A 57671-nucleotide genomic window follows, 5' to 3' on the forward strand; every position below is an offset into this window, starting at 1 on the left:
GCAGCCGCGCCTCGATGTTCGGAATCCGACGTCCCCCAGCGATATCGCAGCGCCGCACCGACGGTGACATTCTTGTGCGCGGCAGCCAATCCCGCTGATAACAGCGTGGTGCCGTACGGAATCTCGCCACCGATGGACTGCGGATCAGTCTCGGTTCGGAGGATGTCGGCAACAGACGCGTCGACGACGGACAGCGACGCCGTGAGCGCCGGGCGGATGTTGAATGCGCCGCCAACCATGTCCAGGCGCACACCCTGCTCTTGAGGCGAAGTGAGCGCGGCAAAGCCGAACGCGGCACGACGCGATGCAGGTAACGATGCGGTCGCAGGATTCCAGAGCCCGCCTGTCATTTGCATACTCAGGGCAGGGGCTTCGGCCAGCAAACCGAGCGGAAACTCGAACAGGTCCCGCCCCGGTACCTGTTGCGCCGCGGCGGTCGCGGTGAGAATGAGCGAACCGAGCGTGGCGAAGATGAAGCGGGACATATACTTGAGGTTACCCACGTGCAGCGTGCTGGTCAAGCGAATCACTACCACCAGTCACCCTGAAGGGCTAGATTCCGCCTCTGGAAAATGGACCATCCGACGAAGCAGAAACTGCTTCCATCCCCGCTCGATTCCTACGCCGTCCGTCGAACCGACGCGACGCGCTGATGGTCCATTGACTCGGCCCCGGCGCAACTCGGCCCGCATCGCGCCGCGCGCGACGCCGAGCCCTCACACTCTCGATCTTCGATGACGACCGATCCGTTCGCGACAACCCACCGTACACACCTTTGTGGCTCCCTGCGACTCAGCGATGTCGGACAGCGCGTCCGGCTTGGAGGCTGGGTGCACAAGAGCCGTGACCTTGGCGGACTCGCGTTCATCGATCTGCGCGATCGCGCAGGGATCGTCCAAGCGTCGTTCAATCCGGAGAGCTGTTCGGCCGAGGTGTGCGCAGCGGCCGCAGCGGCAGGACTCGAGTCGGTCGTTCTGCTCGAGGGTGAGGTCGTCGCTCGCCCCGAGGCAGTACGCAATCCTGAGTTGGCTACAGGCGACATCGAAATTCGCGCAACCGGATTCAAGGTCGTAGGCCCGGCAACTCCGCCAGCAATTCCGGTCGCGCGCGCGCGCAACGAGAATCTCGCTGCTGAGGAGCTCCGGCTTCGCCATCGCTTTCTCGACCTTCGCAGACCGGAGTTGCAGGAGAACATCATCCTGCGCCACCGACTGATGCAGGCCACGCGTCGGTATCTGAGCGACCACGGCTACTTCGAAATCGAAACGCCGATTCTGACCAAGCCAACGCCCGAAGGCGCGCGCGACTACCTCGTGCCGAGCCGCGTGCATCCGGGCGAGTTCTATGCGCTGCCGCAGTCGCCGCAGCTCTATAAGCAATTGCTCATGATCTCGGGCTTCGACCGGTATTTCCAGATCGCGCGCTGTTTCCGCGACGAGGATCTCCGCCAGGATCGTCAGCCCGAGTTCACGCAGATCGACATCGAGGCGTCGTTCGTCGCGCAGGACGACATCATTCGCCTCACGGAAGGCCTGATCGGCGTGATGTGGCGCGAATCGGAGTCGGCGGTGCCGGACCGTTTCGAGCGGATGACGTATGCCGATGCCATGGAGCGGTATGGCTGCGACCGACCGGACACGCGGTACGACCTGCAGATCATCGACGCGAGCGACGTGTTCCGCAACGCCGATTTCGCCATCACCAAGGCGGCGCTTGAGAAGGGCGGACGTGTGCGCGGCATTCGCATTCCTGGCGGTGCGGCGGCGTTGTCGCGCAAGCACCAGGACGAAATCGAAGCCGACGCCAAGAAGGCCGGCGCGCTTGGTCTGCTTCGCCTCAAGTACGCCAACGGCGCGCTCGAAGGCCCGATCGCGAAATTCCTCTCCGAGGATTCGGCGGCCAAGCTCGGATTGCAGGACGGGGATCTAGCACTCTTCGTCGCAGGCCCCGACCGCGTGTCGAGCCCCGCGCTGGACCGGGTTCGTCAGGACGTGGCCCGCCGTATGAACATGATTCCTGCGGGCGTGAACCACTTCTTGTGGGTCACGGACTTTCCGATGTTCGAAAAGGACCCGGTCACGGGTGCGCTTGGTGCGGTGCACCATCCGTTCACGTCGCCGCTTCCCGAGGACGTGCCGTTGCTCGACACAGCGCCCGAAAAGGCGCGCGCGCAGGCCTATGACGTCGTTCTGAATGGCACGGAGCTCGGTGGCGGCAGCATTCGTATCAGCGATCCGCGCCTCCAGCAGCGGGTGTTTGGTTTGCTCGGGATCGACGATGCCACGGCGCAGGCTCGCTTTGGCTTCTTGCTCGAAGGCCTTCGTGCCGGCGCGCCGCCGCACGGTGGCATTGCACTCGGTTTCGACCGCGTGGCCATGCAGCTCGCAGGAGCCGGTTCACTGCGCGACGTCATTGCGTTTCCCAAGACCACGGCGGCTCGAGCGCTCTTCGAGGGCGCGCCGGCCGCGGTTCCAACACAGGACCTGACTGATTTGCACATTCGCATCGAGGGCGCACCAGCGTGAGTGACGATCTCGTCACCCAAAAACTGTCGACCGAAGGCGCCGACCCACTCACGCTGGCCGGCGTGAACGACGGGAATCTCATCGAGCTGTCACGGCTCGGCGGAGTGAAGGTGGCGCTGCGCGGCGACACAATGACGATCTCCGGACCGTCGGCGTTCGTGCAGCGGGCTGTCGGCATCGCGAACCGAATGATCGAAGCCGCGCGCCAACGCCGCGATCTCACACCCGACGACGTCCTCCGTTTGGGCGATGCCGTCGACCGCGGTGAGCCCGAGGAGGGCTATGACGATCATGCCGGCAACGGCACCGGCAGCTTGCAGCGCATCGCACTTCCGGGGATGCGGAAAGTCATTCAGCCCAAGACGCCAGGGCAGGGTGAGTATCTGCAAAAGATCCAGGACAACGACATCGTCGTTGGCATTGGACCGGCCGGAACCGGCAAGACCTATCTTGCCGTCGCGGCAGCAGTCGACGCGCTGACACGAAAACGAGTGCGTCGGATCATCCTGGCGCGTCCCGCTGTCGAAGCTGGCGAAAGTCTTGGCTTTCTGCCGGGCGACATGCAGGCGAAGGTCGATCCGTACCTTCGCCCATTGTACGACGCGCTCGATGAGATGATGCCGCTCGAACGGGTGCAGCGCGCCCTCGAACAGCGCGTAATCGAAGTGGCGCCGCTCGCATTCATGCGCGGCCGAACGCTCGGTGACGCCTTCGTGATCGTGGATGAAGCGCAGAACGCGACGACGATGCAGATGAAGATGCTGCTCACGCGCCTCGGCGTGAATTCCAAGATGGTGATCACAGCGGACAAGACGCAGGTTGATTTGCCGAAGCGTGAGGATTCTGGAATCCTCCAAGTCGAGCGCATCCTTCCAGGGATCGACGGCATCGCGTTCCACTACTTCGACGAGACCGACGTCGTGCGTCACCGTTTGGTGCGCGACATCGTACGTGCCTACGCCGCCGACGGCGGCGAGTAGCCTGTGGTGAGCGTGGACCGGGAGCTTGCGCGTGCGCCGGAGGCCATTGGCCTCGGGCAACGCCCGCTCGCGTTCCACGCCACACGCATCGCACTCGGCGTGTCGCTCGCGATTCTTACCTACTTGCTCTTTCCCGCATCGCCGGCCGTCGACTTTCCCGTCTACGAAGTCGGATCCGTGGCGAGCGACAACGTGATCGCGCCGTTTGCGTTTCGCGTTCTGAAAACGGACGGAGAATTGCGAAGCGAGCGCGACGCCATTCTCCGCGGCGTCGAGCCGGTGTACGACTTCGTTCCGGCCGCATCAGACAGCGCACGCCAGTCGCTCAGCGCATTCAGCGCGGCGATCACACAGGCTGCCAATTCGTCGCCGCAGCCGGCGGCGGCAATTCAGCGCGCCGCGGCGAGTTGGGGATTCAAACTCAGCAGCGCCGAGGCGAGCTATCTCGCGTCGGACCGACATCGCGTCGCGCTGTTCGGCGCGATCGCTCGTGTCTTCGATCGATGGCTGACCGCCGGCGTTGCCAGCGCCGGTGCGTTCGATTCAGTGCGCGGCGAGATCGTCGTCCGCTCGAAAGGCGAGGATCGCCGGCTCCCGGCCGACAGCGTCGCCACGTTCAACGTCCTCGTGTCGCGTGCGCGGTTGATCCATCCGGATCCGCGCTCATCGACGGGCGACTCGCTGTACATGCGGCTCATCGCAACGTTCTTCCATCCGACGATCGTGCCGGATCATGCGGCGACGCAGCTACGTCGCGAAGAGGTGCGCCGGTCAGTCTCCGAGGCGAAGTACGACGTTCTCGCCGGACAGAAAATCATTGGCGCGAACGAAGTCGTCGGACGCGAGCAGAACGAACAGCTCCGCGCGTTGCACGACGCCGTCGACCGGCATCGCGATGGTCAACGCGGAGCGCGCCGCACACTCGGCTCGATCATTTTCGACTTCCTGCTCATCGCACTGCTCGGCTTGGCACTCGTGAAGTTTCGCCCGGCCGTGTACATCAACATTCGATGGCTGGCGGCCGTGACAGCGATTGCGGCGCTCGTTGTCATCGGTGGTGCGCTGGTCGCGCAGTTGCGACCGGTGCACCCGGAACTGGTGCCGGTCGCCCTGGCCGCCGTGATTCTGAGCGCCCTGTTCGATCGGCGCATCAGCGTGATCGCCGCAATGGTATTGGCAACGCTCGTCGCCGGACAGAGCGTGTACCGCGGCACCAACGCGCTGTTCATCAACCTCGTTGGCGGCGCTGTCGCGGCACTGACAGTCGGCGAGATTCGACGACGCAATCAGTCGTATCAGTGGATTCTCACGATCGGCAGCGCCTATCTGGCCACTGCCGCTGCGATTGGGTTGACACTCGACCTCTCGGCAAGGGAAATCGGAATCTCGGCCGGCTTCGGGGTTCTGAATGCGCTCGCATGCGTGCTGCTTGCAGTGCTGCTGCTCCCGATGATCGAGGCGTTCACCGGAATTGAAACCGATCTCACCCTGCTCGAATGGTCCGATCTCAATCGCCCGTTGCTGCAGCGACTCAGCCTGGAAGCTCCGGGCACCTATGCGCACACGATCGCCGTGGCCAACCTCGCCGAGGCTGCGTGCCGCGCGATCGGTGCGAACGCGTTACTCGCCAGGGTTGGCGCGTACTATCACGACATTGGTAAGATTGCGCGTCCGCAGTATTTCGTCGAAAACCAGGCCAAGGGACGCAACCCGCACGACGTGCTCGGACCACAGACGAGCGCACAGATCATTCGCGATCACGTTCAGGAAGGACTCCAGCTTGCGGCCGCCAACAAACTTCCGCGCGCGTTGCAGGCCTTCATCACCGAGCATCACGGCACGGGCACTATCTCGTACTTTCTCGACAAAGCCAGGCAGCGTGACGACGCGCCTCTCGACGCAGCTGAATACGTATATCCCGGTCCACTCCCACAGAGCGCGGAAACGGCCGTCGTGATGCTCGCCGACGGCATCGAAGCGTCCACGCGAGTGCTCCACGAACCCACGGCGCAACGTATTCGCGACGTCGTCGAACACATCGTCCGTCAGCGCATGGAACAGGGACAACTCGCCGAAGCTCCGTTGACACTGCGGCAGATCGAACGGATCAAGGACGAGTTCACGCGCGTGCTCGTCGGCATGTTCCACAACCGCATCGACTATCCGGCGGCGAGCGGTGGCGTCACATCCGAATTCGCGTCCGCATGAGCCTCGACATCGACGTCACGTCGGACAATGTCCGTGCACCGCTGAGCCGAGATGCGGTCGTGTCCATCGCTCGCGCAGCGCTACGCTACGAACGCGTTCGCAGCGCACTCGTGTCGATCACGTTCGTGGATCGCGCGACGATCGCGAAACTGAATCGGACGCACCTCGGACACACCGGACCGACCGACGTCATCTCGTTCGTGTTCACGCGAGCGACGCCGTCCGATCCAGTCATCGGCGACATCTACATCTGCATCGATGTGGCACGTGAGAACGCTCATGCGCACCGCGGCAGCGTTCGAGAGGAAGTCGCCCGACTCGTCGTGCACGGAATCCTGCACATTCTTGGCTACGATCATCCCGAGGACGAAACGCGCGAAGCATCGGACATGTGGCGGCGACAGGAGCGACTCCTCCGCCGCATCGTGACGACGTCAGGATCGCGTCGATGACGACATTCGAAGCCTGGCTGATCGGCATCGGCTCGGCAGTGATCGCCACGCTGTTCGCCACCGCGGACAGTGCGTTGCTCGCATTTCACGCGTCGGAAGGCTCGTCAATCTCGACCGCGGCATTCGCTGAACGCGAGCGCTTTCATCGCGCGCTCTCGATGGGGCGCGTTGTGGCATACATCGCCGCCGGCGCCGCACTATCGCAGGCGCTGTTGCTGTCATCATTCGACCTTGTACCGCGTATCGCGCTGACCGCACTGGTGGCGTGTGTCGTGACGACGCTCGCCGAGGGTGTCGGCCGCGCCGTGGGCTACTCCGTGCCACAGGCGATGTTCACTCGCCTCGCGCCCATGGCAAAGGGCGTTGCGGTATTACTGAGCCCGGCGGTCGCTCTCGGCACCGTCATCGACCGCGCACTGCATTCGATCATTCCTCCGTCGGCGGCGAATGCGGAGGACCGCGAGACGTCGGCCGAGCAGTTCCGCGAGGTCGTGGCGGCCGAGGCGGACGTGTCGTCCGCCGAAGAAGCGCTGATCCACGGCGTGTTCTCCTTTGGCGAAACAGAGGTGCAGGAAGTGATGGTGCCGCGCGTCGACATTGTCGGTATCGATGCGGCGACGCCGTGGTCGGAAGTGCTCGACCGCATTCGCAGTTCAGAGCACGCGCGCTTTCCGGTGTTTCGCGATACGCTCGACGAAGTGACGGGCATTCTCTACGCCAAGGACGTTCTGCCGGCAATCGTCGCCGACGACGAACCCGCGGCGGGCTGGCTGTCGCTGGTGCGTCCGTCGGCGTTCATTCCTGTGTCCAAGCGCATCGATGCCCAACTGCGCGAATTCCAGGCAAGTCGCACACACATCGCCATCGTGAGCGATGAGTATGGCGGCACCGCTGGACTCGTGACCATCGAGGATATTCTCGAAGTAATCGTCGGCGAAATTCGCGACGAGTACGACGTCGAAGAGCCGCAGATTCAGCAAGAAGGGAACTCGCGCTATTGGGTGTCCGGTGGACTGCCCGTGGACGAATTGAGTGAGCGACTGAACGTCGACTTTGGCGTTGACGATGTGACGACGGTAGGTGGCCTCGTGTACGCGTTATTCGGCCGAGTACCGCGCTCCGGCGAGGCGACGTCGCACTCTGGATTCCGGATCGTCGTCGAGCACGTGCGCCGGCGACGCATCGAGCGCGTCTACTTCGAGCGGTCGGAAGTCGCAGCTGCCTCGGAGCGCGACTAGCTATGCTGAGCCTTCCACTCGTCATTTCGTTGATCGTCGTTGCGTGGCTCACCGCCGGAGGGATGGCGGTGCGGTCAGTCAGCCGCATCTGGCTGCGTCACTGGGCGGAGCGACAGTTGCGCGGTGCCGAAGCGGCGGTGACGTACCTCGAGCGCCCGCACCGGCTGCTCACGGCGGTGAATGCCGGCGTCGCGGTGACGCTGCTCATCGGCGGAATGGTCGTTGGCACAGGGCAGGGGATGAGGATTGTTTGGGATTCTCTCATTCTCGCCGGCGCAGTCGTGCTATTCGGGCAACTGATTCCGCGGGCCATTGCGCGACGTTGGCCGGCAATGGTCGCGCCTTTCGTCCTGCCAGTGCTTCGACTGACGGATCTGGTCACGCGCCCAATCATCAGCCTCGGGCGTTCGCTCGCGCGGCCATTCGTGCGAGAACGTCCAGAGGGCGTTCCGGACGCCGATCGCGACACCATTCAGGACTTGCTCCGCGAGGGAGAACTCGAGGGCGTTGGTGAGCGCGAAGAGATTGCGATCATCAGCGGTGTGGTGGAGTTCAGCGAGAAGGTCGTTCGCGAAGTCATGACGGCGCGCTCGGAGATCTTCGCCCTTCCAGACGGTCTCGATGCACACTCCATGGCTACCCAGATTGCGCAGTCGGGCTATAGCCGCATTCCGATCTACCGCGAGAGTCTCGACGACGTTGCCGGAATGGTGCACGCGTTCGACGTCATCAAAGCGCACGACGAAACCAAGGCGCCCTTGCGCCCGGTCGCGTTCTCCGCTCCCGAGGCTCCCTGCAACGAGCTACTGTTCCGCATGCTTCGCGAACGCGTCCATCTCGCGATCGTGCGCGATGAGTCGGCGCACACGATTGGCCTCGTGAGCCTCGAGGATCTGCTCGAGGAGCTCGTGGGCGATATTCGCGACGAGCACGACGAACCTGAACCGCCACGTCCTACAAAATGACCGCGACACCCGCGGTGGATCGCGAAACAAAGCTTCTCGCCGATTTCGATTCCGGCCACAAAGCCTCGTTGGCTCGTGTGGTCAGCATTGTCGAAAATCATCGAGCCGGGTTCGATCGGCTTCTTGCGCGGCTCCAGACGCGCATCGGTCGCGCGCGGCGGATCGGCATTACCGGGCCGCCAGGTGCGGGAAAGAGCACACTCACCACCCAGCTGACGCGCGCCTACCGCGAAGCCGGGCTGACCGTTGGCATCGTGGCCGTGGATCCGACGTCGCCGTTCACGGGCGGCGCTCTGTTGGGCGACCGTATTCGAATGGAAGCCGTGGCGCTCGACCCAGGCGTGTTCATTCGCTCCATGGCAACGCGCGGTTCACTTGGTGGACTCGCCACCTCCACGCGTGAGGTTGCCGACGTACTCGATGCGTTCGGAGTTGATCGAATCCTCATCGAGACGGTCGGCGTCGGGCAGAGTGAGCTGGATATCGCGCGGACGGCCGACACGAGTCTCGTCGTGCTCGTTCCCGAATCCGGCGACTCGATCCAGACTCTCAAAGCCGGGCTCATGGAGATCGCCGACCTGTTCGCCGTCAACAAGGCGGACCGTCCTGGCGCTGATCGCCTGCGGAACGACCTCGAGCTCATGCTCGGCCTCCGCCACGGAGCCACGCTCAAGAACGTTCCGGCGCACCATGGCGTAGATCTCGGGCGGGCCATGACCAAGGCTGAGCAGCTAGCAATGAACCCTGGTCGGGCGGCCCGCGAGGCGGCCAAAGCGGAGCACCCCGAGGAGTGGACACCGCCGGTGCTTCGGACCGTCGCGTCCAAGTCCGAGGGGGTCGCTGAGGTTGTGACCGCTCTCGACCGGCACTTCAACTATCTTGAACAGAGTGGAACACTCGGCGACCGCAGACGGGCTCGGCTACGGGAGCGCGTGGTGGACGTCGTTCAAGAGCGGGTGCGTAGCAGGCTCTGGCACGATGCAGGGACGGAGCAATGGCTCGACGAACAGCTTCCAGCGCTCGAAGTGGGCGCCACGAATCCGTTCGCTGTCGCCGACGCGCTGCTCGCTCGCAGTGGAAACCTCCTGACTCGGATGGACCGATGACCTCAACGCGGGATTTTACCGACACTCACGGCGCCAGCGATTCGGACGGCGACGAGCTCGAGCGGCTGCGCGCCGAAGTCGCGGAGTGGCGTACCCGCTACGCCAAGGGTGAACTGCGAGACATCGCCTTCACGAACTCGGCGAATGAGGTCGATCCGCTGTACACCGCGCTCGATGTCGACCCAGAGTCGTCTGACACGCTCGGCGTTCCAGGCACGTATCCGTTCACGCGCGGAATTCATCCGACCGGCTATCGCGGCAAGCTGTGGACGATGCGCCAGTTCGCCGGCTTCGGCAGCGCGGCGGACACGAATGCGCGCTTCAAGTTTCTCCTCGAGCACGGCCAGACGGGCTTGTCCACGGCGTTCGATTTCCCAACGCTCATGGGCTACGACTCCGACCATCCGCGCTCGCTCGGCGAAGTCGGAAAGACCGGCGTCGCGATTTCGAGCCTGGCCGACATGGAGGTGCTATTCGACGGCATCCCGCTCGACCAGGTGTCCACGTCGATGACGATCAACGGCCCGGCGATCATTCTCTGGGCCTTTTACGTTGCCGCGGCCGAGAAGCAGGGCGTGTCGTCGGAAAAGCTGCGCGGAACGATTCAGAACGACATTCTGAAAGAGTACATGGCGCAGCACGCGTGGTGCTTCCCGATCGAGCCCGCGCTGCGACTGATCGTCGATTGCTTCGAGTGGGGCGCCAAGAACGCGCCGCTCTGGAATACGATCTCGATTTCCGGCTATCACATCCGCGAAGCCGGTTCGACCGCGGCGCAGGAACTCGCCTTCACGCTCGCCGACGGCTTCACGTACATCGAGCGCGGCAAGGCGCGCGGTCTCGACGTCGACGAATTTGCGCCGCGCCTCTCGTTCTTCTGGGATATTCATAACGACTTCTTCGAGGAAATCGCCAAGCTGCGCGCTGCGCGCCGCATCTGGGCGCGTCACCTCAAGGAACGTTATGGTGCGAAGAGTCCGCGGTCGTGGATCATGCGCTTCCACTCGCAGACCGCTGGCGTCACGCTCACCGCACCGCAGCCGATGAACAACGTCGTGCGCGTCGCGTATCAAGCGCTCGCCGCGGTGCTGGGCGGAACGCAGTCGCTGCACACCAACTCGATGGACGAGACACTCGCGCTGCCGACGGAAGAAGCGGTGCAGGTCGCGCTGCGCACACAGCAGGTGCTCGCCTATGAAACCGGCGTTCCGAACGTCATGGATCCGCTCGGCGGTTCCTACTACGTCGAAGCACTCACGGACAAACTCGAGGCGGAAGCCGAAGCGTTGTTCGAGGAGATCGACGAAATTGGCGGAGTCGTGCGCGGACTAGAAACCGGTTGGCTACAACGCAAGATCGCCGAGTCGGCGGCGCGACAGCAATGGGAGATCGAACAGCATCGGCGCGTGATCGTCGGCGTCAATGAGTTCGTGACCGACGAGCCGGAGTTGAGCATTCCGATTCTCAAGGTCGGCGAAAGTGCGGAACGTTCGCAGCGCGAGCGCATGGCGAAGATGCGTGCCGAGCGCGATCAACCGGCGTGCGATGAAGCGCTGGCGAAGTTGCGCGATGCAGCGGCCGGAACGCAGAACGTGTTTCCGTTCATTCTCGAATGCGCTCGACGGTATTGCACGTTGTATGAAATTCGAGCGGCGCTCGAATCGGTGTTCGGCGCGTATCGCGAGCCTGTGTTCTTTTAAGTACGATCAACCACACAACGAGATGGGCGCGAATCTCTCCTCTGAGATTCGCGCCCATCGTCGTTATAGCGCGTCGACGTATGCCGCCATCGTTTTGCGCAGTGCGGCGTCGGGAAGACGTCCGTGCGCGGCACCCATGTTGTCCGTGATGAACTGCACGGTGCCCGTGCCGGGAATCGCGCACGTCACACCGGGATTCGACACGATGTACTTGAGCGCGATCTGCGCCCAGCTCGTAGCATCGATGTCCTTGGCCCAATCGGGAAGTGGCTTGCCGCTGGTCTTTTGGAAGACGCGATTGCGACCGAACGGACCGTTGATCAGCACGGCCATCCCGAGGTCCGCGGCGAGCGGAATGATCCGCTCTTCTGCGCTGCGGTTATCGATGGCCAGATCGATCTGCACAAAATCGTATTTGTACGCTTTCATTGCCGCTTCGAGCTGCGGATACTGATCCTTGAAGCTGCTCGTGATTCCCGTATACCGAATTCGCTTGGCCTTCTTCCATTCGTCGAGCAGCGGCGCGAGTAGTTCTGGCTGAGAGACGTTCCAGATCTGCATCAGGTCGATGCGATCCGTCTTGAGCCGTTGCAGCGATGCTTCCATCTGCGCGGTTGCCGCAGCGCGATCTCCGCCGCCGCGCACCGAGACTTTCGTCGCGAGAAACAGCTTGTCGCGATTCTTGAGCTCGGACACCAGCGTTCCCACAACCTCTTCGGCGCGGCCATACGAGGGCGCCGTGTCGATCAGTCGACCGCCGAGCTCGGGAAAAACGCGAAGCGTGTCGCGGAGCGGTGGCAACTGCTCAGGCGTTGGATTCTGATAGATGACCGCCGTTCCGATGCCGACGACGGGAAGCTTCTCGCCACTCGATGGAATCGCGCGTTGAATGAGGGAACCCGCTTGCGTCACCGCCCCTCGGAGCGCGAACGCCGGGATGCGATTGAGCGTGAGGAGCGCTCCGGCGCCGACGCCGAGCTTGAGTGCGTCGCGGCGCGAAAGACTACGGGAATCGTCGGTCATCTAGGGTGCCTCTGGCGAACGAAAAGAACGCGGGTGGGTGGTACCGATGAGGACAGCTCCGACTCGGCTACGATAACATTTCCGACCGCATCCCGGCCACCGGTTTTACAACAGGTAGACGCGGCGAGGTTAATCGTCGATCTTCCGCGCATGACGCGCCGAAAGAAGTCCGCCGAATGGTGGCAAAACTACTTCGATAGCCAATACCTGCTCGAGTACGAGCCACTCTTCTCGCTCGAGCGCGATCGCCACGAGGCGGCGCGCGTCATCGAAGTGTTGGGCCTCCCGTCCGGGGCGCGCGTACTCGATGTGCCGTGCGGTCAGGGCCGACACGCCCATCTTCTCGCCGAAGCCGGCTTTGACATCGATGGACTGGACTATTCGCCCGACTTGCTGCGCCTCGCGAAGAAGCGCGGAACGGGGAAGACCCTTCGTTACACTCGCGGTGACATGCGTGCGCTCCCCGCTCGTTGGACCGCGCGTTTCGACGCCGTCATCAACCTGTTCACCTCGTTCGGATTTTTCGTCGATCCGGCCGACGATCGACGTGTCATCGCCGAATTCGCCCGCGTGCTGAAGCCTGGCGGCGTTTTGCTCTGGCATGGTGGAAGCCGCGACGGCGTGATGGCGCGCTTTCTCCATCGCGACTGGTGGCAAACCGACGATGGGACTCTGGTCGCTCATGAGCGAACGTTCGACGCACTATCGGGACTTCTGACCGTGCACTCGGTGTGGTCGGGACCTTCGGGTCAGGGCGACCGTGAGCACAAGATTCGACTGTACACGCCGACGCGTCTCGCCGAGCTGTGCGCCGAGGCGGGACTGATCGTCGAAGAGGCGTACGAGGGCTTCACGCCGCGCACGCTCACGCGTCGTTCGAGCGAAATGATGCTCGTCGCACGTAAAATGTGAGCAGGGCAGGCGTTGCCGCGCCCTCGCGGCCACGGCTAGCTTAACAGCGGCGCGGCGCCTCGTTCGGGCTCAGGCCGCATCCAATATCCAGCATCCAGTACCAGCACCCAGTCTTCATGCGTCCCATACGCGTTCTCGTTGCCAAGCCTGGACTCGACGGACACGACCGCGGCGCGAAAGTCGTCGCCGCGGCGCTTCGAGATGCCGGGATGGAAGTGATTTATACCGGGCTGCATCAAACGCCCGAGATGATCGCCACTGCCGCCGTCCAGGAAGACGTGGACGTCGTCGGACTGTCGATCCTCAGCGGCGCTCACATGACGCTGTTTCCGCGAGTCCATCAACTGCTGCACGAGCAAGGACGCGACGACATCCTCATCACCGGCGGCGGCATCATTCCCAAAGAGGACATGGAGTCGCTGCAGGACCAGGGAATCGGCAAACTGTTCGGCCCGGGAACGCGGACCTCTGATCTCATCGACTACATCAGAGAGTGGTTCACCGAACGGGAACGGCAGGAAGCGTGACGACACGACTTCGAGAGCTCAGCAACGAGGTACGCGAGCTCGAAGCCAAGCTGAGAGAAGGCGGCGGACCGGACAAGATCGCGCGACAGCATTCACAGGGAAAGCTGACGGCGCGCGAACGGATTTCCCGTCTCTGTGACGAAGGCACTCGATTCCTCGAGATCGGTCTGCTCGTTGCGTACGACGAGTACGACGGTCAGGCGCCTGGCGCTGGTGTCGTCACCGGGATCGGCACGGTGCACGGGCGCGAAGTCGTCATCATCTCGAATGACGCGACGGTCAAGGCCGGCTCCTGGTGGCCCGAGACGATCAAGAAAATGCTGCGCGCGCAAGAGATCGCGATGCGCTGTCGCATTCCGATCATCTACCTCGTCGATTCGTCCGGCGTGAATCTGCCCTACCAGGGCGGTGTGTTTCCGGGACAGTACGGCGCGAGCCGATTGTTTTATTACAATTCCATCATGCGCCGGTACCTGCGGATTCCGCAGCTCGCCGCCGTGATGGGACCGTGCATTGCCGGCGGTGCGTATCTGCCGGCGCTCTCGGACCTCATCGTCATGGTGAAGGGCTCGTCGTTCATGGGACTCGGCGGACCGAATCTCGTAAAGGGCGCCACGGGGCAGACGATCGATGGCGAAACGCTTGGCGGCGCGGTGACCCATACCGAGATCAGTGGCGTCGCCCACTACGCGGCTGACGACGACGACGCCTGTCTCGCCAAGCTGCGCGATCTCGTCGCCATGCTGCCTGCGCCAAGAGGAGCGGCCGGCGGACACATCGCCGCCAACGACAATCGCTCCGACGCGTTATACAATCTGCTTCCCGCCGATCATCGCATGTCGTACGACATGCATCAGCTGATCGCCGCGATCGTCGACGATGGAAAGATCGACGAGTTCCAGGGGCATCTCGCACGCGAGATGATCTGCGGCGACGCTCGCATTGCTGGAATGCCGATTGGCATCATTGCCAACCAGCGAGGTCTGATCAAGGGACGCGCCGGCGAAAAGCCGCGCTTCGGCGGCATTTTGTACGCCGAAAGTGCGGAGAAGGTCGCGTACTTCATCGATCGCTGTGATCGCGAGCGGATCCCGCTGCTGTTCATCCAGGATGTCTCAGGGTTCATGGTTGGACCGGAGGCCGAGCACGAAGGCATCATTCGCGCGGGAGCGCGCTTCGTCGAGGCAATGGCCACCGCGCGCGTGCCCAAGATCGTGCTCACCGTGAATCACGCGTCCGGCGCGGGCTACTACGCCATGGCGGGACAGGGTTTCGATCCCGACTTCATCTTCAGTTGGCCGACTGGGCGTATGGCGGTCATGGAAGGCGAGGCGGCCGTACAAGCCGTGCACGGTCCGGCCATCGAGGCGGCAAAGCAGAAAAAGCAACCGGTGCCCGAAGCAGTAACGGCGTCGATGACTGAAATGCGCGCCGACTATGAGCATCAACTTGATGCACGCTTTGCTGGCGCCCGCGGGTTCATCGACGCGATCGTATATCCCGAGGAAACGCGCGACGTGCTCGCTCTGGCGCTACGCGCGTCTTTGCAGAATCCGGGTCCGCACCTCGGACCCTTCTCGCTTCCCGCACACTTTGACGACGTATGAGCAATACTTCCGCTAGCGATCGCGTCGTTCGCGTCGCGTCGGGGCAGGGCTTCTGGGGCGACTGGCTCGAGGCGCCTCGGCGCCAGGTCGAAGGCGGCGATGTCGACTATTTGATGCTCGACTATCTCGCCGAAGTCACGATGAGCATTCTGCAAAAGCAGAAAGAGCGCGATCCCAAGATGGGGTACGCGCGTGACTTCATCGGTGCGATCGAGAGCGTGCTGCCGGCCGTTGCCAATCGCGGCGTGCGTGTCATCGCCAATGCGGGCGGTGTGAACCCACCAGCGTGCGCCGACGCAGTACGCGACGTCGCGCGGAAGCACGGCGTGGCAGACAAGGTTCGCATTGGCGTCGTCACGGGCGATGATCTCCTGCCGCGGATCGACGAGCTCATCGCCGGCGGTCACGCGCTGGCGAACATGGAAACCGGCGAGCCGCTGTCGATCGTTCGCGATCGCGTGCTATCGGCCAACGCGTACATCGGATCGGTACCGATCGTCGAAGCGCTGGAGCGCGGCGCAAATGTCGTTGTCACCGGGCGGTCCACGGACACGGCGCTGACCATGGCGCCGCTGCGTCACGAGTTCAAATGGGCCGGCGACGACTGGGATCGCCTCGCGGCGGGCATCATCGCCGGTCACATCATCGAGTGCGGCGCGCAGTGCTCGGGCGGCAACTGTCTCTACGACTGGAAGAACATTCCAGATCTCGCAAACGTCGGTTACCCGATCGTCGAAGGCCACGCCGACGGATCGTTTGTCGTGTACAAACATCCCAACACGGGCGGGCGCATTTCGGTCCCGTCGGTTACGGAACAGTTGGTCTATGAGATGGGCGATCCGAACTCGTACATCACCCCCGACGTCGTCGCCGATTTCACGAGCATTCGCGTCGAGCCAGCTGGCGAGAATCGCGTGCGAGTCTTCGGGATCGTCGGGCGTCCCGCGACGGACAAGCTCAAGGTGTCGGTGGCATATCGTGCCGGCTACAAGGCTGTTGGAACGCTTGCGTACTCGTGGCCAGACGCGCTGCCCAAGGCGGAGCTTGCCGACCGCGTCCTTCGCGAGCGTCTCAAGAATCTCGGACTCAAGCTCGATCACGTGCTCACCGAGTTCGTCGGCGTCTCGGCCACGCATGGCCGGCTTGCTGGAGATCCGGGTGATCCACCGGAAGTACAGCTTCGCGTCGGCGTGCGCGGAACGGACAAGGCGTCCGTCGAGAGGTTTACTCGCGAGCTCGCGCCTCTGGTGCTCAACGGACCGCCGAGCGTGACGGGATTTGCCGGCGGCCGGCCCAAGGTCGAAGAGATCGTGGCCTACTGGCCTGCGCTCATCGACAAGACTGTCGTCAAGACCTCGGTCGAGGTGCTCGCATGAAAGTCCGTTTACTCGACATCGCGCACGCGCGCTCCGGCGATAAAGGCGATACTGCCAACGTGGGTATCATCGCGCTGGAGCCACGTTGGTACGCCGTGCTCGATCGGTATGTCACGGTCGATCGGGTGCGCGACCACTTCCGCGGCATCATCACGGGTGACGTTCAGCGCTATGAGCTGCCGAACCTTGGGGCGCTGAACTTCTTGCTGCATGGCGCGCTCGACGGCGGCGGCACGCTGTCGCTCAAGACGGACGCGCAAGGGAAGGTGTTTTCCACCGCGTTGCTACGCCTCGTCATCGACGTTCCGGACGATGAGGCGAAATCGCTGGGTCTACCCGGCCACGCCGCCGGACCAGCCTTTACCAGATCGGCACGAGAGTAGGGCAGTGGAGCGTCGGACGGAGATTCAGATCGCCCTCCTGATCGCCGGCGTGCTCGTCTGGGGCTACGGCCAGCGGATCGAGACACGCTGGCTGCAGTTCACGGGAATCGGCTTCTTCGCCGTCGCCACCGCGCTTCGCTTCGTCAAGCGGCGTCCGCCAGAGTAGCTCTCCGCGGCCAGGCGGCGCGGCCTCTCCCTGCGCCCTGCACATCGTCCGCCCTACAATCGCCGCACGCCGCACGCCGCACGCATTTCTTGGTATACCAGATCGGCGGACACGTTCGGTACTTTTGTGGTCTACCGTTGCGGTATGGTGGGCCCCGGCCTATGTTAGCCGCGCGTTTTCCTGTTCTCTCGCCGCGAGTGTAATGCTGCCTACCCTTCGCGATCCTTCGTTGTCACACGACGCCCACGCCGCGCCGCCCGACGGGCGCACGACCGGCGGCGTCACGCTCCGCCCCCTCGTCGCTCTCGACGAGTTTCAGGCCTGTTTCGCCCTCCAGGCGGACGTCTGGGGCACCTCGTTTGCCGACATCGTTCCCGCCTCGCTGCTGCAGGTGTCCACCCACGTCGGTGGCCTCGTCCTCGGCGCCTTTGCCGACGACCGTCTCGTCGGATTCGTCTTCGGACTCACCGGCGTCAAAGACGATGAGATCGTCCACTGGTCCCACATGCTCGCCGTCCGAGCCGACGCGCGCGAACACGGCATTGGACGTCAGCTCAAGGAATACCAACGCGCCATGCTCGCCCAGCGCGGCGTCGCTCGCGAGTTCTGGACCTTCGATCCGCTCCAGGCCCGCAACGCGCACCTCAACGTCAATCGACTCGGCGTGCGTGTGCTCGACTACGTCGTCAACATGTACGGGTCCACGGGCAGCCCGCTCCATTTCGGCACTGCCACGGATCGCTTGATCGTCGCCTGCTCGACCACCCCCGAGCCGGCAGCAACGCCGACGTCGACGCCAGTGTACACCGGTCAGGACGCGCCACCCATCCTGACGCCCGCCCCTCGCGCATCCGATCGCGTGCATGCCGGCGAGCGCGCACGCTCGATCATGATCGAGATCCCGTGGGACATCCAGGCAGTCGTCGCGCAATCGGTCGCCATCGCCGACGAATGGCGTTTCGCCACTCGCCGGAGTTTTCAGTGGGCGCTGCTGCACGGGTATCGCGTCACCAGCTTTCATCGCGATCACGCGGCGTCGCGCTCGTTCTATGTGCTCACGCGCAACCAACACGAGGCCGCGACGTGACATCATCGCTCGCATCCATGCTTCGCATCGAGCGCCTCACATGGCGCGAGATTCGGCTGGCACTCAAGGAACCGTTTCGCATTTCGTCCGGCATCGTACACGAGCGCCGTATCGGTCTGCTCGAGCTCACGACGCGCGACGGCGTGACGGCGTGGTCCGAATGCGTGGCGTTCGACCGCCCCAATTACAGTCCTGAAACGATCGACACGGCGTGGATGGCAATCCGCGATTGGCTCGCGCCACGTTTGCTCGATCGTCCGCTCGACGGCCCCGAGCAGGTCGCGGGAATCCTCGCCGAGAATATTCGCGGCCACAACATGGCCAAGGCCGTGTTGGAGATGGGGTGCTGGGGTCTCGCCGCTGAAATTCGCGGCGAATCGCTGTCGGCGGTTCTCGGTGGAACGCGTAGCCGCGTGCCGACCGGAATCTCGCTCGGCATTCAGTCCGCGCCCGACGCCCTCGTTGCTCGCGCGCTGGAGGCCGTTGCCGCCGGCTATCGCAAGATCAAAGTGAAGATCCAGCCCGGTCGCGATGTGGAGTTTGTGCGCGCCGTGCGGCAGGCGATCGGCCCAGACATCGGGCTCATGGCCGATGCGAATTCTGCGTACACGCTCGCCGACGCCGACCACCTCGCGCAGCTCGATGCGTTCGATCTCATCATGCTCGAGCAGCCGTTGGGCGACGACGATCTCGTTCGGCATGCGGAGCTGCAGCGACGCATGTCCACGCCGATCTGCCTCGATGAATCCATCACCGGTGTGGATCGCGTCGAAGACATGATCACGCTGCGCAGCGGTCGCATCGTCAACATCAAACCAGGACGCGTCGGCGGATTGCAGACGTCGCGCGCGATTCACGATACGTGTCGCAACGCCGGTATTCCGGTGTGGTGCGGCGGCATGCTTGAGAGCGGCATCGGCCGAGCGTACAATGTGGCGCTCGCGTCACTGCCGAATTTCTCGCTGCCGGGAGATCTCAGCCCGAGCAGCCGGTACTGGGCGCGCGACATCGTGACGCCTGCATGGACGATGGATGACGAAGGCATGGTGCACGTTCCGACCGCGCCCGGCCTTGGTGTCGTCGTGGACACGGATCTGATCGAATCTCTGGCCGTGCAAACGCACGTGCTGAACGCGGCCTCACCCATGGTGGTCGTCGCATGACACAGCCTGCAGCGCTCCGGCGCACTCTTGGATTTACCGATCTTGTGCTGATTGCGATCGGCACCGTCATCGGATCGGGCATCTACCTCGTACCAAGCGTCGTGCTGCACGAGACGGGTGGACGCGCCAGTGTTGCCATGCTCATTTGGGCAGCGGGCGGCGTTCTGTCGCTGCTGGGCGCCCTGACGTATGCCGAGTTGGGTGCTGCGAATCCCGATGCTGGTGGCTTATACGTGTACCTGCGCGACGCGTTCGGTCCGCTGCCGGCGTTCTTGTATGGTTGGACGAGCTTCTTCGTCATCTCCTCCGGTTCGATCGCGACGCTCGCCGTCGCGTTCTCGAACTATCTCAGTCAGCTCGTTCCGATCAGTCCGCTCGTCGCGCGCGTAACGTCCGTTGCGCTCATCGTGCTACTCGCGGTGATCAACGTTCGCGGCACACGTAAGAGTGCGACAGTTCAGAATTGGACGACCGGCGCCAAAGTCGGCGTGCTATCGCTACTGAGTCTCGCGCTCATCATTCTCGGACGAACCCACTCGGCCGCAACGACCGCAACGGCTCCGATCGCTCCCAGCGTGATTTCGCTCGCTGGCATTGGCGCCGCGATGATCGGCGTGCTCTGGGCATATGAAGGATGGCAGTACGTCACCTTCTCGGCCGGTGAAGCTCGCGATCCGCAGCGCACGTTTCCGCGCGCAATCACCGTGGCGACCGCAGGCCTGGTGGCGATCTATCTGCTGGCCAACTGGGGCTATCTCGCCGCACTTGGCGCTGATGGCGCGGGAGCGAGTACGCACGTCGCAGCAGATGCAGTTGGCACGATCCTCGGCAGCGCAGCCGGGAAAGTCGTCGGTGCGTTGATTCTTGTATCGATCTTTAGCGCAACGAACGGACTGTTTCTCACCACGCCGCGCATGTACTTCGCGATGGCGCGCGACGGGGTGTTTTTCGAGAAGCTCGCATCGGTGCATCCGCGTTTCGAGACGCCGGCGTTCGCGGTCATCGCCATCGCCGTCTGGTCGACGATCCTCGCGGCCACCGGAACGTTCGAGCAGCTCCTGACCTACGTCGTGTTCACCGGCTGGGTGTTCTACGCGCTCGGCGCGTTGAGCATTTTCGTATACCGCCGTCGTTCACCGAATGCGGTGCGCCCCTTCCGCGTTCCGGGCTATCCCTTGACGCCGTTGTTGTTCGTGCTCTCGGCCGGCCTCCTCGTGCTGAACACCATCGTGACGCAGCCGGGTCGCGCCGGAGTTGGCATTGGTGTGGTGTTGATCGGAGCTCCTGCCTTTTTCCTCTGGCGCGCCCGCGCCCGGCGACGCGAGAACGACGCCGCGCTGTCTGATGCTCCTGTAGTATCCTGACCCTGTACCACCCCTCTCCCCAACGGAGTTCCCGCATGACAACAAGGACCGGCCGGCGCGCCCTACGATGGGCGCCGGGAACGGGATGCCTCATCGCACTCCTGTTGTGTCTCGTCGCGCCCTCTGCGCGCGCACAAACGGGCACCATTGCTGGGCTAGTGACCGACGCGCGTTCAGCGACACCGATCGCAGGCGCAACCATTGAAGTGGGGCAAGCAGCGTTTCGCGGGACCACTGGACCAGACGGGCGCTTCCGCATCTCGAACGTTCCGGCAGGATCGTATGCGGTCAACGCCCGTCGTATTGGATTTGGCGTAACGCGACAGACCGTGAACGTCACGAGCGGTGGTACTGCGACGGCGGATTTCGCACTTCAGGTTGCGGCAGCCCTGCTCGACGAAGTTGTCGTCACCGGGACCGCGGGCGGTGAGCAACGCCGCTCCGTCGGCAACGCCGTGTCGACCATCGACGTAACGGCGGAGCTCGACAAGGCGGCGGCGCCAAATCTTACGAGTTTGCTCAACGCTCGCTCGCCGGGTGTCGTTGTGACGGCGACGAGTGGACGCTTGGGCGCGACGCCAGCGATCCAGATCCGCGGCAAGAGCAGCCTTTCGCTCGGCAACTCGCCGTTGGTCTACATCGACGGCATCCGCGTCAGCAATTCGCAGGGCGTCGGTCCGACGGGCAGCGGCGGCTTGTCCACGCAGAACTCTCAGATCGGTGGCCGCATGAACGACATCAACCCCGATGACATCGAGAGCATCGAAGTCATTAGTGGTCCCGCGGCCGCTACGATTTACGGCACCGAGGCTGCGGCGGGTGTCATTCAGATCATTACGCGGAAGGGCGCCTTCGGCGGCAACCTTCAGACGGCGCTTCAGACCTCCATCGGCTCGGTCTACCTCCGTGACGCCGCTGGTCGGATCCCGACGAACTACGCCAAGGACAAGGCCACCGGGAACATCGTCACCTGGAACGGCATCCAGGCAGAAGCTGACAGCGGTCATCCGCTGTTTAAGACAGGCCTGTCGCGCCAGTACAACGGATCGTTCTCGGGTGGAAGCCAGGTTCGCTATTACGTGAGCTCGGCCTTCGAGAACGACTACGGCATCGAACCGAACAACACGATTCGTCAGTTCAACACGCACGCAAATATCAGTGCGCCAATCGGAAACAAATCCGACTTCGCGACGAGTCTCAACTACGTCAACCAGTCGAACCGCTACGGCGTGGACAATGGCGCCTCGGTGCTGCTCGGTGCCGAAGTGGGACACCCGTTGGCGTACCCGAAGTCGCGCGGCTTCTATCCGGGATATCCGCCCGAAGTCTTCCAGTCGCTCTACGACAATGCAGACGCCGTGAATCGTTTCACGGCAAGCGGCACCCTGAACAATCGGCCGACGAGTTGGTTTACGCAGCGCGCCGTGCTAGGCATCGATTATTCTGACGAGGATGCCCGTAACATCGAGCGCTTCGCACCGCCAAACCTTGCACCTTTCCTCGGTGCCTCGGCCACCGGACGCATTGGACAGTCACTGCGCCGCAACACGCTGATCAGCGCCGACTACAGCGGCACCGCCAAAGTCGCCCTGACCTCTGCGCTTGGCTCGAGCCTGTCGGTCGGCGGCCAATACTACAACAGCGAGTCCAATTCGAGTTTCCTGGGAGGCATTGGCTTTCCGGCACCCGACATCGAAACGGTATCTGCCACGGCTCAGGCGCTCCCGGCTTCGCAGAATTCGACCATCAACACCACGATCGGGGCATACGCGCAGGAGCAGCTCAGTTGGCGGGAGCGCATCTTCGTCTCTGGCGCAGTTCGCGTCGACAACAACAGCGCGTTCGGCGACCAGTTCAAGTGGGTCACCTATCCGAAGGTCAGTGCGTCGTGGGTGGTGAATGAAGAGCCCTTCTGGCACTGGACCGCGATCAATTCTCTCCGACTCCGCACGGCGTATGGAGAGTCAGGCCGTCAGCCGTCAGCATTCTCGGCCCTTCGCGTGTTCACTCCTGTTCCGGGCCCCGGCGGCACCAATGCCGTGACGCCTGGCTCCATCGGCAACGCGGATCTGCGCCCGGAGCGCGGCAAGGAGCTCGAGGTCGGCCTCGAGAGCGAGCTTTTCAATCGCCTCTCGATCAACCTCACGTACTACACGCGCAAGACGACCGATGACATCATCAACCAGGCCATCGCGCCGTCGAGCGGATTCCCTGGCTCGCGTGTGATGAACCTTGGGCGCGTCGACAACCACGGCTTCGAGATTCAGTCGACGTTGCAGGCGCTGACTCGGCGCAATCTTTCGTGGGAAATCACCGGTAACATCGGCACGAACAAGGACGTCGTCAAAGATCTCGGAAACGTGCCGTCGCTCATTACGGCGGCTGGCCCGGCGAACGTCGTTGGTTATCCAATCGGTGGCATTTGGTCACGACGCGTCGTGTCTGCCGACCGCGATCCAGCGACCGGACTGGCGATCAACATCCTGTGCGACGGTGGGGCAGGCAAACCCGCGGTTGGGTGCGCCGCCGGTGCCTTCAGCTACCTCGGCACTGCGACGCCCGGCTTCACGGGCTCGGTGGGCAATACGTTCACCATCGGGAAAAACCTGCGTCTCTACGCACTGGTCGATTTCAAGCGCAACTACATCGAGCAGTCGACGACGGAACTGCTGCGTTGCACCGGCGCCACCGGAACTGCGCTGTGCCGTCAGAGCTACTACCCGCAGGAGTACACGCCGCTCCAGCTTGCGTACGCGACAGTCGGACCGGCCACGCAGTTCTATCAGGATTACTACTACCAGAGCGGCAACTTCGTGAAACTCCGCGAGGTCTCCGCGACGTACACGATCCCGTCGAAGTGGGCCCGCGGCTTCTCACGCGCGTCGTTCACGCTCGCCGCTCGAGAACTCCACACCTGGACGAATTTCCACGGACTCGATCCCGAGGCCTACTTGTCGACAAGCCCAACGAATGGAAGCGACCAGGCGATCATGCCGCCGCTGTCGCGTATCCTCGGCACCTTCAACCTCGCGTGGTGAGCACAATGCGATCCTCGACACACAGAATCCTTGTGGCTCTTCCACTCCTGGCGGCCGTCGCGTGCCGGGACCTGACGAGCCTCCAACAATCGAATCCGGGGTCTCTTTCGGCCGCGAGTACGTACACGCCGGCGAACGCCACGCTTCTGGTCAACGGAGCGATCAGCGATTTCGAATGCGCGTTTACTCGATACGTGGCCGGTAGCGGCCTCTTCACCGATGAGCTGTCAGCCGCGATTTCGTCTACGGCGAACCTCGACTACGACCGACGGACGTTCGCGTCCAATGCCGTGTATGGGACTGGGGCGTGCGGTGCGAATCAGCAGCCACCGATCTATACGACGCTCTCCACGGCTCGCGGATCGGCGGATACCGCGCTCGCCAAGCTGCAGGGCTGGACGGATGCGCAGATGCCCACGGGCGCGAATCGCACCAAGTTGATCGGCCAAGCGGCGGCGTACGCCGGCTATAGCCTCGTCCTGCTCGGCGAAGGAATGTGTTCTGCGGCGATCAATGTCGGGCCCGAGCTTACGCCCGCCCAGATCTTCGCGGAAGCCAAGTCGCGTTTCGATCTGGCGATCACCTCTGCGACGAGTGCCGCCGATCAGACAACTCTCAACCTTGCGACCCTGGGGAGAGCGCGCACACTGCTCGATCTCGGCCAGCCAGCCGCCGCCGTCGTCGACGCCGCGAAGATTCCTTCCGGATTCGTCGTCAGCACCTCCGGCGACATCGGCAATGCACGCCGTTACAATTTCATCTTCTACTCGGTGAATCAGAGTTCGTTCTCGACGGTCGATGCCAGCTTCCGCGGCCTGACGATCAATGGCGCCCCGGACCCGCGCGTTGCGGTCACGAACACTGGCGTCACCGGCACAGCGTCGCAGCCGATTTGGACCGTCGACAAGTACTCGACGCTCTCGACCGCAATGCCGATCGCTCGGTGGGCGGAGGCGCAGCTCATCATCGCCGACGCGAAACTCGCAGCGAATGACATTCCAGGCGCCGTTGCGGCAATCAATGCCGCGCGTGCCGCCCGTACCGGCGTGCCAGCCTACGACGCGACCGGTCAGACCGCGACACAGGTGCAAGCGCAGATCGTCGAGGATCGCCGTCGCGAGCTGTTCCTCGAGGGCCATCGCCTCGGAGATCTGCGTCGCTACAACTTGCCGATCTTGCCAGCGGCAGGCACCGCGTACGGTATCAGTTCCGGGACCTTCGGTACGCAATCGTGTTTCCCGCTGCCTGACGTCGAACGGATTAACAATCCGAACATTCCGAAAAGCTGATCATGCGAACTCCGACGCGTACCTCACTCGCGGCTGCGCTGGTGGCGGCCGTTGCACTCCCCGTCACGTCGATCGTCGCCCAGACCACCGGTCCAACGATCGATCAGTTTCTCAGCCCGGGGTATCCGTCGGAACTCGTATCGGCGACTAGGGCCGATCGCATCGCCTGGCTCGGCTGGGAGCGCGGCAAGCGGAATGTGTTTTCCGCTGCCGCGCCATCCTTCGCCCCAACGAGGCTTACCAAATTTCTCAACGACGACGGCATCGAGCTGTCGGAGCTTCAACTGTCGGACGACGGCACGATCGCGCTGTTTGTTCGTGGCAGTGAACCCAACAAGGTCGGCTGGATTGCCAACCCAACCGGCAGCGGTGACGGAGCCGAGCGCGCCATCTGGGCGGCGCGCACCGACGGGAGTGGGGCGTGGCGCGTTGCAGTAGGAACGGCCCCCGTACTCTCGCCCGATGGCAAATGGGCGGTGTTCGCGAAAGACAGTCAGATCTATCGCGCCAAAGTTACCCCGGGCGCAGCGTCCGCTGCGGAACGGAGCGAACAACCGTACTTCAAGGCGTGGGGTCGCAACTCGCGGCCGCAGTGGTCGCCCGACGGATCGAAGATCGCATTCGTCAGCGATCGCGTCGATCACAGTTTCATTGGCGTGTTCGACGTCAAGACGCGCGCCGTGAAGTTCATGGCGCCGAGTGTCGACCGCGACGTCAGCCCGACATGGTCGCACGACGGCAAGGAGATCGCGTTCATCCGTCGGCCTGGTCTGCCATTCGGCCAACAGTCGCACGATGGCGTTGGCGGGCTCGGTGATCCACCGGGTCCGGCGCGCGGAATCGTGCCCGGTGGTCGCGGCGGACGTGGTGGTGACGGTGGAGTCGCGCAGAGCGGCAATGTCACGTCCCGCTGGTCGCAGACTCCAGGGTTGCAGCGTGCGACCTTCGACGGCGGCTACACGCTGTCGTTCTGGACGGCGGACGTCGCGACCGGCGAAGGCCACGAGGTGTGGCACAATGAGCCGAATGATCGCGTCTTCACGAACATCAATGGAATTCAGTGGCAGGGTACGAGCCTCGTCTTCTCGTACGAACCGGAAGAGTGGGCTCGTGTCTACTCAGTGAACGTTCGCGGAGGAACGACCAAGCCCATCGAACTCACGCCTGGCGCAGGTCAGGTCGAGTCAATGGGCTTCTCGGCGGACGGCGCCACCTTGTACTACGCGACCAACGCCGGTGACATCGATCGCCGCCACCTGTGGAAAGTGCCGACGGCGGGCGGCGAGTCCGTCGCGCTCACGCACGGCGAGAGCATCGAGATGTATCCGGCGCCGCTCGCGTCTGGAAAACAGATTGCAGTCCTGACGTCGGGCGCCACGCTGCCGTTCTCCGTTGGTATCGTACCGGCCGCCGGCGGAAGCGCTCGAGTGATTTACCCGGTGCTCACGAAGGAATTCCCGGCTGACGCGCAAGTCGTACCGACCGCGGTCGTGCTCAAGGCGGACGACGGTTTAGAGTTTCATAACCAGATCTTCCTACCCAAGGACCTGAAGCCGAACGAGCGACGCCCGGCGATCGTCTTCGTCCACGGCGGCCCGATTCGCCAGATGCTGCTCGGCTACCACTACATGGACTTCTATTCCATGGCGTACTCGGTCAACCAGTGGTTGGCCAGCCAGGGCTACGTCGTGATGTCGGTGAACTACCGCAGCGGCGTGGGCTATGGAAAGTCGTTCCGCAATGCAGCGGGCGTTGGCGCACGAGGTAACACGGAATACAAAGACGTGCTCGCGGCAGGACGATACCTGCAGACCCGTGCCGACGTCGATCCGACTCGAATTGGCATCTGGGGACTCTCCTACGGTGGCGTGCTCACGTCGCAGGCGTTGGCGCGCAACTCCGATCTGTTCGTGGCCGGCGTCGACATGGCGGGCGTTCACCTGTGGGGCAGTTCGCTCGACACGAATGACGTTTCATATCAATCGTCAGCCATCTCGGCGATCGACAAGTGGAAGTCGCCCGTGCTTGTCTGGGCAGGCGACGACGACCGCAACGTCCAGTTCTCGCAGACCACCGGACTCGTTCAGCTCCTCCGCGCGCATCACGTGCCGTACGAATTGATGGTGAACACGGACGACACGCACGAAACGATGCTGTACTCTCGCTGGCAGCAGACCTACGCGCACATGCAGGATTTCTTGCGCCGCAACGTGTGGAATCGGAAGCCAACCCCATGAGACATACACGCTCACTCATCGGCGCCGCCGGATTCGTCGCAACACTCGGCCTTTCCGCCGTCGGCGCGCAAACCCAGGCCGGCACTTCCCGCCGCGCGTTGTTCGACTCGACTGACGTCATGATCCCGATGCGGGACGGCGTGAAGCTTCATACGATTCTGCTCGTACCCAAGGGGTTGAGCACGGATCTGCCGTTCATCATGGCTCGCACGCCGTACGGCATTGCGCGCGCCAGCGGTGCTCTCAACTCGTCGTACGCCGAGCTCGTTGATGACGGATACATCTTCGTGCTTCAGGACATTCGCGGGCGCTTCGGCTCGCAGGGCGAGTTCGTCATGCTGCGGAATCCGCGCAACAAGCGCGATCCGAAAGCGATCGACGAGAGCACGGACACGTACGACACGATCGAGTGGCTGCTCAAGAACGTGCCGCACAACAACGGCCGCGTTGGTCAGCTCGGCGTCTCGTATCCTGGCTGGCTCACCGTGATGTCAGGACTCGATCCGCACCCAGCCATGAAGGCGATTTCGCCTCAGGCGTCGCCCGCGTCGATGTTTCTCGGCGACGATTTCCATCACAACGGCGCGTTCCGACTCGCCTACGGCTTCGAATACGCCGCGATGATGGAAGGGCAGAAGGAAATCAATCGCTTCGAGTTCGATCAGTACGACAACTACTCGTGGTGGCTCTCACAGGGTTCACTCGCGACGGTCGATGCGAAGCATTTGAAGGGAACGCGGCCGACGTGGATCAACTTCGTCGAGCATCCCAACTTCGATGCGTTCTGGCAGCGCGAAGCGCTCATGCAGTACCTCGACAGCGTTCGCGTACCGACGTTGAACGTCGCCGGGTGGTGGGATCAGGAAGACTTCTACGGCCCCATCACGATCTATCGCGAATTGGAGAAGCACGACACGCAGCACAAGAACTATCTCGTCGTCGGACCGTGGAACCACGGCGGTTGGAGCGGGCCTTCGGGCGCCAAGCTCGGCAATATCGACTTCGGCAGCGAGACCTCGCCGTACTATCGCAAGAACATTCAGGCGCCGTGGTTCGCGTACTGGCTCAAGGATAAGGGAACGCTCAAGCTCGCCGAAGCGACCGTATTCGAGGCGGGTGCGAACGCGTGGCGGACGTACGACTCTTGGCCGCCGAAGACCGGCGTGTCGCCACGGAAAATGTATTTCGGGCCGAACGGCAAACTCGGCTTCGACGCGCCAACTGGCAACGCCAAGGACGCGTTCGACGCCTACATCTCTGATCCAGCGCACCCTGTGCCCTATCGGCCGCGTCCCATTCTCGCGACCTACGCTGCCGGTTCGACGTGGCCCATCTGGCTCGCCGACGATCAGCGCTTCGTGCAGGATCGCCCCGACGTCGCCGCGTGGGAAAGTCCGGTGCTCACCGAAGACGTCGTGATCGCCGGCGACATCGCCGCGCACCTGTTCGCGGCAACCACCGGCAGTGACGCCGACTGGGTCGTGAAGCTCATCGACGTCTATCCGGACAACGATCCGAAGATTCCCGGCTACCAGTTCATGGTCGCCAACGACGTCATGCGCGGACGCTATCGGAAGAGCTTCGAGCATCCAGAAGCCATCGTGCCAAATCACACCGACGAGTACAAGCTCGACCTGCACACGCAGAGCTATCGCTTCCTGAAGGGCCACAAGATTCGCGTGCAAGTGCAGAGCAGTTGGTTCCCGCTCATCGATCGTAACCCGCAGACGTTCGTGCCGAACATCTACAAGGCCAAAGACACGGACTTCAAGGCGGCAACGATGCGCGTGTATCGCACGCCACAGGCGGCCTCCTACATTTCGCTGCCGATCGCCGGCGGCCCAATCGTCCCATGATGCCTCACCGTCTCGCCGGTCTCGCGCTCGTTGCGAGCGCGGCGCTCGCTCCCATCGGCGCGCAGAACCGCGCCGCGGCCCCCACCCCCGACCTCGCCGCGTTCGACAAGTACGTCGCGCAGGCCGTACGCGATTGGCACACGACGGGCCTCGCGATCGCGATCGTCAAGGACGACTCGCTCGTTTTCGCACACGGCTACGGTGTGCAGGACGTACGGACGAAAACTCCGGTCAACGAGCACACGCGCTTCGCCGTCGGCTCGACGACGAAGGCGATGACGTCCGCGGCGATCGGCATGCTCGTCGACGAGGGCAAGCTCCACTTCGACGACCGTGTCATCGACATCCTCCCGGACTTCCGGCTGTACGATCCCTGGGCGACGCGCGAGACGACCGTCCGCGATCTGCTAATGCATCGCACGGGACTGCCGGGAACGGACCTCATGTGGATTCGGCAGCCGTTCACGGCGCAGGAGATGATCAAGCGGTTGCGCTACGTGAAGCCTACGACGTCGTTCCGGTCGACGTTGGAGTACCAGAACGTCACGTATGCGATCAACGGCGCGATCATCGAGAAGATCTCGGGCATGCCGTGGGAGACGTTCATCCGCACGCGCATCTTCGCGCCGCTTGGAATGAACGAAAGCGAACCGCTGGTTTCTGGAATCATCGGAAAGGCGAATGTCGCGACGCCGCACGCTGCTGTCGGCGATTCGGCGCGCGCGATCCGCATCCGAACCACCGACCCGGTGGCGTCGGCGGGTTCGGTGTATTCGAGTGTCTCCGACATGTCGAAATGGATGCGCTTCATTCTCGACAGCGGTCGCGTCGGCAGCCAGCGTTTGATCAAGCCCGCGACGTTCACTGAGCTGGTCACGCCTCAGATCCGCGCGCCGATGGAGCTGTATCCGGCACTACAGCTCGCCAAGCCGCACGGCTTCAGCTACGGCCTCGGCTGGTTCGTGCAGGACTATCACAGCGCCACGGTGTGGATGCACACCGGCAGCATCGACGGCATGAGCGCGATCATCGGGCTGCTCCCCGATTCACGAATGGGCGTCTACATCCTCGCCAATACTGACCACGCCGAGTTGCGCCACGCGTTGATGTATCGCGCGTTCGACATGTACGCCGGCAATCCAACCCGCGATTGGAGTGCCGAGCTGCGCGCCTCTATGACTCGTCCAACGCAGACCGTGGCAACACAAGCCTCGGCGCCCTCGAAGAGCGGACCATCGTTGCCGCTCGGTCGCTATGTCGGAACGTACGTCGACTCGGCATACGGATCATTCGAGATCACGAATTCCTCTGGCACGCTTCACGCTCGCTTTCGCGGCGCGGATGCCGGAGACCTCGAGTCTGTGCAAGGCGAAACATTTCGCACGAAGACTGCCAGTCCGGACGATGATCAGTTGGCCGTGACGTTCGTCATCGGCGGAAACGGGTCTGTCACCGGCATTCGGTCTTTCGGCGCCACGTTCGACCTCGTTCGCAAGTAATCACGCGTTGATACAATTCAAATGACCTCACTCGTTCGCGCGTCCTCCGCACTCGTGCTCGCGTTGTCTGTCGCGGCTCCGGCCTCGGGGCAGGGCACACGTCTGCTTCGTCACCCTTCGCTCAGCCGCGAGTCGGTTGCGTTCGAGTATGCTGGCGACCTCTGGGTCGCCCCGCGCAATGGGGGCACTGCTCGCCGTCTCACATCGACACCGACGGTCGAAACAGAGCCATACTTCTCGCCCGACGGTTCCAAGATCGCGTTCACCGCGACGGTCGGCGGCAACATGGACGTCTATGTCGTCCCCACCGCCGGCGGTGATCCCACGCGACTCACCTTCCATCCGTCGATGGACCGGGTGCGCGGCTGGAGCCCGGACGGCAAGCGCGTGATCTTCGGCTCGAACCGCGTGAGCGTTCCGCACAACTCGTATCTCAAGCTGTGGAGCGTCGCGGCCGAGGGTGGATTCCCCGAGGCGCTGCCAATGCCGCGCGCGTTCAGCGGCACCTACTCGCCCGACGGCAAGCGCGTTGCCTATGAGGAAATTGGCACGCAAATGGTCGTCCAATGGACCGAGATCAGCGACTGGCGTCACTATCGCGGTGGACGAACGCATCCGATTCGCATCATGAACCTCGCCGACTACTCGAGCGAGAAGCTGCCGTGGACCGACAGCAATGATTCGTATCCGATGTGGATTGGCAACACGGTGTACTTCCTCTCCGATCGCAATCACACGCGGAACGTCTTCTCGTATCAGACCGATACGAAGCAGCTCAAGCAGCTCACGCATCACGACGACTTCGACGTCATGACGGCGTCGGCTGGCCCTGATGGCATCGTGTACGAGCAGGCGGGCTACATCCACCTGCTCGACGCAAAGACCGGTCAATCGAAGCAGTTGAACATCGAAGTGAATGCCGATCTGCCCTGGGCTCGCCCCGGCTTCAAGCGCGTCGCATCGTCCATTCGCGAAGCGGCCCTGTCGCCCACCGGCGTTCGCGCGGCCTTCGCCGCTCGCGGCGAAATCTTCACGGTGCCAGCCGAGAAGGGGGATTCGAGAAATCTCACGCACAGCACGGCGGCGCACGATCGTGATCCGGCGTGGTCGCCCGACGGCAGCCAGCTCGCCTGGTTCTCCGACGCGAGCGGCGAGTATCAGCTCATGATCGGCGACCAGTCTGGCATGAACGCGCCGCGCGCGGTTCCGCTTCCAGCCGCCGCGTTCTATTCAAACCCGACGTGGTCACCGGACGGCAAACGAATCGCGTTCGAGGACAATCACCTGAATCTCTGGTCGCTCGACGTCGCCACCGGCAAGTCGACGAAGCTCGACGTCCAGACGTACGCCGATCCGGGGAAGACGTTCGAGCACGTGTGGTCGCCGGACTCGCGGTATCTCGCATATTCGAAATCGCTCGACAGTCATCTCCGCGCCGTGTTCGTCTACTCGATGGCTGACGCAAAGGCGAACCAGGTGACAGACGGAATGTCCGACGCCATTTCACCCGCGTTCGACGCGTCTGGTAAGTATCTGTATTTCCTCGCAAGCACTAACGTCGGACCGCAGACAGGCTGGCTCGAGATGAGCTCACTCGAGCGTCCAACGCGTCGCTCGGTGTATCTCGCAGTGCTCTCGGCGAACGAGCCGTCGCCTTTCTTGCCCGAAGTTGGCGACGAACCCGGCGTCATTCAGGCCGGGCGCGCACGCGCGGATACCGGCAGCGTCAAGGGAATCGACTTCGCTGGCATCGGACAGCGAATTCTCGCTGTTGGCGTGCCTGCTGCGGACTATGCCGACCTCGTGGCCGGTCCAGCGGGAACGTTTTTCTACTCTGAGCCGATGGGCGAAGGCGCCGCCGCGGCATCGCGACGCTTGATCAAGTATTCAGTGAAGGACCGCGCTGCGGTCCCGTTCATCGACGGCGTGCGATCGTACACGCTGTCGGGCGATAAGAAAAAGCTCCTGTACGAAGCTGCCGGTGCACGCTGGGGCGTTGTCGGAACCGATCGGCCGGCACGCGTGGGCGACGGCACGATGAACGTCGCACAGTTGGAGACGTGGGTCGATCCGCGCGCAGAGTGGGCCGAGATCTTCAAGGAGACGTGGCGCATTCAGCGCGACTTCTTCTACGACGCCAAGATGCACGGCGCCGATTGGAACGCAGTGTACAAGAAATACGCAGCGCTGCTGCCGTACGTCGGTCATCGCAACGATCTCGGCTACCTCATCGCGCTCACTGGCGGCGAACTCACCGTCGGGCACTCGTACCTCTCAGGTGCAGGCGACGAGCCGACCGATACGCCGGTGCAAGTGGGGATGCTCGGCGCGGACTTCACGCTCGAGAACGGACGCTATCGCATCCATCACATCTACTCGGGCGAGAACTGGAACCCGGAGCTGCGCGCACCTCTGAGCACGCCGGGCGTGCAAGTCTCCGAGGGCGACTACATCCTCGAAGTGAACGGCCGCCCACTCGCGGCGCCGACGAACATCTACAACCTGTTCGAAGGAACTGCTGGACATCAGACTGTCCTTCGCGTGAGCAAAACGCCCACGGTTGAAGGCGCACGCACTGTCACCGTCGTGCCCATCGCGAGTGAAGACGGATTGCGCTCGCGCGCTTGGGTCGAGCACAATCGCCACGTTGTCGATTCCCTCTCGGGCGGAAAGCTCGCGTATGTCTGGCTGCCGAACACGGGTGGTCCAGGTTACACGTACTTCACGCGCTACTACTACGCGCAGCAGGAGAAGCAGGGCGCAGTGATCGACGAGCGGTACAACCAGGGTGGGCAGGTTGCCGACTATATCGTCAACGAGCTCGATCGAAAGCCGATGGGCTTCTTCGCGCAGCGCGACGGCAAAATGGTCACGTCACCGGCTGCCGGTATCTTCGGCCCCAAGGTTTTGCTCATCAACGAGTCCGCCGGTTCTGGCGGAGACGCGCTGCCGTACTATTTCCACCTGCGCAAGATTGGTCCGATGGTCGGCACGAGAACGTGGGGCGGCTTGGTCGGAACGCTCGGCGTTCCAACGACGATCGACGGCGGCGGCATTACCGCGCCGAGCCTCGCGTTCTACAGTCTCGCCGGCAAATGGGCGGTGGAGAACGAGGGAGTCGCACCTGACATCGAAGTGGAGTACACGGCCAGCGAAGTGATCAAGGGCCGCGATCCGCAGCTCGAGCGCGCCGTGCAGGAAGCGATGAAGCTGCTCGACACCCAAGCGCTCAAGAAAATCGATCGCCCGCAGCCGATCGATCGCACCACCAAGCGCCCGTAGCCGTAACGCCGGTTGTCGCCCAGACTCCATGGGCGACAACCGGATAGATTTCGCGGATGCACATTCCTGAGTTGCTGTCTCCCGCCGGATCGCTGGATGCTGTCCGCGCCGCTGTCGCGAACGGCGCCGATGCGGTCTACATGGGAGCCTCGCGCTTCAACGCGCGCGACGAAGGAGCACAGCTCAGCCTTGATGAGCTCGGCGAGGCCTGCCGCATTGCCCACGAGCGCGGTCGTCGCATCTACCTCACGCTCAACATCCTCATCAAGCCGGCCGAGTTGGTCGACGCGCTGCTGTTTCTGGGCGACGCCGTCGACCTCGGGATCGACGCGGTCATTGTGCAGGACATCGGGCTCGTTCGACTGATTCAAGCGATTTATCCCGCTCTGGAAATTCACGGCTCGACGCAGATGACGGTGCACGACACGTCAGGCGCGGCGGTGATGAAGAACATTGGTGTCGAACGCGTCGTGCTCGCACGTGAGAACACACTCGACGACATCCGCGCGATTCACTCCGCGGTACCCGATCTCGGACTCGAGACGTTCGTTCACGGCGCGCTCTGCATTGCGTACTCGGGACAGTGTTTCATGTCGGGCATGATCTCCGAACGCAGCGCGAATCGCGGCTCGTGTGCACAGTCGTGTCGCAAAGATTATGTGCTGAAAGACCTCACGACGAACGAAGAGCTCGATCGCGGTTATCTGATTTCGACAAAAGACCTCGGCGCCTACGATCACCTTGCAGCAATTGCCGAAGCAGGCGTGGGCTGTCTCAAGGTCGAAGGACGAAAGAAGAAGCCAGAATACGTCGCGACCGTTACCAAGGCATATCGCGAGTTTCTCGATCGCGTCGAATCGGGCGACACGACGCCGCCGACAGTCGAAGAGGTCGAGCCGCTCGTGCAGATCTTCAGTCGCGGGTTCACCGGGGGCATGTACGGTGGTCGCGACGGACGCGGATACGTCACGCGCACGCAGCCCGACAATCGCGGCATCACACTCGGCACAGTCGTCGGCTATGAGCGCGGCGAATTGATCGTCGACGTCTCCACGCCACTGCAGATCGGCGATGGACTCGGCTTCGAACCGCTGAACCATGTTGGCGGGCCAACGACCGGCTTCAGCGTCTCTGCCGTTCGCACGATCAGCACGACGCGCGGAATCACTCGACAAGCGCTCGAAACGCGCATCCGCGTCGACGCCGGTTGGCAAGTCGTGCGCACCTCGCACGCCGAGCTGCTCGAGCGTGCGCGCGCCAGCTATGCGTCGCTGTCGCCGGACATTCGCGTTCGCAAATCTCGCCTCGACGTTCGCCTCTTCGGTTCTGCGGGCACGCCGCTCAAAGCGATCTTCTCCGCCGACGGCGAAGAAGTCACCGTGCGCAGCGAGATCACGCTGTCGCTGGCGAGCAAACGTCCGCTCGATCTCTCCGCGCTCCGCGATCAGTTCGGCCGCCTCGGCGACACACCGTTCGTCCTCGGCGCTGTCGACATGACCGGAGTGAGCGACGGTTTGTTCCTTCCGGTGAGCGAGCAGAATCACCTGCGCCAGGAAGCGGTCGAGCAGTTGATGCTCCGTCGCGATTGGGCTCGCGATGCCAAACTCGCTGATCGACGCGCGCTCGTTGAGGGCGCCGTCGCGGGAGTGCCGCATCCGCCGCGCATGGCGTCACCGATGCCGCGCGGATTCGAGCTCTCCGCGCAGGTCTATCGCATCGAAGACGCCGACGCGGCGAGTGAAGCAGGGGCGACCGAAGTCTGCTTCGACCCATTTCTTCGCCATCCGTCGCCGCCCCTCGCGCGCATTCGTGCTCTTCAGGAGCGACTGACCGAGCGCGGAGTCGCTCTCAGACTTCGCACACCGACGATCGTTCGTCCCGAGGAGCGTCGCAGTATTCAGAAGTGGCTCGACCTCGGACTTCCGATTCTCAGCGGACACCTCGGACTCGTCGCCGAGCTCGCGCGCGAGGGAAGGGACGTCGTTGCCGATTACGCGGTGAACGTGTTCAACTCGCACACGGCCGCCGAGGTGTTTCGGCTTGGCGCACGACGCATCGTCGCATCAGTCGAAATCACCACCGATGAGCTTTCACAGATCATCGCTCCGTGGGATGGGGAAGGCTTCGACGTATTTCTCTATGGCCGACCTGAAGGGATGACGATCGAGCATTGTGTCCTTTCCGCTGCATTCGATCGCGAACCAACCACGTGCCGCGATCTCTGCGTGCAGAAGCACACGAACGTCGAGCTCACCGATCCCACCGGCTACGCGTTCCCAGTCGCAACGGACTCGGCCTGTCGCAACCGCCTGCTACATTCGCGTCCGATCGACGGGGCGGAGTTCATGCCGCGACTGTGGAGAGCGGGCATTCGTGGCTATCAGATGACGTTCAACGTGCAGGGCGACGACGTGAGCGCAATCGTTCGCGCCTATCGCGGCGCGCTGGATTCGCTCGTCGCCGGCGCACGGCCAGACGTCGAGGCGGTTCGACGGGCGGTGGGACCAGAGTATACGCGCGGACACTTTGCGCGCGCGGTCTAATGTACCGTCCCGCGCGATGCCGATGCCGTCGGACGCGCGGCGGGATCGCAGCGTGAGCGCATGATCACTTCATCTTCGATCGAGGACGCACGCGCCGCGCTGCGAGAGCATTTCGGATATCCGGCGTTCCGCCCGGGACAGGAAGCGGCGGTCGAGTCAGTTCTCGCCGGCAAGGACACGCTCGTCGTGCTGCCGACAGGCGGCGGCAAGTCGCTCTGCTATCAGGTCCCGGCGATGATGCTGCCCAAGCTCACCGTCGTGATCTCGCCACTCATCTCGTTGATGAAGGACCAGGTCGACGCGCTCACCGCGCGCGGGCTTCCGGCCACCTTCGTCAACAGCACGCTCACGTCATCACAGGTCTCTGATCGCCTGGCGCGCGCGATTCGCGGCGACGTCAAGCTACTGTACCTGGCGCCCGAGCGCTTTGATTTCGGCACCACGGCGGAGCGTCTTCGCGACGCGGGCGTTTCGCTCTTGGCGGTGGACGAAGCGCATTGCATCAGCGAGTGGGGTCACGACTTTCGTCCGAGCTATCTCCGGATCGCCACAGTCCGTGAGAAGCTCGGCTGGCCGCCAACGGTCGCACTCACGGCCACGGCCACGCCGCACGTTCGCACCGATATCGTCGCGCAACTCAAGCTCGAATCGGCGACGACGATCATCACGGGCTTCGATCGGACGAACCTGTCGTACCACGTGATCCCGACGAAGAGCGACTCGGACAAGGACGACGCGATCACGCATCTGCTGCGTTCGAACGAGGGCCTCGCCGTCGTGTATGCCTCGACGCGAAAGGCTGTGGAACGCATTGCGATGCTGCTCGACCGCGCTCGCATTCCTGCGGCGGCGTACCACGCCGGTCTCGACGACAATCGTCGGCGCGAGGTGCAGGATGCGTTCATGTCGGAGAAAGTGCGCGCCATCGTCGCGACGAACGCGTTCGGTATGGGCATCGACAAACCGAACGTTCGATTGGTGCTGCACTACGCAATGCCGGGAACGCTCGAGGCGTATTACCAGGAAGCCGGTCGCGCTGGTCGCGACGGCAAACAGGCCGCCTGCTATTTGCTGCACGCCTTTCCTGATCGCTTCACCCACGAGTTCTTCATCAAGGGCGCCTATCCCGATCGCGCGCTTGTCGAAGAGGTGTACGACGTGCTTCGCCGCAACTGCGATCGCACGGGCGCCGTGGATCTGTCGCCCGACGATATCGCCACGCGCATGAAGACCAAGGCGAACGGTCGCGACGTCGAGTCGGCCTTGAGGATTCTTACACAGGCCGGCGCGTATGCGGTCACGCCAGAGACCGGCTCGCGCGTTCTCGTGCGGTTGCTCGCGACACCCGCGCGCATCAAGCGTGAGTTCGGAGAGAACGACTCGCTCGAGCTCGGGATTCTTCGAGCGATGTGGCGCGTTGCGGGTGATGCTCTGAACGATGGTGCCCCCATCGACCTCGACGGCCTCCCGCCGGGCTTTGGCGGCGGCTCCGGCGCGATGCCGCTGCTCGACGCGCTCCGCGATCGGCAGTTCGTCGAGTGGAAGCGGTTGGGAGGCGGCGCGGCGCTCAGCAAGCCCGGCAAGCCGCTCACTGCGTTCCCAATCGATTGGGCAACGATTGATCGTCGTCGTCGGGCTGATCTGCAGAAGCTCGACGCGATGCAGCAGTACGCATATTCCAAGGGCTGTCGTCGCGGGTTCGTGCTTCGGTATTTCGGCGATCCTGCGGCGCGGTCGTCGTGCGGCGGTTGCGACAACTGCCTCGGCACGCGCGTGGAAGTCGAGAAGAGCGCGAAGCCATCTCGCGGCAAGCCGTTGGGCGGAGAGCGACGACGCACGACGTCTCGCGACGATCGTTCACGCGATGCGGACGAGGCGCCGATCCTTTCCGGTGCGGATGAGGCACTGCTCGCTCGGCTCCGCGATTTGCGTCGAACGATTTCGCGCGACGAGCAGGTACCGGCATACGTAGTTTTCCCTGATCGCACACTTGCCGAAATGGCCGTTCGCCGGCCGACGTCGAGTGGTGCGCTCGCGAATGTTCGCGGAGTCGGCCCCGCGAAGCTCGAGAAGTACGGCGACCGTTTTCTCGCTGTCATCCGTTCCGTCGACGAGACGGAAGCGGCTTAACATCAGACATTCCCATGGACGATTCTCTTTACTTCGCAGAGCAGCACCTCGCCACGCGTGAAATGGTTCGTGAGTTCGCGCGCGATGAAGTCGCCCCGGTCGCCGCCAAGCACGATGCGGACGCGACCTTCCCGTGGGAAAACATTCGCAAGATGGGCGAGCTAGGTCTCCTCGGAGTTCCGTGGCCCGAAGAGTTGGGTGGTGCAGGTCTCGATCTGATCAGTTACATGATCGTGATTCACGAGCTGGCCAAGGTCGACGCATCCCACGGACTCACAATCTCCGCGCACACCACGCTCGGCACGTCGCCGATCGTGAAATTCGGGAGCGATGAGCAGAAGCGGAAATACGTCCCGTTCCTCGCGAGCGGAAAGGTCATGGGCGGTTTCGGACTCACCGAACCAGAAGCGGGCAGCGATGCCGGCGGCACCAAAACGACTGCCGTCCGAAAGGGCGACTGCTACGTGATCAACGGCGTGAAGCGCTTCATCACGCACGGGAGCGTCGGCGAGATCTTCGTCGTCACCGCAGTCACAGATCCGTCGCAGGGTACGAAGGGCATCAGCTCGTTCATTCTCACCAAGCCAACGAGCGATCCTGACGCGGCGAAGGCCGTGGGCGCTGGACACGAACCGTCCCTGGTCGCGATGAAGGGATTTCGCGCCGGTAAGAAAGAAGACAAGCTCGGGTGGCGCGCGTCAGATACCGCTGAGCTGATCATGGAAGACGTCGAGGTTCCCGCTGAGAATCTCCTTGGCGCCGAGGGAGCGGGCTTCGGGAACTTCATGCGGACGCTCGACAATGGCCGAATTGGTATCGCCGCGCTTTCGCTTGGAATCGCCGAGGGCGCGTTCCAGCAAGCGCTGCAGTACACGTCAGTTCGCAAGCAGTTCGGCCAGGCAATCGCCCAGTTTCAAGGCGTCCAATTCCAGCTCTCCGACATGGCCACGGAGATCGAGGCAGGGAAGCACCTGATGTATCACGCCGCCTGGCTCGCCGAGAACGGCAAGCCGTTCAGCAAGGAAGCGGCAATGGCAAAGCTCTTCTGCTCGGAGCTAGCCATGCGAGCAACAATCACCGCGGTGCAGCTGCATGGCGGATACGGGTATACCAAGGACTACCCGGTCGAGCGGTACATGCGCGACGCCAAGATTTGCGAAATCGGCGAAGGAACGTCTGAAATCCAGAGGATCGTGATCGCCCGGGCGCTCCTCAAGGAACTCGAAGGCCAGTAGCCGAGCCCAGTAGCCAGCCGCGAGTAACGACGCTTATTTACAGATAGTGACTACGCTTGCGTTTTCTTCCGCCCCGATCCTCCTCGGCGACTCGAGGGGAGTTCGGGGCTCTTGGTATGTGAGAACGGTCGATGCGCTTTCGGCCGTTCTTCGCATGCTCGTCCTCCTGCCGGTGCACGGCCTGTCTCGATGGGCCGATCGCACGTCGCTCCGTAACAAGCTGAGATTGGTGCTGGCCGTGCGGCTCGTGCCCGCGCGCCGTTGCGCTGATCAGCCGGATCCGACGTGGACGATCCCACCGACCGCTGGGACATCCTTTTCGCGTGTTGCCGTGAATGAGAGATCTTTGACACGGCCCGCTTCACACCCTCTGACCTTCTGCCACGCCCCTCCCGCCGAGTCGCCGGGTTTAGGGATCGTGTCGGACACTGATGAAACGAGAGATTCTGATCAACGCGAACCCGCGAGAAACACGGGTCGCAATCATCGAGGACGACCAGCTCGTTGAACTTCTGGTCGACCGCCCCGAGGCGCGCCGCATGGTCGGCGACATCTACGTGGGACGGGTCGAAGCAGTACTCCCCGGCATTCAGGCCGCGTTCGTCGACATCGGAACCGAGAAGAGCGCGTTCCTCCACGCGTCCGACCTCGTGTATCCCGAGGATGAGGCCGACGGCGACGCCGACGATGACGACGACGATGAGTCGGAAGGGGGCGGCGGCGGTCGTCGCCGACAGAGCTCCAAAGCGCCAGCGATTCAGGATGTTCTGAAGCGCGGCCAGGACCTCATCGTCCAGGTCTCCAAAGAACCCATTTCCACCAAGGGACCGCGCGTCACCGCGCAGGTCTCGTTGGCCGGCCGCTTTCTCGTCTACATGCCAGACGCCGAGCGCGTTGGCGTGAGTCGAAAGATCGGCGACCGCGAGGCGCGCAAACGCCTTCGCGCTCAGGTCGAAGAAGTCCTGCCGAAGGATTCAGGCGGCGTCATCGTTCGCACGGTCGGCGAGGACGTCACCAAGGAAACGCTCGAACGCGAACTCAGCACGCTCATCGGCCAATGGAAGCGCATCAAGCGGAAGACTCACTTCGTCCGCGCGCCGTCGCTGATTCACCGAGAGACGAGCCTCACGCGCGGCCTCATGCGCGACGTGTTCAGCACGAAGGTCGAGCAGGTGACCGTGGACTCGAAGCAGGTCTACAACGAGATCCTCGAATACCTCAAGGGCATCGCGCCCGAGCTGATCGACCGAATCAAGCTCTACGAAGACGTCACGCCGCTGTTCGACCACGCCAAGATCGAGCAGGAACTCCGTGATCTCTTTAAGCGCCGCTGCGACTTGCCGTCGGGCGGCTACCTGATCATCGAGCCAACCGAAGCACTGGTGTCAGTCGACGTGAACTCTGGTCGCTACACTGGAAAGAAGGATCCCGAAAAGACAATTCTCAAAACGAACATGGAGGCCGCGCGCGAAGTCGCGCGTCAGGCTCGCCTCCGTGATCTCGGCGGTATCATCGTCTGCGACTTCATCGACATGGAGACGAAGGCGAATCGCGATAAGGTGCTGCAGGAACTTCGAATGCATCTGAGCCGCGATCGCGCCCGCACCAAGGCGTTCGCTGTGAGCGAGCTCGGCCTGATCGAAATGACGCGACAGCGCGTGCGTCAGAGTCATTTACAGAACATGACCGAGGCGTGCCCGACCTGCCACGGCACCGGTCGCGTGTTCACCGCCGAAACCATCGCCCGTCGCGTCGAACGTTCGGTGCGCAAAGTGGGTCTGGAAGGCAAAAAGGATCCGATCGTCATCCGCGTGCACCCCGATGTGGCGATGTACGTGCTCGAGAACGAGAAGGATCTGCTCAAAAAGCTCGAGAAGGCGGTCTCGTTCAGCCTCGAACTGCGCGACGATCCGCTACTGAAGCCCGACGAATTCAAGTTGGTGGTGAAGTCGGCTGGGCGGGATGTCACGCAACAGTACGCAGTCGCATGAATGCGGGCAGGGGCGCGGATTAATCGCGCTCCTGGCAATGGAATGATGATGTGGTCCCGGGTCTCTGGTCTGAGGATGCAGTAACCCTCGGACTGGAGCGATCGGATGTCAGGAGCCATCAAGTCGTATCGTGATCTCGCGGTTTGGCAGAAGGGAGTCGACCCGGCGGAGTCGTGCTATTTGCTGACGAAACGCTTCCCGGCGACCGAGAGGTATGGCCTGAGCAGCCAGATTCGCCGGGCAGCGGTTTCAGTGCCGGCGAACATCGCGGAGGGGCACGGACGGAGCGGTCCGGGACAGTTTGTTCACCAGCTTTCGATCGCCCGCGGATCCCTCCGCGAACTCGAAACGCTGCTCCTCATCAGCCACCGCCAAGGTTACGGGAAGGCTGAGACCTTTCTCGATTTGGCGGCCCGAACTGACGAGATCGGCCGGATGCTGTTCGGTCTCAGCACCAAGGTCGAAGCATCGGCGGCCAGAGGAGTTCCTCGAGCCTCAGACCCGAATCCCGAGAGCAAGAGAGGCCGTTGACACAACCCACCGTATTATTTAACCTTACAGGCTCACCGCATTACGAATCAGAGCCCTTCCATGCCTTACGCAATCATCAAAACCGGCGGCAAGCAGTTCCGTGTCGAATCCGGTCGTACCTACAAGATTCCCTCGCTCGTCGGCGAAGCCGGCGGCAAGATCGAATTCAACGACGTTCTCATGGGCAATGACGGCAGCAACGTCAAAACCGGAGTTCCGTCGCTCAGCGGCGCCAAAGTGACCGGCGAAATCGTTCGCCACGGTCGCGGCGAGAAGATCGTCGTCTTCAAGCAGAAGCGTCGTAAGAACTACGCGCGCAAGCGCGGGCATCGGCAGGGCTTTACCGAAGTGCGTATCAACGACATCTCCCTCGGCTGAGCGAGCTTCCAATGGCACATAAGAAGGGCGTCGGCTCCTCGCGCAACGGCCGCGATTCGAATCCGAAGTACCGCGGCATCAAGAAGTACGGTGGTGAGCGCGTGATCGCCGGCAACATCATTCTCCGCCAGTGCGGAACCAAGTGGCATCCCGGCAACAACGTCGGGCTGGGCACGGACTACACCATCTACGCCCTCATTGACGGCGTGGTGAAGTTCGAGCACAAGAGCCGCGCCAAGTACAAGGTCAGCGTCTATCCGAACGCCGAGCCCGCAGGCTCAGTCGCCTAAGGCAATTCGGTCTTGAACGAATGCGGGGCCCCCGAGCACATCGGGGGCCTCGTTCGCTTTTTGCGATACCGGTGTCGACAGACGCCGCGAATCCCCGGCGCCTCGACTACCGTAGTTTTCCGTGAAGCCGCAGGAAACTCACTATCGCGAGAGGTTCGTCATGGCGTTGCTCGACAAACTGCGTCAGGAACTGGACCGCGCTGGCCGACAGGCAGGGCGGGCGTTCGACGAAGGGCGAATGCGCCTCGAGCTATACCGCGCGAAGCAGTCGGTCGACCGCTTTGCTCAGCGCTTCGGCTACGCCGTCTTCCGCGCGAAACAGGCCGGGACAGAGCTGTCGTCGGAGGAAATGGCAGCGCATACCAGCAACCTCGTCGCCGCCGAGGCCGAGGTCACGCGGCTCGAAACGCTCATCGCTGAGGCGACTAAGGAGCGGGCCGATTGGCTCCTCGATACCCGTCCCAAATCAAGCGGCGAACAGGGCTGATTACAGGCCCTCGAGTAGGCGTACGTCATCCGTACACAGGCCGTCGACGCCAAGGTCCGTCAAACTGGCCGCTGCGTCGGCGCTGTTGACCGTCCAGGCGATCACACGGCCGCCTGCAGCGTGGACCCTTTCCACCAGCTCTCGGTCGATCAGGCGCCATTGTGGCCACACGTCGCGCGCCCCTGTGGCCGATATCGACGCCAGAAGGTCGTCAGGGGACGCGTCGAACAGAATGCCGCGCGGAATCTCTGGCGCAATGTCGAGCATGCGCCTCACTGCAGCGTGATCGAACGAATGGACGGCGCACCGAGTCGCCGACGCCCGGATGACATCGGCAACGAGTTGTTCGATGTCTGCGCCCTTGATTTCGACGTACGCCGTGAGGCCCGCGGGAACGATCGCCAACAGCTGAGCCAGCGTGGGAACGCCCAGGTCATCCTCGAAACCCGCGTTCTCCAGCGTCGCCCAGTCCAGATCGGCAATGGCTCGGCCCGCCACGCCGTCGGCATCGAGGCCCATGTGGGCGTCATGGTGGATTACGACGATCCCGTCTCGGGTGGCATGGACGTCCAACTCGACGGCGTCGGCACCACGTTCAAAGGCGCGCCGGAAGGCGGCGAGCGTGTTCTCTCGAAGCTCGCGTTTTGCCCCTCGATGACCGATACGTTCCACGGCGTTCCCTCGTCGATTGGGATGTATATTGTGTCGCCGTGCGAGGACAGGTGGACCGGCCACCAGCGCGGCAAGCTCCCGAGCGAGTTGACCTTAACGGCCCGATGCCAGTGACGTCTACCTTGTGGACCGAATGAACGATCCGGCGCGGGGTGGCGGTGGGGCTGGCGATGAGAAAACGGACCTGGAACTCATCGCGCGATGGAAGGGCGGGGACGAGCGAGCCGCGACCGAACTGGTCCAAAGGCATTCGTCGGCTCTGGCCCGTTTTGCCGTAAGCTCCGGGGAACGGAACGAGGTCGACGAGCTGGTGCAGGACACGTTCGTACGAGCGTTCAATTCGATCGACGGATTTCGCGGCGACAGCTCGTTTCGAACCTGGTTGTTCACGATCGAACGGCGGCTGCTCCTCGATCGACGGCGCGCCGAAAAGCGACGGAAGGACAAGGACGAACTGCAGGAAGACGACGCTTCGACCGAATACGATGCACTCGATTCAGTAGTTGCTGATGAAACACAGAAACGATTGCAAGGCGCTGTAGCTCGACTGTCTCCAACGCAGCGCGAAGTATTCTCGCTCCGCGTAGCCGAAGGACTGTCGTACAAGGAGATCGCCGAGGCGGTAGGCACGACGGAAGGAGCCGCGAGGGTGCATTACCACAACGCAATGCGCGCTGTGAAGGAGTTTCTCGATGAATGACTGTCCCAACGCGGAAATCCGCGATCAACTGCCCGACCTGCTGCACGACCGTCTCGATTCGAGCGCGCGTGCCGCGGTGACCGCGCACGTCGCGACCTGCGTCGATTGCCGCGACGAGCTCGAGCTGTTGCGGGGCATGCACGGTATGCTCATCGCTCGCTCGCCGCGCGTCGATGTCGCGGCCATTGTCGCCGCATTGCCGAAAGCGCCGGTGCGCGAGGTCCGACCACTTCGGCCTCGCCGCACCTGGTCCGATTGGCGCGTCGCCGCGGCCGTCACGCTCCTCGTCGCGGGCGGAAGCTCGCTCGCACTGTATCGTCGCGGCGGGGTTCAGGCTTCGCCCATCGTCACGCCAGGAATTACGGCCGAGTCCATCGCACGAACGCCGGCGAATAACGCGGTGGCAGCAGTGCAAACTCCAGCACCGAACGCGGCGCCGTCGGGCGTAACGCCGGCTCAGACCGTCGCGAGCACGGAGCCAGAGGTCGAACCTGCGCTCGCAGCAACCAGTGCCGCGGCGGAGTTGAACGATCGGCAGTTGCAGTCCTTGCTCGACGACATCAACCGGCTCGAGGCACTCCCAATCACCGATCCGGATCCGGTGTCGATCAAAGTCACGCCGAGAACACCGGCGCCGTCCGCCGGACGAGGCACTGAATAATGAGAACGACCCTGTGGCTCGCTGCCGGAGCGCTCGCCACGATCTCATCGATCGCGCCGGCGCAGGGCAGGGGCCGGGCTGGCATCGTCCGTCCGCTCGAGAGCGGCGCTCCGGCCACACAGGCGGAACGACAGGAGCAGCAACGTCGCGTTCGCCTGGCGTTCGACGGCGTCGTGCGCCGGCAGCTCAAGCTCGACGATCAGAAGATGCGGCAGCTTCGGCAGTCGCAGACGAAATTCGAGCGCCAGCGTCGTCAGCTGAACGTCGACGAGCATCAGGCTCGGCTCGCACTCCGAAGCGCCATGCAGGATTCGGCCGGACGCGATCAGAACAAGATCTCGCAGAGTATCGACCAGCTCGTCACGGCGCAGCGGCATCGCGCCGATTTGCTCGAGGCAGAGCAGAAGGAACTTTCGAGTTTTCTAACACCGCTCCAGCGTGCCCAGTACCTGTCGCTGCAGGAGAATTTGACGCGACGGCTCATGGAGGGTCGCAAGGCACCGGCCGCGGTCAAGCCGGATTCGCTGCCTCTGTAGGCGCTGCGCTCCGAAACGTTGAGCGCGGCACCCCAAGCGACTAGATTCCAGTCCTCGCCCGAGCAGTGGAACTGGTAGTCGAGGGGACTCGAAAGGCACGACGTCTCCAGTTCCGCGCAAAGCGAACTCCCTGCCGGAGTGGCGAAATTGGTAGACGCGACGGACTCAAAATCCGTTGTCGGCAACGACATGCCGGTTCGAGTCCGGCCTTCGGCACTTGATGTGAAGAGGCCCGGTTGGCACCCTGCCAACCGGGCCTCTTCGCGTCCGTGAGGGACGTTTGAACGGAGTCGGTCAACCCGCTGAAACTTGCCGGCCGAAACGCCCGTTAGTAGGATGTCTACCATTCACAGTAGACATTCTACTATCGCGCGCATGCCGCCACGTTCGGACGACAAGCTCGAGCTGCTCCAGGGCACGCTGGACATGCTCATCCTCAAAACGCTCCTCTTCGGCCGCGCACACGGCCACGGGATCGCGACCTCTATTCGCCAGACGACAAGCGATGCGCTGGTCGTCGAACACGGGTCGCTCTACCCAGCGCTGCACCGCTTGCAACGCGACGGATTCATTTCGTCCAAGTGGGAAAAGGCGCCGGACAAGAACCGTGAGCTCAAGTTCTACGTCCTCACGGCGGCCGGCCGGCGCCAGCTGACCAAGCAGCAGTCGAAGTGGGCCGATCTCGTTCGCGCGATCGGCAAAGTCATGGATCCGCTGCCGGAGGGATGACCATGCTGCGCCGCATCATCGCGCGCCTCTCGAACCGCGGAGCGCCCACCGACGAGGAGATCGCGCGCGAACTGCGCGACCATCTCGAGCTCGACGCGGAGTCGCTCGGATCGTCGGGGACAGGACATGATGACTCCGACGCACGTTCGTTCGCCCAACGGAGATTCGGCAACATGACCAACATGCGAGAGGAAGTGCGCGACGTGTGGCTCTGGACATGGCTCGAGCAACTCGAGCAGGATGTCCGCCATGGACTGCGCGCACTCATGCGTAGCCCGCTCTACGCCGGAGCCGTCGTGATCACGTTGGCAATCGGCATCGGCGCGGCGTCGGCCGTCTTCAGTCTGTCCAACGCCATCCACAATCCATTCCCGCAGCTGCCGTCGAGTCGTTTGATCTGGATCACACAGACCAGCGCGGCGTGCGGCGTAGACTGTACGGAAGTATCACCCGCGGGGCTAGCCGCGCTGCAGACGCGCGCGCCGTCGATCGACGCGATCGGTACGTCGAATTCGCGCTTCGCGCTTCGGACGTCGAACGGGAGTGAAGCGCTCAGTGGGTTCAATGTCTCTCCCAACACGTTCGCCGCGATCGAAGCGCCGTTCGCCGCGGGACGCGGTTTCCCGGCCGGTGCCGGTCAACCCGGGTCGGCGGAGTATGTAGTACTCTCATATGACTTCTGGCAACGCCGGTTCGGCGGCAGCCGCGGCGTGATCGACTCCACGATCGCTCTGGGCGAGCGGGCGTTCGTCGTGACCGGCGTTCTCGAGAAGGACGTCGTTTTTCCCATGGCGGCGGACGTCTATACGGCATACGCGCCTCAGGCGAGTGAGGCATCGAACTACTCGGCCCGAACGTACGGCGCGTTCGCCCGGCTCAAGCCGGGCGCATCCTTCGCCAAGGCAGCCGCCGAAGTAGGCGCGATCGGCGCCCAGTTGACGCGCGAGTCCCCGAAGACAGATAGCGGTTGGGTACTGCGTGCGCGTCCGATCGCAGCATATCACACCGATGACGTGTCGATCCTGGTTCAGATTTCGGCGGCGGGAGCGCTGCTCGTCTTTCTTGCCGCATGCATGAGCGCGGCGAATCTCGCGCTCTCTCGTCTCGCGGCGCGTCATCACGAGTTGGCGCTTCGCACAGCGCTCGGCGTGCGTCGCTGGCGTCTCGCGCGTCATCTGCTCACCGAATCGTTGCTGCTGTCGCTCGTTGCGGGCGCGTTGGGCGCTCTGCTCGCGCAGTGGGGCGTGCACGCAATACGCGGTGCGATCCCGGCGGATTTCGCGTCGTTCATCCCAGGATGGGCGCAGCTCGGGCTCGATGGACGCACGTTGGCGTTCGCTTTCGGCGCCGCCGTGCTCGCGATGTTGGCGTTCGCGGCGCTGCCCATCCTGCGCGCCACGCGCGTGGATCTGGCCGGCGTTCTGAAGGAAGGCGGGCGCGCCAGCACGGTCGGACTGCGAAGTACGCGCGTGCGCGCGGCGCTGATCGTACTCGAAGTCAGCATTGCGCTCGTGCTCCTCACGGCGGCGACGCTGCTCACGCGCAGCGTGCACAACATGATCAGCGGCGATGCAGGTGTGCGACTCGATCACGCGCTGGTGATGCATCTCGCGCTGCCGCCGCAGATGAACGATTCCTCAATGATCGACTTCTACCGTCGGCTGGACGCGAACCTTCAGGCCGAGCCCGGGGTTCGCGCCGGTGGCATCACGACCACAACTCCGCTGAGCAACAACTCTACCGGCGTGACATTCCGAGTCCCCGGCCGAGCGGTCGCGCCGAACGGGCGAGAGTTGAGCGCGAACGACCAGCATGTGACACCGGGCTATGCGACCGCCGCGGGAATGCACATCGAAGAAGGGCGAATGATCGGCGCGCAGGACGAGGCGTCTCCGACGGCGCAGCGCGCGATTGTCGTCAATCGGTACCTGGCTGATGCGATGTGGCCGCATGAGAGCGCCATCGGCAGGGTGCTGAAGATCGGCGACGTGGAGTGGACGGTCACCGGCGTCGCGTCGAACGTGTACCACGGCGGTCTGGATGAACCGCTACGGTACACGGTCTATCGGTCGATCTATCAATCGCCCAAAGCATATTCGTCAGTCGCGGTATGGACGGTCGGTGATCCCGCGGCAATGCGCGACGCGATTCGCGCGGTCGTCGCGCGCACGGAGCCTCGCGTTGCCGTGGGCGACATGATGACGATGGTACAAATGCAGGCGCGTCACGTCTCGGTCTTTTCGATGATGGCGGGCATGCTCGGCGTGCTTGCGATCGTGACGATGACGATCGCGGCGGTCGGTCTGTACGGCCTAATCGCCTACGGCGTTGCTCAACGCACGCGGGAAATCGGCGTGCGCATTGCCCTCGGTGCTCGTCCGGTTGACATCCTCGCCCAGATGGGCGCGGGCGCGGCCAAGCTCACGCTGATCGGGATCGTGTTTGGGGTGATCGGCGGAGCGATCTTTGCGCGATTGCTCACGGCGATACTGTATCGCGTGACTGCGGGCGATCCCACAACCTTCGTTGGCGTATCACTCGCACTACTCGCGATCGCGCTCATGGCGGCTCTCGTTCCGTCGTGGCGCGCCGCGCGGCTCGACCCGACAAGTGCCCTGCGCGATTAGCGCGCTGGAGGGGTCGATCTGTCGCAAACAGATGAGCAGAAACGGTTTGCAAGACGCGTTTCCGTGTCAGGGAATGGCGAAATAACAGAACATATCTTTTCTACTATTGCGTTCTAAAGAAAAGATATATACTGTTATTTTATGCCACGGAAGACACCGCTTCTCCCGCTCGCAGTCCGGCGCGCGCTCAAGCAGCTTGGCGCCGACTGCAAGCTCGCTCGCAAGCGACGCCGACTCACCACGGCCATGGTCGCCGAGCGTGCGCAGATCTCGGCGCCCACGCTGCGGCGCGTCGAGCGAGGAGACGCGTCGGTCAGTCTTGGCGTTTACGCAACGGTACTCTGGGTTTTGGGGCTGAGCGACCGCCTCGAGCGCCTCGCGGCCACGGAGACAGACACCGTTGGACTGAGCCTCGAGGATGAGCGGCTTCCGCAGCGGGTGTCCTCTGGCCGCCGGTCACGTAGCACGACGAAACCCGACCAATGACCGAGCCGGCCGCATACGTGTACATCGACCTGGGCGGCCACAGTCGGCCGGTCGGCCGCCTTTGGGCACGGCGCGATCGGAATCGCGAGCGGGCATCGTTCGAATTCGATCCCACGTGGCTCGCCGACCCGATTCATCACGCCCTGGGGCCTGCACTTCCGCCGCAGGAAGGCGCGTTTCACACCGCGGAAGGCCGAGCGCTCTTCGGCGCGCTCGGCGACTCAGCGCCTGATCGCTGGGGGCGACGCCTCATCACGCGAAACGAAGCACGCCGCGCAAAGGCAGCGGGGCGAACGCCACGCGCACCGCGAGAGATCGACTTTCTACTCGGCGTAACAGATGTCGTGCGCCAGGGCGCACTGCGCTTTCGCGCCGCTCCTGATGGTCCGTTCGTCGCGGCCGTGGACGTCGGCGATCCGGCGGCTCACGTGCCCCCACTGATCGAGCTCCCAGCGCTGCTCGGCGCTGCGAACGCACTCTCGGACGACCCAGACTCAGTCGAAGCCGATGCGGCCGTTCGGCTGTTGCTGGCACCAGGATCGTCGTTGGGGGGCGCGCGACCGAAGGCGTCGGTCCGCGACGTCGACGATTCGCTCGCCATCGCAAAATTTCCGGACAGGACCGACGACTTCGATGTGATCCGCTGGGAACGGGCCATGTTGCTGCTTGCTGAGCGTGCGGGCATCACCGTCTGCCAGACTCGACTCGAGTCGGTTGACGATGCGGCAGTTCTCGTCGTCAAACGGTTTGATCGGCGCGGAGAAGAGCGCGTTCCGTTCCTCTCGGCGATGAGTCTTCTGGATGCGGCCGATGGCGAGCAGCGAAGCTATGTCGAGATCTTCGACGCGCTGCGACAGGTCGCGAGTTCCGCCTCGAGCGACGGCCAGCAACTCTGGCGTCGGCTCGCGTTCAACATTCTCGCATCGAACTTCGACGACCATCTCCGGAACCATGCGGTGCTGTACGATGGCGCCGGGTGGCGTCTCTCGCCGGCGTACGACTTGAACCCCGTGCCGGCGCACATCAAGCCGCGCGAGCTTTCGACGCCGATCACGCTCGATGGTGATCCCACGGCATCGATCGAGTTGGCGGTCGAGTCGGCTCACGAATTCCTGCTCAGTGTCGCGGACGCACGGCGCATCGCCTCGGAGATTGCGGTCATGGTGCGGACGTGGCGAACCGTTTCGCGCGACGTCGGCGTTCGACGCGACGACGTCGACCGAATTGCCACCGCGTTCGAGCATCGCGACGTCGAGTTGGCGGCATCGTGGGGATGACGGCACGTCCACAGTGCCGGCCTCGGCTTGCCGCGCCATTCAGCGACCGATAGCTTTCGCGACCAAATCGAGCCCTCATCTACCGCAGCTAACATCATGGCCACATATCGTTTCGCCACCGTTCCAACCACCGGTGAGCGAATCACGTACGAGAACGGCATCCTCGGCGTCCCGAACAATCCAATCATTCCGTACGTCGAAGGCGACGGCACCGGCGCGGACATCTGGCGCGCCTCAGTCCGTGTTTTCGACGCCGCGATCGAAAAAGCGTTCAACGGCGAGAAACGCGTCGCGTGGATGGAAGTGTTCGCCGGCGAAAAGGCATTCACGCAGTACGGTGACTGGCTTCCGCAGGAAACCGTGGACGCGATGGCCGAGTTTCGTGTGTCGATCAAGGGACCGCTCACGACTCCGGTCGGCGGCGGTATTCGATCGCTCAACGTGACGCTGCGCCAGGTGCTCGATCTGTACGCGTGCATTCGGCCCGTCCGGTATTTCGAGGGCGTCGGCAGCCCGATGAAGAATCCAGAAAAGCTCAACATCGTCGTCTTCCGCGAGAACACCGAAGACGTCTACGCGGGCATCGAATGGAAGGCGGGATCGCCTGAAGCCGAAGAGCTCCGCGCGTTCATCGCGCAGAAGTTCGGCAAGGAGATGCGCGAAGGTTCGGCTATCGGCATCAAGCCGATGTCGGCGTTCGGCTCGAAGCGCCTGATCGACATGTCGATTCGGTACGCGCTCAAGCACTGCCTGCCTTCCGTGACGCTCATGCACAAGGGCAACATCATGAAGTTCACCGAAGGCGCGTTCCGCGATTGGGGCTACGAAGTCGCGCGCGACCGTTTCGGCGATTCTGTGGTGACGGAGAACGACTTGGGGAAGGGTGGCACTGGCGCGCGCGCCGATGCTGTCCTCATCAAGGATCGCATTGCCGACTCGATGTTCCAGCAGCTGCTGTTGCGCCCCGATGAGTATTCTGTCATTGCGACGCCAAACCTCAACGGCGACTACGTGTCGGACGCCGCGGCTGCGCAGGTCGGCGGTCTTGGTATCGCGCCGGGCGGCAACGTCGGCGATGGCGTCGCCGTGTTCGAGGCGACGCATGGCACGGCGCCCAAGTATGCCAATCTCGACAAGATCAACCCGGGCTCAGTGATTCTCTCCGGCGTGATGATGTTCGAGTACATGGGCTGGAACGAGGTCTCGAAGCTGATCGTGAACGGTCTGGAGAATGCGATCAAGGCGCGGCGCGTGACGTACGATCTCGCGCGTCAGATGCCCGGAGCTACCGAGGTCTCGACGTCGGCGTTCGCCGACCAGATCATCAAGGGAATGTCCGCCTGATACGTCGCCTTCGGGCGACCGCACCCTTTCGTCAACTCATGCCGATTTCGCTGAACGTCGCTGCGCCCGATCTCGCCGGGCTCGATACTCCGTTGCTTGTCGTCGCGCTCCCGAGCGCGCCGACACTGACCGGCGAGTTGGCAGCCGTCGACTCGTTGACCGGAGGGGCGCTCGGTCGGGCATTGGCGCGGCGCGACTTTCGCGGAGGTCGCGACGAAACGCTGCACCTGTCCGGTGGATCGACGGGAACGCTGCGAGTGTTGCTGGTTGGCATGGGTTCGACATCCGACCGTATCACCGCGCTTCGACGCGCCGGCGCAATCTCCGGCCGCCAGGGCAACCGGCTCGGCGTCGGTCGTTTGTCGTTCTTTGCGGGCACGCTGACGAGCAGCGAAGTCGAAGCGATCGGACTGGGCCTCATCGCTGGTTCGTGGGACTTTAAAGAACTCAAAACGCCGCCGTCGGCAGACGAAGAGCGCGCTCCGCTGGCGTCAGCGACGATTCTCGTCAGCGACGCCACTGCAGGCGCCGAGGGTTTACGCGCCGCGGTGGCCATCGGCGAAGGACATTCGCTGGCTCGTCGCCTCGGCATGTTGCCTGGCAACATCTGTACGCCGGACTATCTCGCCGATACGGCGCGCGATATCGCGAAGCGCTTGAAAATGCTCGTTACGACCCTCGATCGCGCAGCGATGGAGCGTGAGAAGATGGGGTCGTTCCTGTGCGTTGCGCAGGGCACCACGCAGGACCCGAAGCTGATCATGCTCGAGTACCACGGTGGACCGAAGGGCGCCAAGCCCATCGTGCTCGTGGGAAAGGGCCTGTGCTTCGACAGCGGCGGCATTTCGATCAAGCCGGCGCAGGGCATGGAGTGGATGAAGTTCGACATGTGCGGCGCTGCCGGCGTGTTAGGCGCAATGGAAGCCATCGGCCGACTGGAACTTCCGATCAACGTCGTGGGTCTCATTGGCGCAACGACGAACATGCCGTCGGGTGAGGCGGTGAAGCCGGGCGATGTCGTCCAGGCGTCGAACGGAAAGTTCATCGAGATCATCAACACGGACGCCGAAGGACGTCTGGTGCTCGCCGACGTGCTGGTGTTTGCAAAGCGCTTGTCGCCGGCCGCGGTGATCGACGCTGCTACCTTGACCGGTGCGTGCGTGATTGCGCTCGGGCACACCGCCACGGGCGTGATGGGCACCGATGACGCGCTGGTGCAGGAAGTGCTCGATGCAGGCAAGCGTTCCGGCGAACCAGGATGGCCGCTGCCGCTGTGGGACGACTACAAAGAGCTCATTAAATCAGACGTTGCTGACATCAAGAACTCGGGCGGTCGGCCGGCGGGCACCATTACGGCCGCGCTGTTCCTGAAGGAGTTCGCTGAAGGATATCCATGGGTGCATCTCGACATTGCTGGAACGGCGTACACGGAATCGGACCTCGGCACGGTGCCGCGCGGCCCGACCGGAATACCCGTTGGCACCTTCGTGGAATTCGCACGAGCGCGCGCGCGCTGACGACCGCCGTGCGGCTCGCGCGCATCTCTGGGCTGTGGAATGGCCTCGGCCTGCTACTGGTCGGGGCCGTTTTAGTCCATCCACTCGGTGCGCAGGTGCGCGATACCGTCAGCAAGCGTCGCGACTCGAGCGCACTAGCTATTCCGATTCCGCCGGGCGCGGACTCGCTGCTGCGCGATAGCCTGGCGAAGCGCGACCTCGAGAGAAAGCGCGATACGGTCAAGGCGCCGATCACGCACTCGGAGATTCCCGTCGAAATCGGGATTGCTCACAAGCTTCGCTGGACTCGCGATTCGATCTACACCACCGGTGCGATCACCGTCGCCGACCTCCTGACACGCGTTCAGGGGGTGTCCATCTACAACGCGGGATGGCTCGCGGCGCCTTCGACGGCAGCATACCTCGGAGATTTCCGCGCGGTCCGCGTGTTCTTCGACGGCTTCGAGATGCCGGCGCTCGACCCTCGAAGCGGCGGCGTGCTAGATCTGACGCAAGTGAATATCTGGGGCGCCGAGGAAGTGGTGATCGAACAGGCGCCGGAGGAGATTCGCGTCTATATCCGCAGTTGGCGCGTCCGCTCGACCACAGCCGTGACGCGCACCGACGTGAGTACCGGGGATCAGCAGACGAATCTCTATCGCGGCTACTTCGGCAAGCGGTACAGCGGGGGAGGCAGCCTGCAATTCGGCGCGCAACAGTACGGCACCACGCCGCCGAACATCTTTGGCAATAGCAGCGATCAGTTGGCGCTGATGGCACGCATTGGCTGGGCGAACAAGTACCTCAGTGTCGATGCGTTCGCGACGCACAACGGCCGGCACCGCGGCGACATTTTCGGCGATCGCCTGAATAATCAGTTCATCGACACGTTGCCGACGCTCGAATCGAGTCGCACGGATGCGTACCTGCGCGTAGGCAGCGGGGACCCTGACACCAGTCTCGTCTGGGCGCAGGTGATGGCTGTGGGGTCGAACTACAAGTACACGGGTATTCGGAATCCCATCATCATTCCGAAGACCCACGCGGAATCGCTTCTCGCCATCGTCTCGCTCGACACGACCGTCGCGAGGACGCAGTACATCGCCACTGCCGGCATCGGGCGCGGTCCGTTTCGACTCAGCGCAACGGAACGACTGTACTCCGGCTCGAATCAGACGATCTCGATTCCGTCTGTCCGCGCCGCCTTCAACATGCGCGCACTAATCATCTCGGCGCGTGCCGAGGCAAACGGTGTCGATTCGGTTTCACGAGCAGATGTGACCGCGCAGTTCACGCCCCTTTCCTTCGTGAGCCTCATTGGATCGGCCGGTTCCGCAAAGAGCACGCGGAATCGGGACACAACATTCAGAACGGACTATTTCCGAGCTGAAGCTGGGTTGCGGCTGCTCAACCTCTGGCTCGTCGGCGGAATTCTCAAACGCGACAGCACGGTGCTTTCGGGCCCCATCGTCTTCGACACGCTCTTCCGCAACCAATTCGGAGGTTCGGCGACGGGCCTGACGGCTGGAGTTCGCGGGCAAGTGTGGCGGCTGATTCACACCGATCTGTCGGCGATTCGTTGGAACGACTCTGGGTTTTACCGCCCGAGGTACCAGACCCGGAGCGAGGTCTCGATCAAGACCAACCTGCTTCGCCAGTTTCCGACGGGCGACTTTGGTCTGCTGTTTTCAGCGGTGCACGAGTACCGATCCGGCGTTCTCTTTCCGGTCACCGGAGTGCCGGCGTTGCTTGCGGCGCCCGGGTACCGCACGATCTCGACGCTGCTCGAGATTCGGATTCTGAGCGCGACTGTTTCATGGCAGTTCCGCAATCTTCTGGGAGAACGGTACGCACAAGTTCCGTTCTTTATCATGCCTCGACAGACGAACTTCTACGGCGTCCGCTGGGAGTTCTATAATTGACAAATGTCGTTGTCGTTTCATAGGTTAGCCTCCGGCATATGATAAAAAGCATGACGGGCTTCGGGGCGGCGGAAGGCGACGTTGGCGGCGCACGAGTCTCGGTCGAGATTCGCTCCGTCAACCATCGCTTTTTCAATCCCTCCATCAAGCTCCCGAGCCCGTTGAGCAAGTGGGAAGGCGACGTCCGCGAGGTCCTTCGCAAGGGCGTCGCGCGCGGACACGTGACGCTTTTCGCGCGCGTGGAGCGGCCGGAATCCGAGGGCGGCCGGATCGACGAACAGCGCTTTGGTGCGTACGTCGAACAGCTTCGCCAACTGCAGACGCGCTTCGGTTTGGTGGATACGTTGGACGTCGGAACAGTGCTCCGTATGCCCGACGTTCTCGCCACGAACGAGGCGCAGGACGAAGGCACGTCGGCGGAACTCGTCGCGATCGTCGAGCGTGCGGTGGTCGCCCTGGACACCATGCGAAGCGGTGAAGGCTCGCGGTTGTCGACCTACCTGACCGAGCGACTCGGCATGATCGAGCAGGCCGTGAATCGCATTGGCGAACGCGCGCCGCAGCGACTCGTGGAACAGCGAGATCGCGTACGCGCGACCATCGCCGAACTCGCGGCGGGTGTTGCGCTCGACGACCAGCGAATCGCGCAGGAAGTGGCCATCCTCGCCGACAGGCTCGATGTTGGCGAAGAGATCAGCCGATTCCACTCGCACTTCGCCGCGTTCCGCACGACGCTCGCTTCTCCGTCGCCAGAGGGCGTAGGCAAGCGCTTGGGCTTCTTGCTCCAGGAATTACTTCGCGAAGCGAATACCACCGGCAGTAAGGCCAACGACGCGGCGATGCTCGAGGATGTGATTCTGATCAAGGAGGAGTTGGAGCGAATCCGCGAGCAGGTGGAGAACCTCGAGTGAATCCGTTCCCGATCATCCTGTCGGCGCCGTCGGGTGGCGGGAAAACGACGATCGCCAAGCGCTTGCTCGCCTCCCGATCGGACCTTGGCTACTCGATTTCGTGCACCACGAGAAGCCCGCGCGGGACCGAGCAAGATGGGGTGGACTACTACTTCCTGACCCGCGAAGAGTTTTTGTCCCGCCGCACCAAGGGGGACTTCGCCGAATCGGCCGAGGTCCACGGTAACCTGTACGGCACGCTTCGAACGGAGATCGACCGAGTTTTGCAGTCTGGGAGGCACGTCGTCATGGATATCGACGTCCAGGGCGCCCGCCAGATGGCTCAGGCCTTTCCCGAGTCGGTCATGGTGTTCGTCTTGCCGCCATCGGGGCAGGTGCTGCTGGATCGGCTGAAAAACCGCAAAACGGAGTCCCCCCAACAGCTTGCCGCTCGATTACATTCCGCTTTGTACGAATTGCGAGCCGTCGAGGAGTACGAGTATGTGGTCGTGAACGACGACCTCGACCAAGCAGTTCAGCGGGTCGGCAGCATCATCGACGCCGAGGTCGTTAGCCGAGAACGCGTTTCCGGTCTGCGACTTCAGGTTGAGACACTGATCGGCCGGTTGGAACGAGAAATCGAATTTCCCTCGAAAACGAGCTGAGTCCATGCGAGTCTTTACGCCGGGCGAGATTGCAAATCACGCAGCGAACAAATACCTCGGGGTGCTGGTTGCCGCGAAGTACGCGCGTGTCCTCAATG

General features: G+C 63.1%; 46 protein-coding genes and 1 tRNA gene (2 of these 47 running past the window's edge). 44 read left to right on the plus strand and 3 right to left on the minus strand.

Annotated features, from left to right (window positions below; all coding sequences use genetic code 11):
* Nucleotides 1-536: the 5' portion of a hypothetical protein gene (locus tag AC6H4Z_RS12950; RefSeq protein WP_497542382.1), read on the minus strand. The gene continues 406 nt to the left of window position 1, outside the view; the window shows 536 of its 942 coding nt (coding positions 1-536); its start codon is at nucleotides 534-536; its stop codon lies off the left edge, out of view.
* 198 nt (nucleotides 537-734) lie between these two features.
* Here AC6H4Z_RS12950 and aspS point away from each other — a divergent pair, with 198 nt between their 5' ends.
* Genes aspS through AC6H4Z_RS12990 form a run of 8 tightly spaced genes read left to right on the plus strand, consistent with a single transcriptional unit; the run spans nucleotide 735 to nucleotide 11174 of the window.
* Nucleotides 735-2525, plus strand: a complete 1791-nt coding sequence (gene aspS, locus AC6H4Z_RS12955) for an aspartate--tRNA ligase (protein WP_497542383.1) — start codon at nucleotides 735-737, stop codon at nucleotides 2523-2525.
* Nucleotides 2522-3505, plus strand: a complete 984-nt coding sequence (locus AC6H4Z_RS12960; protein ID WP_497542384.1) for a PhoH family protein — start codon at nucleotides 2522-2524, stop codon at nucleotides 3503-3505. Before aspS ends, AC6H4Z_RS12960 begins: the two co-directional genes overlap by 4 nt.
* 6 nt (nucleotides 3506-3511) lie before the next feature.
* On the plus strand, nucleotides 3512-5713 hold the full coding sequence (locus AC6H4Z_RS12965; protein ID WP_497542385.1) for an HD family phosphohydrolase: 2202 nt from the start codon (nucleotides 3512-3514) through the stop codon (nucleotides 5711-5713).
* Nucleotides 5710-6165 carry an rRNA maturation RNase YbeY gene (ybeY, locus tag AC6H4Z_RS12970; RefSeq protein WP_497542386.1) on the plus strand — a complete coding sequence of 152 codons (456 nt, stop codon included), beginning with the start codon at nucleotides 5710-5712 and terminating at the stop codon, nucleotides 6163-6165. The genes AC6H4Z_RS12965 and ybeY overlap by 4 nt, the downstream gene beginning before the upstream one ends.
* On the plus strand, nucleotides 6162-7403 hold the full coding sequence (locus tag AC6H4Z_RS12975) for a hemolysin family protein (protein ID WP_497542387.1): 1242 nt from the start codon (nucleotides 6162-6164) through the stop codon (nucleotides 7401-7403). The genes ybeY and AC6H4Z_RS12975 overlap by 4 nt, the downstream gene beginning before the upstream one ends.
* Nucleotides 7404-7405: 2 nt before the next feature.
* The gene (locus AC6H4Z_RS12980; protein ID WP_497542388.1) at nucleotides 7406-8368 is read left to right on the plus strand and encodes a hemolysin family protein; all 963 of its coding nucleotides are present in this window, start codon (nucleotides 7406-7408) and stop codon (nucleotides 8366-8368) included.
* Nucleotides 8365-9474, plus strand: coding sequence for a methylmalonyl Co-A mutase-associated GTPase MeaB (gene meaB / locus AC6H4Z_RS12985; RefSeq protein ID WP_497542389.1), 1110 nt, complete (start codon nucleotides 8365-8367; stop codon nucleotides 9472-9474). The genes AC6H4Z_RS12980 and meaB overlap by 4 nt, the downstream gene beginning before the upstream one ends.
* A complete protein-coding gene (locus AC6H4Z_RS12990; protein ID WP_497542390.1) occupies nucleotides 9471-11174 on the plus strand; it encodes an acyl-CoA mutase large subunit family protein in 1704 nt (567 codons plus the stop codon). The genes meaB and AC6H4Z_RS12990 overlap by 4 nt, the downstream gene beginning before the upstream one ends.
* Nucleotides 11175-11237: 63 nt before the next feature.
* Here AC6H4Z_RS12990 and AC6H4Z_RS12995 read toward each other — a convergent pair whose 3' ends face one another.
* Entirely contained in the window at nucleotides 11238-12197 is a 960-nt protein-coding gene (locus AC6H4Z_RS12995) for an aldo/keto reductase (protein ID WP_497542391.1), read from the minus strand.
* A 150-nt stretch (nucleotides 12198-12347) separates the two neighbouring features.
* Between AC6H4Z_RS12995 and AC6H4Z_RS13000 the strand changes: the two genes are divergently transcribed.
* The 23 genes from AC6H4Z_RS13000 to AC6H4Z_RS13110 all read left to right on the plus strand — a co-directional run bounded on the left by AC6H4Z_RS13000 (nucleotide 12348) and on the right by AC6H4Z_RS13110 (nucleotide 43568).
* On the plus strand, nucleotides 12348-13109 hold the full coding sequence (locus AC6H4Z_RS13000) for a class I SAM-dependent methyltransferase (RefSeq protein WP_497542392.1): 762 nt from the start codon (nucleotides 12348-12350) through the stop codon (nucleotides 13107-13109).
* 116 nt (nucleotides 13110-13225) lie between these two features.
* Nucleotides 13226-13636 carry a cobalamin B12-binding domain-containing protein gene (locus AC6H4Z_RS13005; protein WP_497542393.1) on the plus strand — a complete coding sequence of 137 codons (411 nt, stop codon included), beginning with the start codon at nucleotides 13226-13228 and terminating at the stop codon, nucleotides 13634-13636.
* A complete protein-coding gene (locus AC6H4Z_RS13010) occupies nucleotides 13633-15243 on the plus strand; it encodes an acyl-CoA carboxylase subunit beta (RefSeq protein ID WP_497542394.1) in 1611 nt (536 codons plus the stop codon). Before AC6H4Z_RS13005 ends, AC6H4Z_RS13010 begins: the two co-directional genes overlap by 4 nt.
* The gene (locus AC6H4Z_RS13015; RefSeq protein ID WP_497542395.1) at nucleotides 15240-16619 is read left to right on the plus strand and encodes an acyclic terpene utilization AtuA family protein; all 1380 of its coding nucleotides are present in this window, start codon (nucleotides 15240-15242) and stop codon (nucleotides 16617-16619) included. The genes AC6H4Z_RS13010 and AC6H4Z_RS13015 overlap by 4 nt, the downstream gene beginning before the upstream one ends.
* Nucleotides 16616-17002, plus strand: coding sequence for an AtuA-related protein (locus AC6H4Z_RS13020; RefSeq protein WP_497542396.1), 387 nt, complete (start codon nucleotides 16616-16618; stop codon nucleotides 17000-17002). Before AC6H4Z_RS13015 ends, AC6H4Z_RS13020 begins: the two co-directional genes overlap by 4 nt.
* 4 nt (nucleotides 17003-17006) lie before the next feature.
* Nucleotides 17007-17168, plus strand: coding sequence for a hypothetical protein (locus tag AC6H4Z_RS13025; protein WP_497542397.1), 162 nt, complete (start codon nucleotides 17007-17009; stop codon nucleotides 17166-17168).
* Nucleotides 17169-17397: 229 nt separating this feature from the next.
* Nucleotides 17398-18255 (plus strand): GNAT family N-acetyltransferase, encoded by an 858-nt coding sequence (locus AC6H4Z_RS13030; RefSeq protein ID WP_497542398.1) that lies wholly within the window; start codon nucleotides 17398-17400, stop codon nucleotides 18253-18255.
* On the plus strand, nucleotides 18252-19418 hold the full coding sequence (gene menC / locus AC6H4Z_RS13035; protein ID WP_497542399.1) for an o-succinylbenzoate synthase: 1167 nt from the start codon (nucleotides 18252-18254) through the stop codon (nucleotides 19416-19418). Before AC6H4Z_RS13030 ends, menC begins: the two co-directional genes overlap by 4 nt.
* Nucleotides 19415-20782: an APC family permease gene (locus AC6H4Z_RS13040; RefSeq protein ID WP_497542400.1), complete on the plus strand. Its 1368-nt coding sequence runs from the start codon at nucleotides 19415-19417 to the stop codon at nucleotides 20780-20782. The genes menC and AC6H4Z_RS13040 overlap by 4 nt, the downstream gene beginning before the upstream one ends.
* 35 nt (nucleotides 20783-20817) lie before the next feature.
* Nucleotides 20818-23820 carry a SusC/RagA family TonB-linked outer membrane protein gene (locus tag AC6H4Z_RS13045; RefSeq protein ID WP_497542401.1) on the plus strand — a complete coding sequence of 1001 codons (3003 nt, stop codon included), beginning with the start codon at nucleotides 20818-20820 and terminating at the stop codon, nucleotides 23818-23820.
* 32 nt (nucleotides 23821-23852) lie between these two features.
* Nucleotides 23853-25109 carry a RagB/SusD family nutrient uptake outer membrane protein gene (locus tag AC6H4Z_RS13050; RefSeq protein ID WP_497542402.1) on the plus strand — a complete coding sequence of 419 codons (1257 nt, stop codon included), beginning with the start codon at nucleotides 23853-23855 and terminating at the stop codon, nucleotides 25107-25109.
* Between the two features lie 2 nt (nucleotides 25110-25111).
* Entirely contained in the window at nucleotides 25112-27346 is a 2235-nt protein-coding gene (locus AC6H4Z_RS13055) for a prolyl oligopeptidase family serine peptidase (RefSeq protein WP_497542403.1), read from the plus strand.
* Entirely contained in the window at nucleotides 27343-29202 is a 1860-nt protein-coding gene (locus AC6H4Z_RS13060) for a CocE/NonD family hydrolase (RefSeq protein WP_497542404.1), read from the plus strand. Before AC6H4Z_RS13055 ends, AC6H4Z_RS13060 begins: the two co-directional genes overlap by 4 nt.
* The gene (locus AC6H4Z_RS13065) at nucleotides 29199-30701 is read left to right on the plus strand and encodes a serine hydrolase (protein ID WP_497542405.1); all 1503 of its coding nucleotides are present in this window, start codon (nucleotides 29199-29201) and stop codon (nucleotides 30699-30701) included. Before AC6H4Z_RS13060 ends, AC6H4Z_RS13065 begins: the two co-directional genes overlap by 4 nt.
* 21 nt (nucleotides 30702-30722) lie before the next feature.
* Nucleotides 30723-33983 (plus strand): S41 family peptidase, encoded by a 3261-nt coding sequence (locus tag AC6H4Z_RS13070; protein ID WP_497542406.1) that lies wholly within the window; start codon nucleotides 30723-30725, stop codon nucleotides 33981-33983.
* 56 nt (nucleotides 33984-34039) lie between these two features.
* The gene (locus AC6H4Z_RS13075; RefSeq protein WP_497542407.1) at nucleotides 34040-36526 is read left to right on the plus strand and encodes a U32 family peptidase; all 2487 of its coding nucleotides are present in this window, start codon (nucleotides 34040-34042) and stop codon (nucleotides 36524-36526) included.
* Between the two features lie 60 nt (nucleotides 36527-36586).
* Nucleotides 36587-38656 (plus strand): RecQ family ATP-dependent DNA helicase, encoded by a 2070-nt coding sequence (locus AC6H4Z_RS13080; RefSeq protein ID WP_497542408.1) that lies wholly within the window; start codon nucleotides 36587-36589, stop codon nucleotides 38654-38656.
* A 14-nt stretch (nucleotides 38657-38670) separates the two neighbouring features.
* On the plus strand, nucleotides 38671-39891 hold the full coding sequence (locus AC6H4Z_RS13085; protein ID WP_497542409.1) for an acyl-CoA dehydrogenase family protein: 1221 nt from the start codon (nucleotides 38671-38673) through the stop codon (nucleotides 39889-39891).
* Nucleotides 39892-40322: 431 nt separating this feature from the next.
* Nucleotides 40323-41882, plus strand: a complete 1560-nt coding sequence (locus AC6H4Z_RS13090; RefSeq protein ID WP_497542410.1) for an Rne/Rng family ribonuclease — start codon at nucleotides 40323-40325, stop codon at nucleotides 41880-41882.
* A 105-nt stretch (nucleotides 41883-41987) separates the two neighbouring features.
* Nucleotides 41988-42413: a four helix bundle protein gene (locus tag AC6H4Z_RS13095; RefSeq protein ID WP_497542411.1), complete on the plus strand. Its 426-nt coding sequence runs from the start codon at nucleotides 41988-41990 to the stop codon at nucleotides 42411-42413.
* Nucleotides 42414-42473: 60 nt separating this feature from the next.
* Nucleotides 42474-42791 (plus strand): 50S ribosomal protein L21, encoded by a 318-nt coding sequence (gene rplU / locus AC6H4Z_RS13100; protein WP_497542412.1) that lies wholly within the window; start codon nucleotides 42474-42476, stop codon nucleotides 42789-42791.
* Nucleotides 42792-42802: 11 nt separating this feature from the next.
* On the plus strand, nucleotides 42803-43081 hold the full coding sequence (rpmA, locus tag AC6H4Z_RS13105) for a 50S ribosomal protein L27 (protein WP_497542413.1): 279 nt from the start codon (nucleotides 42803-42805) through the stop codon (nucleotides 43079-43081).
* A 121-nt stretch (nucleotides 43082-43202) separates the two neighbouring features.
* A complete protein-coding gene (locus AC6H4Z_RS13110; protein WP_497542414.1) occupies nucleotides 43203-43568 on the plus strand; it encodes a hypothetical protein in 366 nt (121 codons plus the stop codon).
* Here the strand turns inward: AC6H4Z_RS13110 and AC6H4Z_RS13115 are convergent, their stop codons facing one another.
* A complete protein-coding gene (locus tag AC6H4Z_RS13115) occupies nucleotides 43569-44303 on the minus strand; it encodes a glycerophosphodiester phosphodiesterase (RefSeq protein WP_497542415.1) in 735 nt (244 codons plus the stop codon).
* A 70-nt stretch (nucleotides 44304-44373) separates the two neighbouring features.
* On the opposite strand from AC6H4Z_RS13115, the gene AC6H4Z_RS13120 reads away from it, so the two are divergent.
* From AC6H4Z_RS13120 to AC6H4Z_RS13180, 13 genes are all read left to right on the plus strand, one after another.
* Nucleotides 44374-44940 (plus strand): RNA polymerase sigma factor, encoded by a 567-nt coding sequence (locus AC6H4Z_RS13120; RefSeq protein ID WP_497542416.1) that lies wholly within the window; start codon nucleotides 44374-44376, stop codon nucleotides 44938-44940.
* The gene (locus tag AC6H4Z_RS13125; RefSeq protein ID WP_497542417.1) at nucleotides 44933-45601 is read left to right on the plus strand and encodes an anti-sigma factor family protein; all 669 of its coding nucleotides are present in this window, start codon (nucleotides 44933-44935) and stop codon (nucleotides 45599-45601) included. Before AC6H4Z_RS13120 ends, AC6H4Z_RS13125 begins: the two co-directional genes overlap by 8 nt.
* Entirely contained in the window at nucleotides 45601-46137 is a 537-nt protein-coding gene (locus tag AC6H4Z_RS13130) for a hypothetical protein (RefSeq protein WP_497542418.1), read from the plus strand. The genes AC6H4Z_RS13125 and AC6H4Z_RS13130 overlap by 1 nt, the downstream gene beginning before the upstream one ends.
* A gap of 132 nt (nucleotides 46138-46269) precedes the next feature.
* Nucleotides 46270-46353, plus strand: a tRNA-Leu gene (locus tag AC6H4Z_RS13135).
* Nucleotides 46354-46512: 159 nt separating this feature from the next.
* The gene (locus AC6H4Z_RS13140) at nucleotides 46513-46866 is read left to right on the plus strand and encodes a PadR family transcriptional regulator (protein WP_497542419.1); all 354 of its coding nucleotides are present in this window, start codon (nucleotides 46513-46515) and stop codon (nucleotides 46864-46866) included.
* A gap of 2 nt (nucleotides 46867-46868) precedes the next feature.
* Nucleotides 46869-49493 (plus strand): ADOP family duplicated permease, encoded by a 2625-nt coding sequence (locus AC6H4Z_RS13145; protein ID WP_497542420.1) that lies wholly within the window; start codon nucleotides 46869-46871, stop codon nucleotides 49491-49493.
* Between the two features lie 141 nt (nucleotides 49494-49634).
* A complete protein-coding gene (locus AC6H4Z_RS13150; protein ID WP_497542421.1) occupies nucleotides 49635-49979 on the plus strand; it encodes a helix-turn-helix domain-containing protein in 345 nt (114 codons plus the stop codon).
* Entirely contained in the window at nucleotides 49976-51256 is a 1281-nt protein-coding gene (locus AC6H4Z_RS13155) for a type II toxin-antitoxin system HipA family toxin (RefSeq protein WP_497542422.1), read from the plus strand. The genes AC6H4Z_RS13150 and AC6H4Z_RS13155 overlap by 4 nt, the downstream gene beginning before the upstream one ends.
* Nucleotides 51257-51352: 96 nt before the next feature.
* Complete coding sequence (gene icd / locus AC6H4Z_RS13160; protein WP_497542423.1) at nucleotides 51353-52600, plus strand: isocitrate dehydrogenase (NADP(+)); 1248 nt, start codon at nucleotides 51353-51355, stop codon at nucleotides 52598-52600.
* A 38-nt stretch (nucleotides 52601-52638) separates the two neighbouring features.
* On the plus strand, nucleotides 52639-54117 hold the full coding sequence (locus AC6H4Z_RS13165) for a leucyl aminopeptidase (RefSeq protein WP_497542424.1): 1479 nt from the start codon (nucleotides 52639-52641) through the stop codon (nucleotides 54115-54117).
* Between the two features lie 1951 nt (nucleotides 54118-56068).
* Nucleotides 56069-56929, plus strand: a complete 861-nt coding sequence (locus tag AC6H4Z_RS13170) for a YicC/YloC family endoribonuclease (RefSeq protein ID WP_497542425.1) — start codon at nucleotides 56069-56071, stop codon at nucleotides 56927-56929.
* Nucleotides 56926-57573: a guanylate kinase gene (gene gmk / locus AC6H4Z_RS13175; protein ID WP_497542426.1), complete on the plus strand. Its 648-nt coding sequence runs from the start codon at nucleotides 56926-56928 to the stop codon at nucleotides 57571-57573. The genes AC6H4Z_RS13170 and gmk overlap by 4 nt, the downstream gene beginning before the upstream one ends.
* A gap of 4 nt (nucleotides 57574-57577) precedes the next feature.
* A protein-coding gene (locus tag AC6H4Z_RS13180; RefSeq protein WP_497542427.1) for a DNA-directed RNA polymerase subunit omega crosses the window boundary here: on the plus strand, nucleotides 57578-57671 show its 5' end (the start). It continues 116 nt past the right edge of the window; the window shows 94 of its 210 coding nt (coding positions 1-94); it begins with the start codon at nucleotides 57578-57580; the stop codon falls past the right edge of the window.

The sequence above is a fragment of the Leucogemmata humicola genome, assembly GCF_055379415.1.

Coding starts and splice junctions, on each gene's coding strand:
- aspS (WP_497542383.1), top strand. CDS start 735: ATGACGACCGATCCGTTCGCGACAACCCACCGTACACACCTTTGTGGC.
- ybeY (WP_497542386.1), top strand. CDS start 5,710: ATGAGCCTCGACATCGACGTCACGTCGGACAATGTCCGTGCACCGCTG.
- AC6H4Z_RS12975 (WP_497542387.1), top strand. CDS start 6,162: ATGACGACATTCGAAGCCTGGCTGATCGGCATCGGCTCGGCAGTGATC.
- AC6H4Z_RS12980 (WP_497542388.1), top strand. CDS start 7,406: ATGCTGAGCCTTCCACTCGTCATTTCGTTGATCGTCGTTGCGTGGCTC.
- meaB (WP_497542389.1), top strand. CDS start 8,365: ATGACCGCGACACCCGCGGTGGATCGCGAAACAAAGCTTCTCGCCGAT.
- AC6H4Z_RS12990 (WP_497542390.1), top strand. CDS start 9,471: ATGACCTCAACGCGGGATTTTACCGACACTCACGGCGCCAGCGATTCG.
- AC6H4Z_RS12995 (WP_497542391.1), bottom strand. CDS start 12,197: ATGACCGACGATTCCCGTAGTCTTTCGCGCCGCGACGCACTCAAGCTC.
- AC6H4Z_RS13000 (WP_497542392.1), top strand. CDS start 12,348: ATGACGCGCCGAAAGAAGTCCGCCGAATGGTGGCAAAACTACTTCGAT.
- AC6H4Z_RS13005 (WP_497542393.1), top strand. CDS start 13,226: ATGCGTCCCATACGCGTTCTCGTTGCCAAGCCTGGACTCGACGGACAC.
- AC6H4Z_RS13015 (WP_497542395.1), top strand. CDS start 15,240: ATGAGCAATACTTCCGCTAGCGATCGCGTCGTTCGCGTCGCGTCGGGG.
- AC6H4Z_RS13020 (WP_497542396.1), top strand. CDS start 16,616: ATGAAAGTCCGTTTACTCGACATCGCGCACGCGCGCTCCGGCGATAAA.
- AC6H4Z_RS13040 (WP_497542400.1), top strand. CDS start 19,415: ATGACACAGCCTGCAGCGCTCCGGCGCACTCTTGGATTTACCGATCTT.
- AC6H4Z_RS13045 (WP_497542401.1), top strand. CDS start 20,818: ATGACAACAAGGACCGGCCGGCGCGCCCTACGATGGGCGCCGGGAACG.
- AC6H4Z_RS13055 (WP_497542403.1), top strand. CDS start 25,112: ATGCGAACTCCGACGCGTACCTCACTCGCGGCTGCGCTGGTGGCGGCC.
- AC6H4Z_RS13060 (WP_497542404.1), top strand. CDS start 27,343: ATGAGACATACACGCTCACTCATCGGCGCCGCCGGATTCGTCGCAACA.
- AC6H4Z_RS13065 (WP_497542405.1), top strand. CDS start 29,199: ATGATGCCTCACCGTCTCGCCGGTCTCGCGCTCGTTGCGAGCGCGGCG.
- AC6H4Z_RS13070 (WP_497542406.1), top strand. CDS start 30,723: ATGACCTCACTCGTTCGCGCGTCCTCCGCACTCGTGCTCGCGTTGTCT.
- AC6H4Z_RS13075 (WP_497542407.1), top strand. CDS start 34,040: ATGCACATTCCTGAGTTGCTGTCTCCCGCCGGATCGCTGGATGCTGTC.
- AC6H4Z_RS13080 (WP_497542408.1), top strand. CDS start 36,587: ATGATCACTTCATCTTCGATCGAGGACGCACGCGCCGCGCTGCGAGAG.
- AC6H4Z_RS13085 (WP_497542409.1), top strand. CDS start 38,671: ATGGACGATTCTCTTTACTTCGCAGAGCAGCACCTCGCCACGCGTGAA.
- AC6H4Z_RS13090 (WP_497542410.1), top strand. CDS start 40,323: ATGAAACGAGAGATTCTGATCAACGCGAACCCGCGAGAAACACGGGTC.
- AC6H4Z_RS13095 (WP_497542411.1), top strand. CDS start 41,988: ATGTCAGGAGCCATCAAGTCGTATCGTGATCTCGCGGTTTGGCAGAAG.
- rplU (WP_497542412.1), top strand. CDS start 42,474: ATGCCTTACGCAATCATCAAAACCGGCGGCAAGCAGTTCCGTGTCGAA.
- rpmA (WP_497542413.1), top strand. CDS start 42,803: ATGGCACATAAGAAGGGCGTCGGCTCCTCGCGCAACGGCCGCGATTCG.
- AC6H4Z_RS13120 (WP_497542416.1), top strand. CDS start 44,374: ATGAACGATCCGGCGCGGGGTGGCGGTGGGGCTGGCGATGAGAAAACG.
- AC6H4Z_RS13125 (WP_497542417.1), top strand. CDS start 44,933: ATGAATGACTGTCCCAACGCGGAAATCCGCGATCAACTGCCCGACCTG.
- AC6H4Z_RS13130 (WP_497542418.1), top strand. CDS start 45,601: ATGAGAACGACCCTGTGGCTCGCTGCCGGAGCGCTCGCCACGATCTCA.
- AC6H4Z_RS13140 (WP_497542419.1), top strand. CDS start 46,513: ATGCCGCCACGTTCGGACGACAAGCTCGAGCTGCTCCAGGGCACGCTG.
- AC6H4Z_RS13145 (WP_497542420.1), top strand. CDS start 46,869: ATGCTGCGCCGCATCATCGCGCGCCTCTCGAACCGCGGAGCGCCCACC.
- AC6H4Z_RS13150 (WP_497542421.1), top strand. CDS start 49,635: ATGCCACGGAAGACACCGCTTCTCCCGCTCGCAGTCCGGCGCGCGCTC.
- AC6H4Z_RS13155 (WP_497542422.1), top strand. CDS start 49,976: ATGACCGAGCCGGCCGCATACGTGTACATCGACCTGGGCGGCCACAGT.
- icd (WP_497542423.1), top strand. CDS start 51,353: ATGGCCACATATCGTTTCGCCACCGTTCCAACCACCGGTGAGCGAATC.
- AC6H4Z_RS13165 (WP_497542424.1), top strand. CDS start 52,639: ATGCCGATTTCGCTGAACGTCGCTGCGCCCGATCTCGCCGGGCTCGAT.
- AC6H4Z_RS13170 (WP_497542425.1), top strand. CDS start 56,069: ATGACGGGCTTCGGGGCGGCGGAAGGCGACGTTGGCGGCGCACGAGTC.